The sequence below is a fragment of the Vibrio sp. 1874 genome (assembly GCF_033344395.1).
GTDB classification, from domain to species: Bacteria; Pseudomonadota; Gammaproteobacteria; order Enterobacterales; family Vibrionaceae; genus Vibrio; species Vibrio alginolyticus.
This window is the reverse complement of the sequence record NZ_JAWPOR010000007.1, coordinates 1-57671: the sequence shown is the minus strand read 5'-3', so window position 1 is coordinate 57671 and position 57671 is coordinate 1. Positions and strand designations below refer to the sequence as shown.

The 57671-nt window shown below is 44.6% G+C and carries 57 protein-coding genes (1 of these 57 running past the window's edge); 23 read left to right on the top strand and 34 right to left on the bottom strand.

The window, feature by feature from the left end; translation table 11 throughout:
• On the top strand, nt 1-484 hold the 3' portion of the coding sequence (locus tag R8N46_RS14355; protein ID WP_042521366.1) for a gamma-glutamylcyclotransferase family protein. The gene continues 68 nt to the left of window position 1, outside the view; 484 of the gene's 552 nt are visible here — the last part of the coding sequence; its start codon lies beyond the left edge, outside the window; its stop codon occupies nt 482-484.
• A gap of 39 nt (nt 485-523) precedes the next feature.
• Here the strand turns inward: R8N46_RS14355 and R8N46_RS14350 are convergent, their stop codons facing one another.
• On the bottom strand, nt 524-1111 hold the full coding sequence (locus R8N46_RS14350; protein ID WP_017636001.1) for an outer membrane beta-barrel protein: 588 nt from the start codon (nt 1109-1111) through the stop codon (nt 524-526).
• Between the two features lie 427 nt (nt 1112-1538).
• Here R8N46_RS14350 and ebgR point away from each other — a divergent pair, with 427 nt between their 5' ends.
• Entirely contained in the window at nt 1539-2525 is a 987-nt protein-coding gene (ebgR, locus tag R8N46_RS14345) for a transcriptional regulator EbgR (RefSeq protein ID WP_115386269.1), read from the top strand.
• Nucleotides 2526-2694: 169 nt separating this feature from the next.
• Here the strand turns inward: ebgR and R8N46_RS14340 are convergent, their stop codons facing one another.
• The gene (locus tag R8N46_RS14340) at nt 2695-3612 is read right to left on the bottom strand and encodes a LysR family transcriptional regulator (protein WP_115386440.1); all 918 of its coding nucleotides are present in this window, start codon (nt 3610-3612) and stop codon (nt 2695-2697) included.
• A 112-nt stretch (nt 3613-3724) separates the two neighbouring features.
• Between R8N46_RS14340 and chrA the strand changes: the two genes are divergently transcribed.
• A complete protein-coding gene (gene chrA / locus R8N46_RS14335) occupies nt 3725-4864 on the top strand; it encodes a chromate efflux transporter (protein ID WP_115386270.1) in 1140 nt (379 codons plus the stop codon).
• 123 nt (nt 4865-4987) lie between these two features.
• Here the strand turns inward: chrA and R8N46_RS14330 are convergent, their stop codons facing one another.
• Nucleotides 4988-5632, bottom strand: a complete 645-nt coding sequence (locus R8N46_RS14330; protein ID WP_005380169.1) for a helix-turn-helix transcriptional regulator — start codon at nt 5630-5632, stop codon at nt 4988-4990.
• Nucleotides 5633-6200: 568 nt separating this feature from the next.
• On the opposite strand from R8N46_RS14330, the gene R8N46_RS14325 reads away from it, so the two are divergent.
• Genes R8N46_RS14325 through R8N46_RS14310 form a run of 4 tightly spaced genes read left to right on the top strand, consistent with a single transcriptional unit; the run spans nt 6201 to nt 8778 of the window.
• On the top strand, nt 6201-7130 hold the full coding sequence (locus R8N46_RS14325) for a hypothetical protein (protein ID WP_005391691.1): 930 nt from the start codon (nt 6201-6203) through the stop codon (nt 7128-7130).
• A gap of 20 nt (nt 7131-7150) precedes the next feature.
• Nucleotides 7151-7474 (top strand): hypothetical protein, encoded by a 324-nt coding sequence (locus tag R8N46_RS14320; protein WP_005380167.1) that lies wholly within the window; start codon nt 7151-7153, stop codon nt 7472-7474.
• 5 nt (nt 7475-7479) lie between these two features.
• On the top strand, nt 7480-8157 hold the full coding sequence (locus R8N46_RS14315; RefSeq protein ID WP_005380165.1) for a C39 family peptidase: 678 nt from the start codon (nt 7480-7482) through the stop codon (nt 8155-8157).
• Nucleotides 8158-8211: 54 nt separating this feature from the next.
• A complete protein-coding gene (locus R8N46_RS14310) occupies nt 8212-8778 on the top strand; it encodes a hypothetical protein (RefSeq protein ID WP_005391689.1) in 567 nt (188 codons plus the stop codon).
• Between the two features lie 224 nt (nt 8779-9002).
• Here R8N46_RS14310 and R8N46_RS14305 read toward each other — a convergent pair whose 3' ends face one another.
• The gene (locus R8N46_RS14305) at nt 9003-9998 is read right to left on the bottom strand and encodes a transporter (protein WP_005380160.1); all 996 of its coding nucleotides are present in this window, start codon (nt 9996-9998) and stop codon (nt 9003-9005) included.
• Between the two features lie 476 nt (nt 9999-10474).
• Between R8N46_RS14305 and R8N46_RS14300 the strand changes: the two genes are divergently transcribed.
• A complete protein-coding gene (locus R8N46_RS14300) occupies nt 10475-12166 on the top strand; it encodes an AMP-binding protein (RefSeq protein WP_005391687.1) in 1692 nt (563 codons plus the stop codon).
• Between the two features lie 68 nt (nt 12167-12234).
• On the opposite strand, the gene R8N46_RS14295 is transcribed toward R8N46_RS14300, so the two are convergent.
• A complete protein-coding gene (locus R8N46_RS14295) occupies nt 12235-12435 on the bottom strand; it encodes a DUF1127 domain-containing protein (RefSeq protein ID WP_224721253.1) in 201 nt (66 codons plus the stop codon).
• A 106-nt stretch (nt 12436-12541) separates the two neighbouring features.
• Between R8N46_RS14295 and R8N46_RS14290 the strand changes: the two genes are divergently transcribed.
• Nucleotides 12542-13489, top strand: coding sequence for a LysR substrate-binding domain-containing protein (locus tag R8N46_RS14290; RefSeq protein WP_005380154.1), 948 nt, complete (start codon nt 12542-12544; stop codon nt 13487-13489).
• A gap of 118 nt (nt 13490-13607) precedes the next feature.
• Here the strand turns inward: R8N46_RS14290 and fusA are convergent, their stop codons facing one another.
• The gene (fusA, locus tag R8N46_RS14285) at nt 13608-15698 is read right to left on the bottom strand and encodes an elongation factor G (protein WP_005386444.1); all 2091 of its coding nucleotides are present in this window, start codon (nt 15696-15698) and stop codon (nt 13608-13610) included.
• A gap of 215 nt (nt 15699-15913) precedes the next feature.
• Nucleotides 15914-17293: a DNA repair protein RadA gene (gene radA, locus R8N46_RS14280; RefSeq protein ID WP_005386443.1), complete on the bottom strand. Its 1380-nt coding sequence runs from the start codon at nt 17291-17293 to the stop codon at nt 15914-15916.
• Nucleotides 17294-17429: 136 nt separating this feature from the next.
• Between radA and R8N46_RS14275 the strand changes: the two genes are divergently transcribed.
• Nucleotides 17430-19778 carry a PilZ domain-containing protein gene (locus tag R8N46_RS14275; RefSeq protein WP_042521363.1) on the top strand — a complete coding sequence of 783 codons (2349 nt, stop codon included), beginning with the start codon at nt 17430-17432 and terminating at the stop codon, nt 19776-19778.
• Between the two features lie 63 nt (nt 19779-19841).
• Here the strand turns inward: R8N46_RS14275 and serB are convergent, their stop codons facing one another.
• Nucleotides 19842-20822 carry a phosphoserine phosphatase gene (gene serB / locus R8N46_RS14270; protein WP_005386439.1) on the bottom strand — a complete coding sequence of 327 codons (981 nt, stop codon included), beginning with the start codon at nt 20820-20822 and terminating at the stop codon, nt 19842-19844.
• Nucleotides 20823-20913: 91 nt separating this feature from the next.
• Between serB and R8N46_RS14265 the strand changes: the two genes are divergently transcribed.
• Entirely contained in the window at nt 20914-21519 is a 606-nt protein-coding gene (locus tag R8N46_RS14265) for a YtjB family periplasmic protein (protein WP_005391677.1), read from the top strand.
• Between the two features lie 95 nt (nt 21520-21614).
• Here the strand turns inward: R8N46_RS14265 and deoD are convergent, their stop codons facing one another.
• From deoD to deoC, 4 genes are all read right to left on the bottom strand, one after another.
• Nucleotides 21615-22334, bottom strand: a complete 720-nt coding sequence (gene deoD, locus R8N46_RS14260) for a purine-nucleoside phosphorylase (RefSeq protein ID WP_005380140.1) — start codon at nt 22332-22334, stop codon at nt 21615-21617.
• Between the two features lie 143 nt (nt 22335-22477).
• Nucleotides 22478-23698 carry a phosphopentomutase gene (locus R8N46_RS14255; protein WP_005386434.1) on the bottom strand — a complete coding sequence of 407 codons (1221 nt, stop codon included), beginning with the start codon at nt 23696-23698 and terminating at the stop codon, nt 22478-22480.
• A 68-nt stretch (nt 23699-23766) separates the two neighbouring features.
• Nucleotides 23767-25095: a thymidine phosphorylase gene (deoA, locus tag R8N46_RS14250; RefSeq protein ID WP_042521362.1), complete on the bottom strand. Its 1329-nt coding sequence runs from the start codon at nt 25093-25095 to the stop codon at nt 23767-23769.
• Between the two features lie 97 nt (nt 25096-25192).
• Complete coding sequence (gene deoC, locus R8N46_RS14245; RefSeq protein WP_005380133.1) at nt 25193-25969, bottom strand: deoxyribose-phosphate aldolase; 777 nt, start codon at nt 25967-25969, stop codon at nt 25193-25195.
• Between the two features lie 90 nt (nt 25970-26059).
• Here deoC and R8N46_RS14240 point away from each other — a divergent pair, with 90 nt between their 5' ends.
• Entirely contained in the window at nt 26060-26194 is a 135-nt protein-coding gene (locus R8N46_RS14240; protein ID WP_005391675.1) for a hypothetical protein, read from the top strand.
• A 358-nt stretch (nt 26195-26552) separates the two neighbouring features.
• Here the strand turns inward: R8N46_RS14240 and R8N46_RS14235 are convergent, their stop codons facing one another.
• The 5 genes from R8N46_RS14235 to R8N46_RS14215 all read right to left on the bottom strand — a co-directional run bounded on the left by R8N46_RS14235 (nt 26553) and on the right by R8N46_RS14215 (nt 31586).
• Nucleotides 26553-27836 (bottom strand): NupC/NupG family nucleoside CNT transporter, encoded by a 1284-nt coding sequence (locus R8N46_RS14235; protein ID WP_005380131.1) that lies wholly within the window; start codon nt 27834-27836, stop codon nt 26553-26555.
• Nucleotides 27837-28040: 204 nt separating this feature from the next.
• Entirely contained in the window at nt 28041-28814 is a 774-nt protein-coding gene (locus R8N46_RS14230; protein WP_031781042.1) for a TatD family hydrolase, read from the bottom strand.
• The gene (locus tag R8N46_RS14225) at nt 28801-28998 is read right to left on the bottom strand and encodes a DUF5363 family protein (RefSeq protein ID WP_031781041.1); all 198 of its coding nucleotides are present in this window, start codon (nt 28996-28998) and stop codon (nt 28801-28803) included. The genes R8N46_RS14230 and R8N46_RS14225 overlap by 14 nt, the downstream gene beginning before the upstream one ends.
• Before the next feature lie 94 nt (nt 28999-29092).
• Entirely contained in the window at nt 29093-30682 is a 1590-nt protein-coding gene (prfC, locus tag R8N46_RS14220) for a peptide chain release factor 3 (RefSeq protein ID WP_005391671.1), read from the bottom strand.
• Between the two features lie 256 nt (nt 30683-30938).
• Entirely contained in the window at nt 30939-31586 is a 648-nt protein-coding gene (locus R8N46_RS14215) for a LexA family protein (protein WP_000854920.1), read from the bottom strand.
• Between the two features lie 117 nt (nt 31587-31703).
• Between R8N46_RS14215 and R8N46_RS14210 the strand changes: the two genes are divergently transcribed.
• Genes R8N46_RS14210 through eexS form a run of 7 tightly spaced genes read left to right on the top strand, consistent with a single transcriptional unit; the run spans nt 31704 to nt 35379 of the window.
• Nucleotides 31704-31955 (top strand): helix-turn-helix domain-containing protein, encoded by a 252-nt coding sequence (locus R8N46_RS14210; RefSeq protein WP_024015942.1) that lies wholly within the window; start codon nt 31704-31706, stop codon nt 31953-31955.
• A 55-nt stretch (nt 31956-32010) separates the two neighbouring features.
• Nucleotides 32011-32880, top strand: coding sequence for a hypothetical protein (locus R8N46_RS14205; protein WP_024015941.1), 870 nt, complete (start codon nt 32011-32013; stop codon nt 32878-32880).
• Complete coding sequence (locus R8N46_RS14200) at nt 32867-33529, top strand: DUF6475 domain-containing protein (RefSeq protein ID WP_024015940.1); 663 nt, start codon at nt 32867-32869, stop codon at nt 33527-33529. The genes R8N46_RS14205 and R8N46_RS14200 overlap by 14 nt, the downstream gene beginning before the upstream one ends.
• Nucleotides 33516-34064 carry a lytic transglycosylase domain-containing protein gene (locus R8N46_RS14195; protein ID WP_024015939.1) on the top strand — a complete coding sequence of 183 codons (549 nt, stop codon included), beginning with the start codon at nt 33516-33518 and terminating at the stop codon, nt 34062-34064. Before R8N46_RS14200 ends, R8N46_RS14195 begins: the two co-directional genes overlap by 14 nt.
• A complete protein-coding gene (locus R8N46_RS14190) occupies nt 34061-34360 on the top strand; it encodes a flagellar transcriptional regulator FlhD (protein WP_000210563.1) in 300 nt (99 codons plus the stop codon). The genes R8N46_RS14195 and R8N46_RS14190 overlap by 4 nt, the downstream gene beginning before the upstream one ends.
• Entirely contained in the window at nt 34357-34890 is a 534-nt protein-coding gene (locus tag R8N46_RS14185) for a FlhC family transcriptional regulator (protein WP_000566755.1), read from the top strand. Before R8N46_RS14190 ends, R8N46_RS14185 begins: the two co-directional genes overlap by 4 nt.
• A gap of 57 nt (nt 34891-34947) precedes the next feature.
• Entirely contained in the window at nt 34948-35379 is a 432-nt protein-coding gene (gene eexS, locus R8N46_RS14180; RefSeq protein WP_024015938.1) for an entry exclusion protein EexS, read from the top strand.
• A 32-nt stretch (nt 35380-35411) separates the two neighbouring features.
• Here the strand turns inward: eexS and R8N46_RS14175 are convergent, their stop codons facing one another.
• Genes R8N46_RS14175 through R8N46_RS14165 form a run of 3 tightly spaced genes read right to left on the bottom strand, consistent with a single transcriptional unit; the run spans nt 35412 to nt 41320 of the window.
• Nucleotides 35412-38981, bottom strand: coding sequence for a conjugal transfer protein TraG N-terminal domain-containing protein (locus R8N46_RS14175; RefSeq protein WP_064497034.1), 3570 nt, complete (start codon nt 38979-38981; stop codon nt 35412-35414).
• A 3-nt stretch (nt 38982-38984) separates the two neighbouring features.
• Nucleotides 38985-40373: a conjugal transfer protein TraH gene (locus R8N46_RS14170; RefSeq protein WP_024015936.1), complete on the bottom strand. Its 1389-nt coding sequence runs from the start codon at nt 40371-40373 to the stop codon at nt 38985-38987.
• A gap of 2 nt (nt 40374-40375) precedes the next feature.
• A complete protein-coding gene (locus R8N46_RS14165) occupies nt 40376-41320 on the bottom strand; it encodes a thioredoxin family protein (protein ID WP_024015935.1) in 945 nt (314 codons plus the stop codon).
• Between the two features lie 267 nt (nt 41321-41587).
• Between R8N46_RS14165 and R8N46_RS14160 the strand changes: the two genes are divergently transcribed.
• From R8N46_RS14160 to R8N46_RS14150, 3 genes are read left to right on the top strand one after another with little or no spacing between them, the layout of a single operon-like run.
• On the top strand, nt 41588-42823 hold the full coding sequence (locus R8N46_RS14160; protein WP_043960473.1) for a hypothetical protein: 1236 nt from the start codon (nt 41588-41590) through the stop codon (nt 42821-42823).
• Nucleotides 42816-43337 carry a hypothetical protein gene (locus R8N46_RS14155; protein ID WP_024015933.1) on the top strand — a complete coding sequence of 174 codons (522 nt, stop codon included), beginning with the start codon at nt 42816-42818 and terminating at the stop codon, nt 43335-43337. The genes R8N46_RS14160 and R8N46_RS14155 overlap by 8 nt, the downstream gene beginning before the upstream one ends.
• Entirely contained in the window at nt 43328-45325 is a 1998-nt protein-coding gene (locus R8N46_RS14150) for a hypothetical protein (RefSeq protein WP_024015932.1), read from the top strand. Before R8N46_RS14155 ends, R8N46_RS14150 begins: the two co-directional genes overlap by 10 nt.
• 102 nt (nt 45326-45427) lie before the next feature.
• Here the strand turns inward: R8N46_RS14150 and R8N46_RS14145 are convergent, their stop codons facing one another.
• The 14 genes from R8N46_RS14145 to R8N46_RS14080 form a co-directional block, all read right to left on the bottom strand.
• On the bottom strand, nt 45428-46135 hold the full coding sequence (locus R8N46_RS14145; protein ID WP_024015931.1) for a hypothetical protein: 708 nt from the start codon (nt 46133-46135) through the stop codon (nt 45428-45430).
• Between the two features lie 90 nt (nt 46136-46225).
• Nucleotides 46226-47293, bottom strand: a complete 1068-nt coding sequence (locus tag R8N46_RS14140; RefSeq protein ID WP_193285797.1) for a primase-helicase zinc-binding domain-containing protein — start codon at nt 47291-47293, stop codon at nt 46226-46228.
• Nucleotides 47294-47383: 90 nt separating this feature from the next.
• A complete protein-coding gene (locus R8N46_RS14135) occupies nt 47384-47725 on the bottom strand; it encodes a hypothetical protein (protein WP_001014428.1) in 342 nt (113 codons plus the stop codon).
• Nucleotides 47725-48222, bottom strand: coding sequence for a RadC family protein (gene radC / locus R8N46_RS14130; RefSeq protein ID WP_000791199.1), 498 nt, complete (start codon nt 48220-48222; stop codon nt 47725-47727). The genes R8N46_RS14135 and radC overlap by 1 nt, the downstream gene beginning before the upstream one ends.
• An 83-nt stretch (nt 48223-48305) precedes the next feature.
• A complete protein-coding gene (locus R8N46_RS14125) occupies nt 48306-49961 on the bottom strand; it encodes a VWA domain-containing protein (RefSeq protein ID WP_001016322.1) in 1656 nt (551 codons plus the stop codon).
• A gap of 69 nt (nt 49962-50030) precedes the next feature.
• Entirely contained in the window at nt 50031-50471 is a 441-nt protein-coding gene (locus tag R8N46_RS14120) for a hypothetical protein (RefSeq protein ID WP_024015929.1), read from the bottom strand.
• A 61-nt stretch (nt 50472-50532) separates the two neighbouring features.
• Nucleotides 50533-51486 carry a DUF3150 domain-containing protein gene (locus R8N46_RS14115; protein WP_000027441.1) on the bottom strand — a complete coding sequence of 318 codons (954 nt, stop codon included), beginning with the start codon at nt 51484-51486 and terminating at the stop codon, nt 50533-50535.
• A gap of 98 nt (nt 51487-51584) precedes the next feature.
• A complete protein-coding gene (locus R8N46_RS14110) occupies nt 51585-52352 on the bottom strand; it encodes a hypothetical protein (protein WP_024015928.1) in 768 nt (255 codons plus the stop codon).
• Complete coding sequence (locus R8N46_RS14105) at nt 52352-53311, bottom strand: AAA family ATPase (protein WP_024015927.1); 960 nt, start codon at nt 53309-53311, stop codon at nt 52352-52354. The genes R8N46_RS14110 and R8N46_RS14105 overlap by 1 nt, the downstream gene beginning before the upstream one ends.
• Nucleotides 53312-53520: 209 nt before the next feature.
• Nucleotides 53521-54537, bottom strand: coding sequence for a YqaJ viral recombinase family protein (locus R8N46_RS14100; protein WP_024015926.1), 1017 nt, complete (start codon nt 54535-54537; stop codon nt 53521-53523).
• 60 nt (nt 54538-54597) lie between these two features.
• Entirely contained in the window at nt 54598-54741 is a 144-nt protein-coding gene (locus R8N46_RS14095) for a hypothetical protein (RefSeq protein ID WP_015066581.1), read from the bottom strand.
• An 82-nt stretch (nt 54742-54823) separates the two neighbouring features.
• Nucleotides 54824-55642: a phage recombination protein Bet gene (gene bet / locus R8N46_RS14090; RefSeq protein ID WP_000414662.1), complete on the bottom strand. Its 819-nt coding sequence runs from the start codon at nt 55640-55642 to the stop codon at nt 54824-54826.
• A 79-nt stretch (nt 55643-55721) separates the two neighbouring features.
• Nucleotides 55722-56141, bottom strand: a complete 420-nt coding sequence (locus R8N46_RS14085; RefSeq protein WP_012368368.1) for a single-stranded DNA-binding protein — start codon at nt 56139-56141, stop codon at nt 55722-55724.
• A 15-nt stretch (nt 56142-56156) separates the two neighbouring features.
• The gene (locus tag R8N46_RS14080) at nt 56157-56483 is read right to left on the bottom strand and encodes a hypothetical protein (RefSeq protein WP_048608521.1); all 327 of its coding nucleotides are present in this window, start codon (nt 56481-56483) and stop codon (nt 56157-56159) included.
• A gap of 366 nt (nt 56484-56849) precedes the next feature.
• Between R8N46_RS14080 and R8N46_RS14075 the strand changes: the two genes are divergently transcribed.
• Nucleotides 56850-57452 carry a hypothetical protein gene (locus R8N46_RS14075; RefSeq protein ID WP_048608523.1) on the top strand — a complete coding sequence of 201 codons (603 nt, stop codon included), beginning with the start codon at nt 56850-56852 and terminating at the stop codon, nt 57450-57452.
• The last annotated feature ends 219 nt before the right edge of the window (nt 57453-57671 follow it).

The following is a 57671-nucleotide window of genomic DNA, read 5'->3' as shown; positions in this document are numbered from 1 at the left end:
AGCCATTCCCGTCATAGCACATGGGTTGGTTCGCTACTGGGGGAAGATTGACGACAGCTACAGCCTCTCTCCATTAGTGGTGAACCAAGGCGATGGACAGGTTAATGGCGTTTTACTCGAAGTGAATAAAGAAGCGCTCGCAGAATTCGACCGCCGTGAGCGAGGTTATCATCGTATTCAACTTCAGCCAGATCAAATCGAAACAGATGCGAGTTTTAACCAAGAACATGACATTTGGGTTTACGTAAAAGACGAGCCACTACCACCATGCGCAAAGAGCCCAATCATGCAAAGTTATGTTGATACCGTGCTGGCAGGTTGCTTGGAAGTTTCCCACGCGTTTGCAGAGCATTTTGTGCGTCACACCATTGGCTGGCAACACGCGAAAGAAAATGACCGCCATCAACCCAAATATGGCAACCTTGCAGGCGTACAAGATCACCATTATGAGTTGATTGATAATCTGATCAAAAAAGGAGCTTAACGGCTCCTTTTTAGTATCTATATTTTTGCTTACACGATCTTAAAACTTGTAATCAACACCAACGTACAGGCTGTCAAAATCAAAATCTTCGCTGCCACCGTTTTCGGCATCAATACTTACCGAAGAAGCACGGTAGCCACCAGATACAACCAAACCTGAAGCGAACTCATAACCAGCCTCAACACCGTAGTTAAAGCCTACATCACGACCATCATCGGTAACAGTGCTAGATGATTTCACTTCATAAGAAACACTCATTACACCAAGGCCAGCAATCGCACCAACATAGAAGCCTGTACCTGCAAATTGGTATTTAGGCTTCGCATTGAAATTGAACGCAGAAGCATCAACACTAAATTTAACCGGCCACCCCATGTAAGAAAATGTTTCTTCAAAGTCGCCAAAGTATATGTACTCACCTTCAAAAGCTAGTTTGAAGTTTTCTGAATATTGCAGCTCTTTACCTACAGCAAGGCTAAGACCTGTCGCAGAAAAATCTTTTGACAAGCTTTTAACTTTAAGATCTGAATTTACCAAATCAGCACCAACATACCAGTTACCTTTTGCTTGAACTGATGCTGAAGCAACCACTGCACCTAAAGCCAATAATGGCAATACTTTTTTCATTATAATTTCCTAATTTTTCATACTGTTAGACAGCTTTTAAAAGCGCGGTGATTATAAATAGAGTTGAATACTTTCCTATTGATTTATTTATAAAATGAGACACAAAACATAAACATGAACAATAAAACGTTTGCTTGTTTAAACTCTAAACAGCTCGACTTCTATTAAGTACTAGAGTTACCACAAGTAGCAAGTCTCCAAACCAGTCGCGTTTTTCAGTATTTTTACAGCAATATAATCCTTACGTTTACGGCTTTATTTATTACTCAATAGAGTCTATTTCATGAAAACAAGTTGGCTTGATATGATGATTTAAAGTGTTTAGGACTGTCTTACTAAAGGTTTGTGCATCTCTAAGTAGCTGTTTAAAATAGTCAGATTATTGAGCTCACACTTGGGCAGTGAGCAGTGCCGACGGGAAATTTACATGGCAAAGCTAAAAGATATCGCCATTGAAGCGGGCGTCTCACTTGCAACCGTATCGCGGGTTTTGAACAACGACCCAACGTTGAGCGTTAAAGAAGAAACCAAATACCGCATTTTGGAAATTGCAGAAAAACTGGAGTACCGCACCAGTAGCTCGAAGAAAGGCATCAAAGAAGCTAAGCAAAAACATCACTTTTTAGCCTTATATAACTACAAACAAGAAACAGAGGTGAATGACCCTTACTACTTATCAATTCGTCATGGGATTGAAACGCAATGCGACAATTTAGGTATTACGCTAACCAATTGCTATAACAGTGAAATTGATGTTGAAACGAAAAAGATAACAGGTGTCCTTTTAGTCGGAAATGTCGACCAAAAGGTAGTAGATAAATTACCTAAACGTCTAGCCGATAGCATCTGCTACATAAACTTTTCAGATCCAACCTGCCCTTATGATTGCGTTGATGTCGACCTTATTCGAATCAGTAGGCAAGTGGTTGATTTCTTTGTACAACGAGGCTACCGCCGCATCGGTTATATTGGCGGTCAAAACAAGCCCGACGCAGCTGACACTCGTGAAAATGTGTTTTTGGACTATGGCTATCTAAAAGGCGTGGTCGCAGAACAAGATATACACTATTGTGCCTGCTCTAGTTTGTCCGGTTATAACTTAGCGAAAGAGATGCTAGCCAAAGGTGACTTCCCGAAAGCAGTATTCATTGATTCAGACTCCATCGCGATTGGCATAGTACGTGCAATCCATGAATTTGGCTTAAAGATACCAGAGGATATTACGCTGATTAGTATGAATGATATTCCTACTGCTCGCTTTACCTTTCCGCCGTTGTCTACAATTCGTATTCACTCTGAGTTGATGGGAACTCAGGGAGTGAACTTACTAGTGGAAAAATACCGAGATGGACGCTTACTCCCTCTTCATGTATACGTTCAAACAGAGCTTAAACTACGTGGTACAACTCAATGATACCTTTTCCATTAATCTCTTTTATGAATTAAATCTGGAACATCCCCCCTAACCCAAGATATTCATTTTGCACAATCAGTACTGTTTCGGCGTAACGCCGATAACTCAGCGGGTAGTAAGAAGTTCAACAACAAATCACTCTAAGCACCATGAGTGCCCCAAATGTTTATCATTTAGAGGTGATGGTCGAAGAAACCAACTCGCGTAGCCAAATGCCTTTGTCTTCATTGTTTCGGCTGGAATGCCACAGCATGGCAATATCAAAATCCGCAACGGCGATCGGCGGCTTAACAGTAATGAGATCGTCCGAAAAGCCCTCCGCCAACGCCATTTTTTCTGGCACGATGGCAATGAGATCGCGCTTTTTCAATAGATGCCGAATAGTGAGAAAGTTGCGCGACGCCACGGTGACTTTGCGGCTCAAGCCATGTTCTGCGAGCTTTTGGTCTACTTGTGTCTTTAAGCTCCCATCGGGACTTACCAGAGCTTGCTCGATGTTCGCGAACGCTTCCAGAGACAGCTGTGTTTCCCCTTTCAACACCTGTTTATCACACATGCATACGTGTTTTTCGGTGTACAAGTACAAGCTCTCAAAGTTGTCATCCAACACCGGCATGCTGCCAATAATGACATCGAGCTTTTCGTGCTCAGTTAATGCCACGTAGTTGCTACGATTGACGTTAATAAAACTGATCTGCGCCTCTGGGGCGCGCTGGCGTATTTCGTCATAAAGCCGAGGAGCAAAGATAAACTCGGCATAATCCGTTAACCCGATGCGACATACACCCGCGTAATTTTCAGGTTGGAAGGCAGACTTAGTGAGCAAGTCTTTGGCGATAGAATCCAACAAGTGATGCACAGTTGGCGCGATGTGGTGAGCGTGCTCGGTGGGCTCCATCTTGTGCCCTTTTCGCTCAAAAAGCGGGTCGTCAAACAACAACCTTAAACGAGACAAACTATGACTCATCGCCGACTGGCTAACGTAACTTTTCTCTGCCGCGACGCTAACGCTTCGATAGCGATACAAGTAGGAAAACGTCACCAATAAGTTCAAGTCAATGTTGCGCCACTGAATGTCCTCTTTCACTCCAACATCCTCATCCCATTTCATTCATAGATGAAATTAAAATCATCAATTTGAGTCATTTTAGAGCATTCGATAAATTAGCAACAATGCTTTTTAGATAAACAGGCTCGACATGTTCACCATATTCAAAACTTTTTTCTGGCTGGGTTGGTTCAGCTTCGGCGGCCCGGCGGCTCATATTGGTTATTTTCGCCAAACCTTTGTTGAGAAACTGAAATGGCTTGATGACAGCGAGTACGCGCAAATTGTCGCGCTCAGTCAGTTTTTGCCGGGACCGGGCTCAAGCCAAGTTGGCTTTGCTTTAGGCTATAAACGTGGCGGTTTAGGTGGCGCATGCGCAGCATTTGTCGGATTCACGCTTCCTTCAGTGGTCATCATGTTGGCGCTGGCGATGGTGAGCAGCCAAATCACCGACACCGCAGTGTTCCAAAACATCGTTCACGGCCTAAAACTGCTCGCAGTCGTCGTCGTGGCGGATGCGACTTGGGGCATGTACAAAAACTTCTGCCAAAGTAAACTGACCGCGGGTTTGTGCGTCGCGACTGCGATTGCGTTGCTGGTGGCACCAAGCATCATGACGCAAATGTTCGTGTTGATCGCAGCAGGTTTTGTCGGAATGCGATATCTGAAGAAAGACTCCGCGCCATCAGCCGAGTCGTTTAAACCGTCTATCGCGCCATTAGCTCTATTTGCGATGCTTTTACTCGGCTTACCGTTAGTGGCTCATACGTTACCTTTGCTTGGGCTGTTTAGTGATTTTTTCCAAGCTGGTAGCTTAGTGTTTGGTGGCGGTCATGTGGTTCTGCCGCTTCTGCAAAACATTGTTGGCGACCAGCTCAGCCAAGATGCATTTTTAACAGGCTACGCCGCTGCACAAGCTGTACCGGGGCCAATGTTCACCTTTGCTACTTTTATCGGTTATGAGCTTTCGGATACGCCAATTTTAGGCGCTCTGATCGCAACGCTTGGCGTATTCCTCCCTGGGTTTCTTTTACTACTTGGCGTTCTTAAGAACTGGCAAGCACTGACAGGCAAACCGCTGGTCTCCGGCGCCATCAACGGTGTAAATGCCTCGGTAGTAGGGTTACTACTCGCGGCACTTTACCAGCCAGTATTTAGCAGCGCAGTTGTTGCTCCCATCGACATGGCGTTAGTGATTGCGGGTTTCTATCTACACAAAAAGCTCAACCTTTCGGTACTATGGATGATCGTGTTTTTTGTGGCAGCAGGCCTTGTCACGGGCATGATTTAGCCTGCTGATACGCCAACTATTGAATCTAGATAAACCACGGGCACTCAAATACGAGTGCCCTTGCTTAGATTAGATAGTGAAAACGGAACAGACCCCGATAAAAAGAGCATCACAAATTATGACTTAACTTCTCTCGGTTAAGCCATTGTTCATTCTTACCAACTTAACTGCATCATGACGAGAATGGACATCGAGTTTTTTGTACAACTTGTATATATGGCTTTTCACTGTACTTTCAGATAAAAAAAGTCTTGAAGCAATTTGTTGATTTGAAATGCCGTACACAAGTAGCTCTAGAATCTGTTTTTCTCTGCATGTTAACTCATCATGCTGCTGTTCTTCGGACAAATTTGCATGCCGATAATTGAGGACTAACTTCTCTAGGTACATTCTTGGTAGCCACAACCCACCTTTCAGTACGTATTCCGCGCCATCACATATATGTGTCACTGATGCACTTCGGAGCAAAATTCCTTTTAACAACTTCCAATGCAGTAAGTCCGTTTGTACTTTTTCACAAGGGACGTTGTGAAGCATAAAGGACCACCCAAATAGATCAAAATCTGGTAACTTTCCTTGTACTTCAAGCTGACGCATAAAATCGTAATCAATAAACATCAAATCGATACTGAGTGAGTGACTTCTGAACACCACTTCATCTGGTTGCATTATCTTTACATCGACATCATGAATGGAAGACAGCTGTTTTTTTATTAAGTTACTTTGTAAATTACTCTCAGCTAGCAGTATCAAGTGCTTCTTTTCCATAGTCCCACCACATTAACTTACCTGTTTCACCAACCCCCGTTAGAAAATTAATTGGGGATAGCAAAGAGAATTTATCTTCATTTTAAGTAGAAAATATAGCACTTCAGAATGATATCGCATTGCTTTTCAGCACCGAAAAAGACTTAAAAAGTATGAACCTGTTGTGTTTTTATCCATACTTTTCAACCTGTGTTAGCATAAAGATATGATTTATAATATTAAATAATAAAGATAATAATTGGATAAAATACCATTTATAAAAAATGGATGACTGCTCCGCTCAGTGCAATAGAACGAATTACTTCTTTATATTGGCTTCATTTCATACTTGATGAGTACTTAAAGTAAATACAAAAAATAACATTATGATTATGTTATTTTTTTCTTTAACACCTTAAAGAGACGCACCTAAATACTCCCTTCCAGCCTGAATCATTCTCAATAATGAGAACAGCTTTCACTGATCCTTTCTTATAATTTCATCGCTTCCCACAACATTTGAAGGAAGCAGCAAGAAGTTAAGTGCAGTCATTTTTAATCAGGAATAACAGGAAATGGAGTAATCGTTATGACTCTAAACAAAACAGGGCTTGCTTTAGCAATGTCAGCAATTTTATTTAGTGGCTCTCTAATCGCGAATGAGATCGATGATGGAGACGACAACATGCAATGGACTGACAGCGCTAATACCGATATCGGTTTATCTGGCAGCTTCAATGATAACAGTGACAATAGCGCATCTCTCGGTGTTGGTGATAGCTTCAACGACAACAGCGATAATAGTGCGTCACTAGGTATTGGTCATAGCTTCAACGACAACAGCGACACTGACAACAGTGCAACTCTTGGTGTTGATGACAGCTTTAATAACAACAGCGACAACTCAAACTCGAGCACTAACACAGCTCAAAGCCACAACGACAATAGTACGTCTAACGCTAACGACAACAGTACCAGTGCTGATCTTGATGTGAGCCTAAATAGTGATAGTAGTGATTCAAGTACTAACACAAATAGAAGCCACAACGACAACAGCGACTCTAGTACTACTGTAAGACGTAGCAACAACGACAACAGTGACTCTAGTATCAACAGTAGCTTTAACGATAACAGCGATAATCGTAATCAAAGCGACAACCGTAACCAGAGTGATAACCGTAGCTACGCTGATTCAAGCACAACAAACTCGAACAGCTTTAACGACAATAGTAACTATCAAAGTGACTCGAGCTCAACAAATGTTGATAGCTTCAATCAAGTCCATATGGATACAGATATGGTTGTTGCGAGCTCAAGCCTAATGGGTGGTGTTACAGGTGCATCAGTTATTTATGCAACTAACGCGGATGATACTCGAGTTCGAGTTGAAAACATGAACACCCTTGGTGGTCTTGGTGGTGCAGCTGGTATTACTACCGTTGGTCAGAATGCTGGTTCAAATTCACTTGTACAACAATCTGTTACAACTAATGCAAGTGTGTTTACTGGGGGTGAGTAACCGACTAGTAGGAGAAAGCGATGCGTTTGGCAATCTGTACTTTGAGTATGATAGTTGCCTGCACTGCACTCGCTGATGACATTGCATTATCTGGCGGAGAAGTTAGCTTGGATATCATGAATGAATCAAGAGGTGGACAAAATGTTGAACTCGACTTGGTTTATGCAGAATCAGATATCAATGGTATTTCGTCAGATAATGTCGCGTCAAACACCGTGAGTGGTAACAATATACTATCAAGTGGAGCGTTCGCAGACAGTTCGGGTATATCCAACGTAATTCAGAACAGCGGAAACAACGTTTTAATCCAGAACTCTACCGTCGTTAACCTGACACTCAAGTAAACAATATGAAAGTATTAAATAACTTAATTTGGCTGATGCTCGTTTATTCAGCATCAGCCATTTCATTAGAACTGCTACCTTACCGAGCACATTACTCTGTTCCTGTTAAAAGCTACAAAGAAATAGTGTTCGGTGATGTTTTTCGCCAACAGTATGACTTCAGCTGTGGCTCTGCCGCCCTGGCTTCTCTTCTCACTTTTCATTATGCAACAGAGTCATCTGAACAAGATATCTTCAAAAGCATGTTTGAAAAAGGTGATAAAGAAAAAATCAAAGAGAAAGGTTTTTCTTTGTTGGATATGAAGTTTTACTTGGATTCCATAGGGTTACGTTCTGACGGCTTTCAAGTAGGACTGGAGAAAATTAAAGAAGTCGGCGTCCCTGGGATTACTCTCGTTAATTTCGACGGGTATATGCATTTTGTTGTCATCAGAGGTATAAACAATCACTCAGTTATTCTAGGAGACCCTTCTAGAGGAACCATGATAATGAAACTGGATGAGTTTGAAAAATATTACCAAGGAATTGTGTTACTGGTCCGTAACGAAGCGGAAATGGGACGGTCTAGCTTTATAACCAATGATAATTTCACCGTATATCAAAGATCACCATTAAAAACAGGAGTGTCTAGAGATTCCTTAGGGGTATTTAGCATTACTCTCCCAGTTTCCGGTGAAAATTAATATAACATTGTTTTAAATAACTTTAAGAACTTAACAACCTGAAAGGCCTACATTATGAACTACAATAAATTTTTGTTAGTGCTTTGTATGCTAATACCTCATTTTAATGTGAATGCTAAAGATGTTGGCCTGAAAGAACTTACTCCTCTTTCAAATTTATCTTTAGAAGAATATCGAGGTGGTTTCCAAATTACGGACGAGTATATTATTAATATTGGATTAAGCATTACTACGACTATAAATGGCGATGATATTTTGAACACAAATATTGCCAACTTAGTAATTGAAAATGGTAATTTAAAAAACATTAGCGCAAATAGTGAAAATCAAAGTGGAGATGTTTTCAACCAGGGTATTGTTAACATCATACAATTTGGTGAAGGCAATATTATTGGAGATGATTCTATAGATTCACCCAAAATGCCTTCGTCTCAAAATCCTAATATAATAAGTTCAGACTTTATAAATTCAAGTATTATCAATATTATTCAAAACACGAAAGATAACAGTATTATTGGACTTAGCACGCTCGTAGACATTGATGCTCAAGTAAATGGGGTAATACGGGAAATCAAAGCAAACCAACAATTAGAAGACGCCTTATTGAACCACCTTCAATGAGCATTTCCATTTTTATCTGAAAAATTGTCACGTTAAGCTTCTTTGATATTAGAAACGACTGATATCTATGATTACATACCAAAAGAAAGTTCGATATATCAATCGGCCACCATCATTTTAAGAATATATACCTACTTTATCCAATATAATCCAATCAATTTATAATGCGAACACTAGGCGCTAACGATAAATTAGGCCCAAGACTCAAGGGCCTAATATCCATTTTACAAATTAAAAGGTACTCGTACTGTTAATTGAAAGTCGGGAGTATCTTCTGTAAGACCAGCTTGAGCACTAACATTGATAGATGAGCGTTCACTAAAGGCATAGTTTATACCAAAAGTTAATGCATCTAATTGAAGCAACTTAGCATCATCTGCCGATCTGCCATTTACTTTGCTTTTTAAAATAGTTTTATGGCTAAGTCCTAAAGAGAATGAAAGATCAGGATTCACCGCAAACCCCATTCCCCCTGAAAGAGAAATAGTGTCTCCAAGTTCAACATCAGCTTTTGTGTCGCCAACTGTAACAGTATCCTCTAAGTTATAAATATAACTTAGACTAGCGAACAAGACCGCAGGATCAACAGGGTGAATAAGAGATAAATTAGGCTCAAAACTCCAAAAACCCGAACCTGTAGGGACATCACTAAATGAGTTGCTTCCATCTTCAATAGAAACATCATAAGGCGATCGTCCTGTATCCGACTTTACTCTAAGGCCACCTACCCAGTATGGCGCAGACTCAAAGTTAAACTGGTGCCTCAATGCGAACTCTACATCACCAAGCCCTCCGCCATCCACCGTTGTGTTTACTACTTCACTGTTTGAACCATCTTGAATGGGGCGCGTAGAAACTTGGTCATTACGATACACATACGGCACTCTAACTTCTAACTCTGTGGCGTTTGTTAAACCGTACCGAGCAGTTAATCCAACGGTTACTGTAGTCCTATCCGAATCACTCACTTCAATTCGCCCAACAATCAGAGTTGGTAAGACTGTATACCCAACAACAGATACTTTGTTTGAAGAGTTTTGTGTATAGCTTAAAGACGAATCAAATGACCATTTACCTTTAGGTGTGAGAACGCCTGGGCGCTCAATAACATCACCAACCGTTTGGGCACGCTGAGGAATATCATCTCCTTCAGCACCATATGCATTCCCCGCAATGAATAAACTACAAAGATAGGTACCCAGTAAAGTCTTCCGTAACATCACATCTTTCCTTTTGCTGATGATCGTACCCAAGTAATCTCAGGCAATAGCTTGAGGTGAAGCTCCTAACTTTCCAAAGTAAGATTAGTATAGCTACTTCAAAACCACGACATACCTTTAAGTTTGGCGCTTTGAAGAAATTAGGAGACATTTATACTTATCTTCAACACTAAGCCACTAGTTAATAAATAATTAGGATAGATTCTATGTTTTCGCAATATTATTAATAAAATAAATTGCTTACCTGTGCTCTTAGTATGAAGTCGGTATGACATAACAGCTGAAAAGCCTGTTCTCTTTTGCGTAGCATCAATCACATTGCTTTTTAGATCGAGTCGCTCCGACTTCAACCATAACTAACGCTATCTTCCCCACATATTTCATCAAAATGCATTCCCGTGTCGCGATTTAACATGCTAAAGTTAACAATGCGTTAACAATTATAAATACAATGAGAAGACATGGAGTCACTTAAAATGAATCAGCCGAATCTAAATAGCGCTGCTGGTTGCGCTCTCCCACCACCAAATGAAATGATCCTCAAATGGGCTCAAGAGCGTCCAAATGAGGTCTACCTAAAACAAATTATTAACCGACAGTTTGTTGAGTACACATTCTCTGATGTTGCAGATCAAGCCTTAAAACTTGTCAGCGCACTACGCTCGCTTGGTGTAAAGCCTGGCGACAAAGTCGCGTTAGTATCTAAAAACTGTGCAGAATGGTTTATTTGCGATCTTGCTATGATGCTTGGTGACTATGTCAGTGTGCCAATCTTTCCTACCGCCGGTGCAGACACCATCGAATACTGTGTGACTCATAGTGAAAGTAAAGCGATCATTGGCGGAAAACTCGATGATCCCAAAGCAACTCAGCAAGTCATTGATGCTATGCCTGAACTCATTAGCATCGCTCTACCTTATGACACGGCACCAAAGTGTAAGCACGAATACCAAGCGCTCATTGCAGATGCAATGCCAAGTGAAGAGCGTCCGCAGCATTACGATGACAAGCTAATGTCGTTGGTGTATACCTCAGGTACATCAGGGTTACCGAAAGGCGCGATGCTAACTTACGGCGCATTCAGTTGGTCTGTTCAGCAACTGATCAATCATATTGGTATCCAAGAAAACGACCGATTGTTCTCTTATTTACCGCTCGCTCATATTACAGAGCGTGTTTATATCTTCGGTTCATCGATTATGGGTGGCGTGCCAACAGCATTTCCAGAGTCACTGGACACTTTTATCGAAGATGTGAAGATGCACCGACCAACTCTGTTTATCTCCGTCCCACGATTATGGACGCTATTCCAGCAACGTATTCAAGACAAACTTCCACAGAAGAAGCTCAATATTCTGTTGAAAATCCCATTCGTCAATTCTTTGATCAAGAAAAAGCTAGCAGATGGTCTAGGTTTAGATCAGGCTCGAGTATTAGGCTGTGGCTCTGCACCTGTCTCGCCAGCGCTGTTGGAATGGTACCACTCAGTGGGCCTTGATATCACAGAGGCTTGGGGGATGACGGAATCATTTGCCTACAGCACGCTCAACTACCCATTTAGAGCTGACAAAATTGGTAGTGTCGGTAATGCAGGGCCAGGCATTGAGTTAAAAATCGCAGCCGATGATGAAATCATGGTGCGTGGCAAAGGGCTATTTTCTGGCTACTACAAAAATGATATTGCCACCCAAGAGTCTTTTGATTCAGAGGGCTGGCTACACACAGGCGATATCGGCGCTATCGACTCAGATGGTTATCTAACGATTCAAGGCCGTAAAAAAGATAACTTCAAAACCGCCAAAGGTAAATTTGTCTCTCCGGTTCCTATCGAGAAAAAGCTTTTCGAGTACAGTCGCGTAGAGATGATGTGTCTCATCGGTTTAGGGCTACCCGCTCCGATTCTTTTGGTTGTGCCACATGACTTCCCTAACTTTGATCGAGAGCGATACGCACGTACCACACGTAAAGTTATTGCCAGGATGAATCAAGAACTCGCCTCTCATGAGCAAATCAAAGGTGTGTTAATGATTAAAGAACCTTGGAGTATAGAAAATGGCGTACTGACGCCAACGCTTAAAATTAAACGTCATGTGCTCGAACAAAAGTATCATGAGATAGGCCACAATTGGCCAAAAGATGAATTGGTCGTGTGGGAAGAAGACTTGTAATTTTGCTTGCACTCCTCAACACCATTGGGGAGTGCAACTTAACTTTGAGCTTGAATCAAACTCATAGACTACTCTCTCCAGAATGGCTTACTCACTTCACAACTAATCTCCCTTTCACCTAATCCAATATCGTCCCAAAGGTGCTTTGGTAACTCTCTCAAGTGACGACGTGTCTTATAGTTCCTTCTCCAAGCCGCCAGTTTAGAATAAATTAACTGTAACCCGCTCTGATGGGCAGTAGGTATAGTACGCTCACAAGTGTGTGTCATGTTTTCCATTTCAAAGATCCCTATACAATGTTGACCACTTAATAATCAGCGACTACGCTGATAACCTCAAACGATAGAATCTGCCATAGAGTTAAGGAAAACTAATGTGAAAGATCGAATGCCTCCCTTACAAAGCTTGTATTACTTTTTCGTTGCAGCAAAGGAAGGAAGCTTTAAAACGGCAGCAAAAGAACTGTTTGTTACGCCAGCGGCCATTAGTCAGCAAATTCGTCATTTAGAAGAGTTCTTAGGCACGGACCTATTTGTTCGTCAGCACAGAAAAATCGTGCTCACACCAGAGGGAGAGCTACTGTTTAGTCAGGCAGAAAGAGGGTTTGCTCATTTGCAGCAAGGGGTAAGATTAGTCAATCAAGATCCAAACCCGAACCACCTTTCGATATCAACACTCCCCTCTTTCGCTCATCATTGGTTAGTCCCGAAAATTACGGCTTTTCGTCAGCGTCACCCTGATATCGCCTTGCTATTAGAACCAACCAATGATTTGGTGTCTTTTCAAGATAGCCAGATAGATTTATGTGTTCGTTACGGTTTAGGAAAGTACCCCAATTTAGAATCACAATGGCTAATGGACGAAGCTTTTTATCCAGCTTGTCATCCGGTGTACCAGAAAGAGCACGGGATCTATAACATCGAGGATTTAAGCAAAGCTGAGCTGATTGAAGATGTTTGGCCTGATCTTGATTGGAATATGTGGTTAGCAACCTTGGGTCACTGCGCAGCAAAGCCTACCTTAAAATACAGTGGATCACATCTCGTGCTTGAGGCTGCACTATCACTTCAAGGCGTGGCATTAGTAAAACACAGTTTAGCTCATCAATATTTTCGTTCTGGCAAATTGGTCCGAATTGGAGATATCGCTATCAAGCCCAACTTTGCGTATTACTTGTGTGCGCCAAAAGGCTACTTAAAAAGACCTAAAGCTCAATTGTTTGCGCAATGGTTGAAGGAAGAAATAGAAATATTTGAAAAGTCAGTGGTACCAGACTTTAAGACCATTGACCTAAAAGGCAACAGTACTAGAACGGCATCATAACAATCGTCAAAACAAACGCTAAATAGGAATAAAACAAACACGCTCTGCGTATAAGACTGCTAAATACAAAAAGCCCCGCACTAAGCGGGGCTTTCAAGTTATAGAGTTAACTTAAGAATTACTTCTTAGCGTTACGCTCTTTAACGTCAGCAATTACTTGCTCTGCAACGTTTGTTGGACATGGTGCGTAGTGTGAGAACTCCATAGAGAACTGACCACGACCAGAAGTCATAGTACGTAGAGTACCGATGTAACCAAACATTTCTGATAGAGGTACATCACCCTTGATACGTACGCCAGTAGACGCTGCTTGTTGGTCTTTGATCATACCACGACGACGGTTAAGGTCACCGATTACGTCACCAACGTGATCTTCTGGAGTGAACACGTCAACTTTCATGATTGGCTCAAGAAGTTGCGCGCCAGCTTTAGGCATAGACTGACGGAATGCACCTTTCGCTGCGATTTCGTAAGCGATAGCTGAAGAGTCAACTGCGTGGAAACCACCGTCGAATAGTTCAACTTCAACGTCTAGAGTAGGGAAGCCAGCTAGAACACCGTGCTCCATCATTGACGCAAAGCCTTTCTCAACTGCAGGCCAGAATTCTTTAGGTACGTTACCACCAACAACTGTTGATTTGAACGTGAAGCCAGAGTTTGGCTCACCTGGTTTGATGCGGTAATCGATCTTACCGAACTGACCAGAACCACCAGACTGTTTCTTGTGCGTGTAGCTATCTTCGATTGCTTGAGTGATAGTTTCACGGTAAGCAACCTGTGGAGCACCAACTTCTAGCTCAACGCCGTAAGTACGCTTAAGGATATCTACCTTAATGTCTAGGTGAAGTTCACCCATACCTTTCAGGATAGTTTCGCCTGAATCTTCATCAGTCTCAACTTGGAATGATGGATCTTCTGCAACCATTTTACCGATCGCGATACCCATCTTCTCAGAACCGCCTTTATCTTTAGGCTTAACTGCGATAGAGATTACTGGATCTGGGAAGATCATTGGCTCAAGAGTACATTCGTGCTTAGGATCACATAGAGTGTGACCAGTTTGAACGTTCTTCATACCAACTACAGCGATGATGTCACCAGCTTGTGCTGAATCGATCTCGTTACGCTCGTCCGCGTGCATCTCAACCATACGGCCGATACGCTCTGTTTTACCAGTTGCAGAGTTAAGGATTGTATCACCTTTCTTCATCTTACCAGAGTAGATGCGGATAAAGGTTAGAGCACCGAAGCGGTCATCCATAATCTTAAATGCAAGAGCACGTAGTGGCTCGTCTGCAGATACAGTCGCAACTTCACCAGTTGGCTCACCAGTCTCTGAATCAGTTAGAGGCTGTGGATCAACTTCTGTTGGAGATGGTAGGTAATCAATTACCGCGTCAAGAATAAGTTGGATACCTTTGTTCTTGTACGCTGAACCACAGTAAGTTGGGAAGAATGCTAGATCACGAGTACCTTTACGGATACAACGTTTGATGTCTTCTAGAGATGGCTCTTCGCCTTCTTCTAGGTAAGCCATCATTAGATCTTCGTCTTGCTCTAGAGCAGTTTCGATTAGCATTTCACGGTATTCAGCAGCTTTCTCTACCATGTCTGCTGGAATATCTTGAACTTCGTAGTTCTCTGGTTGGCCAGACTCATCCCATACGTAAGCTTGTTGGCTTAGTACGTCTACAACACCTACGAAATCTTCTTCGATACCGATAGGTAGAGTCATAACTAGAGGTGTAGCACCTAGTACGTTCTGTACTTGATCTACAACTTTGTAGAAATCTGCGCCCATACGGTCTAGTTTGTTAACGAAGATCAGACGTGATACGTGTGATTCGTCAGCGTAACGCCAGTTAGTTTCTGACTGAGGCTCAACACCACCAGAACCACAGAATACACCGATACCACCGTCAAGTACTTTTAGAGAACGGTAAACTTCGATAGTGAAGTCAACGTGTCCAGGAGTATCGATGATGTTTAGACGGTGATCGTTCCAGAAACAAGTTGTTGCTGCAGACTGGATTGTGATACCACGCTCAGCTTCCTGCTCCATGAAGTCAGTAGTAGTTGAACCGTCGTGAGTGTCACCGATCTTATGGATCTTACCAGTTAGCTTTAGGATACGCTCTGTAGAGGTAGTTTTACCCGCGTCTACGTGAGCAAAAATACCAATGTTTCTGTATTTTGATAAATCAGTCATTGTCTTACTCTGTTAATAAGGTATAAAGTGCGCGCAGAGTATATCACATTCTGTCAATACTGATACCCTTGCGTGCGGATGGAAGAAAAAAAATTTTAACGTGAAATTTCCGTCCCCAAAGCATAGTCAAACACAGCAATTTATGTACTTTATTCGCATTTTATTGAGGACGAATAGAACAGTTTGTGATTGCACAAATACCATTCTTATGAGCATTACAGCTCGTCAAAAGCCTCTATAGCTTCCGACAATTTCTTAACGCCGTGAATTTGCATGCCAGGGATGCCACCTTTCGGCATGTTGGCTGCTGGCACGATGGCTTTCTTGAAACCATGTTTGAACGCTTCATTCAAACGCTCTTGCCCACTTGGCACTGGACGGATTTCGCCCGCAAGCCCTACCTCACCAAAAATCACCACATCTTTAGGGAGTGGACGGTCACGAAAACTCGATAAAAGCGCCATAACTAAAGCAAGATCAGCGCTCGTCTCCGTCACCTTAACACCGCCAACCACATTAACAAAGACATCTTGGTCTGCCATTTGTAAGCCACCATGCTTATGCAACACAGCGAGCAAAAGTGATAGGCGGTTCTGCTCCAAGCCGACCGCAACACGACGAGGGTTGGCTAACTGCGAGTAATCCACCAGCGCTTGAATCTCTACTAGCAGAGGGCGCGTGCCTTCCCAAACCACCATGACGGAAGAGCCTGATGTTTCTTCTTCACCACGAGAAAGGAAGATCGCTGATGGGTTACTCACTTCTTTCAATCCTTGGCCTGTCATTGCAAAGACACCAAGCTCATTCACAGCGCCAAAACGGTTTTTATGACTACGCAAAGTGCGGAATCGGCTATCCGTTCCACCATCGAGTAGTACCGAACAGTCGATAATGTGTTCAAGAACTTTGGGGCCCGCAAGGGTACCATCTTTTGTTACGTGACCAACAATAAATACCGCAACATTATTCTGTTTTGCGTATCGTGTCAGAGCCGTCGCAGATTCACGTACCTGAGCAACACTGCCAGGCGACGATTGAACATCAGAAACGTGCATCACCTGAATCGAGTCTATTACCATTATACGAGGCTGCTCTTTTTCGGCGATTTGGCAAATTTTGTCGACGTTCGTTTCCGATAGCATTTTTAAATGATCTTTCGGCAAGCCCAATCGGGAAGCACGCATTGCCACCTGCTGTAATGACTCTTCACCGGTTACGTAAAGCGTTGGCATTTGCGCAGATAAACTACACATGGTTTGCAACAGAAGGGTTGATTTACCTGCACCAGGGTTACCACCAATCAAAATTGCGGCACCTGGCACAACACCACCACCCAACACGCGGTCAAGCTCTTTAAACCCACTGGTGAAGCGAGGTACTTCTTGCAGATCAATTTCGGATAGCGTTTGAACCGTAGCTTCTGTTGCGGAACCAGCGTAGCCGCTTAAGCGTTCATTGCGAGCAACGGTTGGCGATGCTGCGATACGTACTTCTGTTATCGTATTCCATGCACCACATGCGTTACACTGCCCCTGCCAACGGGGAAAGTCCGCGCCACAATCATTACAAACATACGCTCGTTTTGCTTTCGCCATGATGCCTCAATTTTTTCTACAAATGTGACTAAGCACAGCCAAGTCAGACCTGAACTGAAATGAACTATTGATATACTTAAGTATTACTTCGCTTAGCCGATACAATTTAAAGTAACGACATACTCTAACAGAAATAATGCAGCAATCTGAAATTCTCTCGCTCGCAGAACGACTCATTCCCGTTTACGGTACGAATGACTTTGACTTTGTCCTTGGCCAACTGACCGAGGAAGAGCCGCCTTCGGCCAAAATTTTGGTTAAAATGGAACTTAACCGCTTAATGGCTCCATGCAAAAAAAGCATTGATTTGCGAGGTCGCGTTCAAGGCGAATGTCGCGAGTATATTTTGGATGGCATTCCACATTGGTTGGATGATGTTGCTTTCAACGCTTACCATAAAAACATCAAAAAGTTTGGCTGCTACACGGAAGGAATGTGGGAAGCATTGGTCAACACGCGAAATAACTTTCGCGTAATGAGCAAGCGCCTTACTCAGCAAAAAACGCAATCGTTAACGGATCCTAAAAGCCCGTTCTTAGCAGAACCCGTTCACCTAGGCTACGATTTAAAGCGCCAAGAAAAACGCTTGAAAGTCCAATCTCAAGTTGAAATTTGCCGTTCTAAAGGACAGCTTCTTCATGGATTAAGCATTGATTTATCTAGCTCTGGCGCAAAGTTTAAAGTCCCTAGCGCATTTAAATATAACCTTGGGGAAATTATTCAGGTCACGTTTACTGAATTTGCCAGCAAATCTAACGTTGCAGGTATAGAGAAACCGCTTGCATACCGCATACTCGCGGTTGATGACTGTTACGAAAATGACTCAGTTCGATACCTCAGAACCATACGCTTAACTGATACCAATGTCGTCACCAGAGTGATAGATGAAGCGCTCAACAGTGCTGTTAAAAGGGCTCGTCACGACAATCAAGACAAGATTATTCGAGCTCGAACTCGCGGTTATGAGCACATCGCACTAAAGCACACCAGCAGCTTGCCTCTATTCTTTGATGGTAGTGACCTAAAATTAGCAATGTTAACGCCAAACAATCAAAAGCTTTGGCAATACTGGCACGATGAGAGAAACCAGCAAATGTTTGGTTCCTTATTCAACGAGCAACGCATCGCGTCACTCATTAAGCCTGGTGTTAAAGGAACAACCAATGTCCTTTATTCATTTACTCACGAGCACGAGAATCGAACCTATTTCTATTCGATGTTTCGCCCTGAAGCAACTCGCGAACAGCGCCAGCTATTTTGGCATTTAGGTGGCAAACGAGAGAGTTGGCGCGCCTTTAGAATTTCAATCTTTGAACTATCAGAGCAAGAACAGGAAGACCTAGCAGCATTCTCTCCAGAGTTGGCAGAAACGTCTCAATCACTGACTCATATTGGTATTTTGCAAGAAATTGCTGACGAAAAGTCAGGGCAGGATTACCTGCTAACTGAAAAGCCGCGCTTACCCGCTAATACATTAAACGCGTTTCGCCATCCGAGAAGAGTTATCGGCAATCCAAAGGGCATTTATTTTGATGCAAAGTCTCGTCGTAAAGAGCCTCGTTATCGTTTTAAAACACCTTTAGAGTTGTACTCAGGACAAACTAGAACCGGCGGTTGTACTGTTGACCTTTCCAAACGAGGACTCGGAATTAGGCTAAGTGAGCCCACGATGTTACGTTCTGGGCAAGAGGTAAGAATCAACTTTCGAGAATTACAACTCTACGACAAAAAATTGCCGTTAATGTCGGTGCCATATCGAGTAATTCGTGTAAGCCCAGATGGTTGTAGCGTGCAGCTAGTTATTGATGAAAGCAGCCAAACCATGAAGGTAATCGCTTTTTTCAACAGCATTATCGAGCACAATCAAGACAAGCTAATCCCGCAAAAAGAGACGCTACCAAGTAATGCTCTACTTGAAAGGCTGCACTGCATGTTGCTCTCGCGTACGCTGAGCACGCCCATTTTTATCAGTAAGAGTACGTCATCTTCAATAAAAACCCCCGTTATCGGGGTGAACTTGCCGCTACCTAAACACATTGAGCTTTTTGCCCGTCTTGGGCATGATCAACTGTTGTCACTTGAACCTATCTTTAAAGGCCGGACAAGCACATTAATCGCAGAGCCAATAAAACGTGTAGAAGGTGCTCAAGCCAGACATCAGGATATCTACATAAGCGCCGCAAAAGTAGGCAATAAAATTACAGGCATTGAGTCAAAGCTTCATCAAGAGTTCAACAGCGTAAAAGAGCGGATTCAATTTATAAAGAAAGCGCGAATGATGGGTGACTTTTACGTGATTCGCCTTTCTACTGCGCCAATTTTCGATCCGATGACATCATTACTGCAACAAGATTTAAGTGACTTAACCCAATTTGGTGTACATCAAGCAAGCAAGTTAGAAAAAGAGTTGACGGCGCTCGTTGGTTACAGTGAATTTGAAGACATTACTGAAGAGGTAGTAATTAGATTGGAGTTAACCGAGTAAATTCAAAGTCATACCAAATTGAAAAAAAACACCGCCTTTCTGGCGGTGTTTTTGAATGGATGGTTAAGGTTTAGCTTTCCAGCTGACCTTTTGCTGCTTCACCAATGCGCCAGATAAAATACAGAGCACACCGCCCAACCCTGCAAAGCGAATCGCTGATTGCGCTTGAGCTTCCACTTTTGGTTTTGCGTGATACGCAATCCCTAATCCTGCCACCGACATCATCACAAGATCATTAGCGCCATCACCGACAGCAACCGTGTTGTGCTGCTCAATTTCATATTCATCCGCCAGTTCCACTAGAATGTCAGACTTCATCTGCGCCGTTACCACATCACCAAGTACGTTACCCGTGAGTTTGCCGTCAATAATTTCTAATTGATTGGAGCGAGCAAAATCTAAGTCGACTTTATCTTTGATGTAATCAGAGAAGTAAGTAAAACCACCGGAAGCAATCGCTGTTTTCCAGCCCAAGGCTTTCAACGTCGCAATTAGCGCTTCAAAGTCCGGCATGAATGGTAACTGGGAACGAACTTGTTCAAGAATTGATTCATCGGCACCTTTGAGCTTACCAACTCGCTGACGTAAACTTTGCTCAAAATCCAGCTCACCTTGCATGGCACGTTCAGTGACTTCAGCGACTTCATCCCCTACTCCTGCCAGTTTCGCGATTTCATCAATACACTCTATCTGGATCGCCGTTGAATCCATATCAAATACAATCAACCCTTGGGTTGATAGATCGGGCACTTCATTAAGCGAGGCGTAATCTAGGTTGAGACTTTGTAAGATCGTTTCATGTTGAGGAGTCAACTCTCCGGCCATCAGGGCTACTTCATATTGGCCAACTTTCCACGTTTCTAGTATCGGGTTGTAAAAGCCGGTGAAGAAATCAATGTCTTCGAAGTGACTTGGCGAAAGGTACTCAGCAAATACGATCCAGTTTGCTTTTGCTTTATCTAATTGGGAGGCAAATCGAGTCTCGGGTAATCGTTTTAAAAGTGTCGTATGTTTTCTGATAGGCAAGCTTTTTGACGCGTCCATGTATATAATCCCTTATGACTTTGCTAAAACGTTACCTCAACAAACTAAAAAGGCAAGTCTTTGTTTTATTTTAAATGGATGAGTAAAGAGCATGAGTGAATCTTTGTTCTCAGTAAGGAATGCCCTAAGAATTCTGGCACTAATCCTACTGTGTGTGATGTTGTTTATCACAATAAAAAACAGTGTTGTGATCAGTAAGGGTAATGAGAAAATTCAAGCACAACAGCTTGAAACACTCACCAAAGTTTTGATTTCACAGGCGTCTCTTTCTGCCAGTGAGATGATTTTAACTAAAGATCAAGAACGATTACTTCAGCTAACAAACCAGCTAGCACAAGACCGTTTAGTGTTTGATGCAACAATCTACGATGCACAGGGTGTACGTTTAGCGTCTAGTGAAGAGGCATTATCGGTACGCGAAGTTCTTGGCCTAGATACGCCTTTGGCAACAGCTTCCATTGGTCGCCAGCAGTTGGTTGAACCAGTTTTTGCAGATGGTGCGCTTATCGGTTTTGTTCGCGTGACCTTTGAGACGGGCCGGGTGACGGCTATTTCTGACCACCACTATCGCAAGAGCGATCGTTATATGTACATGATGGTCTTAATGAGCTTTGTCTGTGGTATGTTGTTCATCTTGATTTTACGTCGACAACCGATACGTCGTAAAAAAGCGCCAAACCTGCTGCTAACCAAGTAACTAGGTAGCGCTAACAACTCATATAAAAACAGCCCGCAATGTGCGGGCTGTTTTTTTAGCTCTTGAGAGCGAAAAATAGAATGACTCTTCGTCGCTTACTCTTCGTCACCAAGCAATACTGAATCTAGTGCGATTAGCATCATGTCGTTGAATGTCGTTTGACGCTCGTCAGATGTAGTCTGTTCGCCAGTCTTGATATGATCAGAAACCGTACAGATTGTCAGAGCTTTTGCACCGTATTCTGCCGCAACACCGTAAATACCAGCAGCTTCCATTTCAACACCAACAATGCCGTACTTGTCCATTACATCGAACATTTCTGGATCTGGCGTGTAGAAAAGCTCTGCTGAGAATAGGTTACCAACTTTAACGTCAATACCGCGAGCTTTTGCAGCGTCTTCTGCCGCACGAACCATGTTGTAGTCTGCGATTGCCGCGAAGTCATGACCTTTAAAGCGGATACGGTTCACTTTAGAGTCAGTACATGCACCCATGCCGATCACAACATCACGCACTTTGATGTCTTCATTCACTGCGCCACAGCTGCCAACACGGATGATTTTCTTCACGCCGAAGTCTTTGATTAGTTCAGTCGCGTAAATCGAGCATGATGGGATACCCATACCATGGCCCATGACCGAGATCTTACGGCCTTTGTATGTGCCTGTGTAACCAAACATATTACGAACGTCACACACTTGAACGACATCTTCAAGGAAAGTCTCTGCGATGTATTTTGCACGTAGTGGATCGCCAGGCATCAGTACGACGTCTGCAAATGCACCCATTTCAGCATTGATATGTGGAGTTGCCATTTTCTTTTCCTTAACCTTTCTCTAGCGCTCCGCGCTTAAGGCGATATAAGCCAGAGTATTCTCATTTCCGACAAGCAGCATTTACATACTGCAAACATAAAACTAGGAGCAATCAAGCTCCTAGTTTTCAAAAACCTAACTAATTATAGGAAGTTCTTACCGTAATCCATTGGAGAAGTACCGAAGTAACTTGCCAATGTTTGACCGATATCTGCGAATGTTTCGCGGCGGCCAAGAGAACCAGCTGGTACTTTTTGACCATAAACCAATACTGGGATGTGCTCACGAGTATGGTCAGTACCTGGCCATGTTGGGTCACAGCCGTGGTCTGCCGTTAGGATAAGCACATCGTCTTCTTCCATAATCTCTAGCACTTCATTGATACGACCATCGAAGTACTCAAGTGCCGCTGCGTAACCCGCTACGTCACGACGGTGACCGTAAGCTGAGTCGAAGTCTACAAAGTTAGTGAATACGATCGTGTTGTCGCCCGCTTCTTTGATTTGCTCTAGCGTTGCTTCGAACAATGCAGGGATACCTGTCGCTTTCACTTTCTTAGTGATGCCGCAGTTTGCGTAGATATCAGCAATCTTACCAATAGAAACCACGTTGCCTTGCTTCTCTTCAACAAGTTTCTGTAGAACCGTTGCTGATGGTGGCTCAACAGAAAGGTCACGACGGTTACCGGTACGCTCAAATTGACCTTTACCAGCACCAACAAATGGACGCGCGATAACACGACCAATGTTGTAATCTTCTAGCTCTTCACGTGCGATTTGGCAAAGCTCTAGTAGACGGTCTAGACCGAAAGTCTCTTCGTGACATGCGATTTGGAATACAGAGTCCGCAGAGGTGTAGAAGATTGGTTTGCCAGTCTTCATGTGCTCTTCACCAAGATCGTCAAGAACTTGAGTACCAGATGCGTGGCAGTTACCTAGGAAACCGTCAAGACCTGCACGCTCAAGAATGCGGTCAGTCAATTCTTTCGGGAAGCTGTTTGCTTTGTCAGTGAAGTAACCCCAGTCAAACAGAACAGGTACACCTGCGATTTCCCAGTGACCAGACGGCGTGTCTTTACCTGAAGAAAGCTCTGCTGCATGACCGTATGCGCCAATGATTTCAGCGTCTGCGTCTAGTCCAGGTGCGAAGCGACCTGTCGATTCTTTATGCGCCATTGCCAAACCAAGTTTCGATAGATTTGGAAGGCGAAGTGCACCTTGGCGATTGTCGTTATCTGCTAAGCCTTTTTCACATTGGTCAGCGATGTGACCTAGTGTGTCTGAACCTACATCACCAAATTCTTTAGCGTCGGCAGTTGCACCGATACCGAATGAGTCTAGTACTAAAATAAATGCTCTTTTCATTGCTCGTTCCTTAGGCCCACTCGGCTTTTTATTATGGTTGAGTAGGCCTTGTGTAATTACTTGTTCTATTAGATATCTTCTGCACGAATTTGGCGGTAAACCTCTGGAGTTGGTGTATATTCACCACCTACTTTGATTGCACTGCGCAGTGCTTTTGCCGCTTCTTCCCATTGCTCTTCAGTGCGAGCGTGGATGACCGCAAGAGGTTTATCACTGTCTGCGACCTCACCTAGGCGGATGAACTCGTCGAAACCAACTGCGTAGTCGATTTCATCAGTAGCAACTCGACGACCACCACCCATAGCAACCACAGCCATGCCGATAGCACGTGTATCCATTGCAGAGACAATGCCCGTTTCTGTTGCGTAAACTGGCTTGATGATTTCTGCTTTTTCTAAGTAGTTGTCGTAGTTTTCTACGAAGTCCGCAGGGCCGCCTAAGCCAGCAACCATCTTGCCGAAGCACTCAGCCGCTTTGCCGTTATCCAGCACATCCATCAGTTTTGCGCGTGCGTCTTCTGTGTCCTCAGCAAGCTTGCCAAGTACTAACATTTCAGCACATGAAGCCATGGTCACTTCAAGTAGACGAGGGTTACGGTATTCACCTGTTAAGAAACGAACCGCTTCACGAACTTCTACCGCGTTACCCGCTGAAGACGCCAATACTTGATTCATGTCCGTAAGAATTGCCGTAGTCTTAGTGCCAGCACCGTTTGCTACCGCAACGATTGATTTTGCTAGCTCTTCAGACGCTTCGTAAGTTGGCATAAATGCACCTGAACCCACTTTTACGTCCATCACTAGCGATTCCAGACCCGCCGCCAGTTTCTTAGAAAGGATCGACGCCGTAATCAGGGAGATATTGTCTACCGTTGCGGTAATATCACGAGTCGCGTAAACACGCTTATCCGCAGGAGCAAGGTCACCAGTTTGACCGATGATCGCCACACCAGCGTCTTTGGTTACTTGACCAAAAACATCGTTGCTCGGCGTAATGTTGTAACCAGGGATAGATTCAAGTTTATCCAGCGTACCGCCTGTATGACCAAGACCGCGGCCAGAGATCATAGGTACGAAACCGCCACACGCTGCCACCATTGGGCCAAGCATTAAAGAAGTTACGTCACCCACACCACCGGTTGAGTGTTTGTCGACAATTGGACCACCGAAGTTCATGTGGCTCCAGTCGATAACCATGCCCGAATCACGCATTGCACACGTTAAGGCGATGCGCTCATCCATGGTCATTTCATTAAAGAAAATCGTCATAGCAAACGCCGCAATCTGACCTTCAGATACCGTGTTGTTCGCTACGCCTTGAATAAAGAAGTTGATTTCGTCGGCGGTTAGGACTTCGCCGTCACGTTTTTTACGAATGATTTCTTGTGGTAAATACATTAGTGCCTCCCAAGCTCTTTTGAGCCATGGTTGTAGTAGGATAGAAGAGGTTTGGTAGCACCCGTTTAGGTGCTACCGTTCAGACGTATTATTGGAATTAGTACGCTGTTGGATCAGCGACGTCGTCCGATACTTCTAATGTATTTAGTAGGTTGGTTAGCAGGCTAGACGCACCAAAACGGTAGTGACGAGCATCAACCCAGTTGTCACCTAGGATTTCGTCAGCCATTGCTAGGTATGCTGCTGCGTCTTCAGCAGTGCGCACACCACCTGCTGGTTTGAAACCAACAGTTTCTGCAACACCCATGTCGCGAATAACTTCAAGCATCATGCGAGCGTATTCTGGTGTTGCGTTTACTGGCACTTTACCAGTTGAAGTTTTAATGAAGTCAGCACCTGCTTCAATACAGATTTGAGATGCTTTCTTGATTAGTGCTTCTTCTTTTAGTTCACCTGTTTCGATGATCACTTTAAGAAGAATGTCACCACAAGCTTCTTTACATTGCTTAACTAGTTCGAAGCCTACTTTCTCATCACCCGCCATTAGCGCGCGGTAAGGAAAAACTACGTCAACTTCGTCTGCACCATAAGCAACCGCCGCTTTTGTTTCAGCAACTGCGATTTCAATGTCGTCATTACCATGTGGGAAGTTCGTTACTGTTGCAATACGAACCTCTGGCGTACCTTGCTCACGAAGTGTCTTCTTAGCAATAGGAATAAAGCGAGGGTAAATACAAATTGCAGCTGTGTTGCCTACTGCTGTTTTCGCGTCATGACATAGTGAGATCACTTTTGCATCAGTGTCATCGTCATTCAACGTAGTTAGGTCCATAAGTTTAAGTGCACGTAGCGCTGCTGCTTTTAAATCGCTCATTTCTATCTCCGATCAATATTCAAAAAATTCACTACTCAGCCTTACATCACTTCTTTAACTATAATCAACAAGTCGAGACAATGTGAGTAAATGGCTAAACAGTCTATTAATGAACGGACTTGGTTCCCTGAAGACTCGGCATATACAGCGAAAATTTATCATATGCCAATTGCTATCCTTGTCACCGCACAGTACCAGTTTGGCCTATGGCACAACAATCTATGATTGCGGTGTCTTTAATATCACATCACAAAGCAAAACGCCTATTAGATCTGATATTGCAGGGCAATTCATTTGCCCATCGATTATGTAATATTCATTACGTGATTAAGAATCAAGCTTAACCACTATCCTGTGATTAATACATTATAGAGTTTCACCGCAAAACTGTAGCACCAAATGGAGCGCAAACGGTTTGTATCTCAAAATTTCCTAGCCCCTATTCCATTGACTGCGTAATACCTCGACTAAGGCAAACACCCGATGAAATTTTGGAGCCCGAAAAACGAAAAATGCCCCGCAGCAATCTCTTGCTACAGGGCATGATGTAAAACGGCGTCTATATATTAAGAACCGATTCTAATTATAGTGCTGCAAGGCTTAAGCAGAAGCCTGCAATTGTCGCTGCCATAAGGTTAGACAACGTACCTGCAAGAACTGCTTTAACACCCATGCGAGCGATGTCACTACGACGGTTTGGTGCAAGGCTACCTAGACCACCAAGTAGAATCGCAATAGAAGAAAGGTTCGCGAAACCACATAGTGCGAATGAGATGATAGCTGTTGTCTTCTCAGACATTACTTCACCAGTTGCCGCGATTACTTGAGCGTTTTCACCTAGGTATGGTGTGAAGTTCAAGTAAGCAACGAATTCGTTCACTACGATTTTCTGACCAATGAATGAACCAGCTGTTACAGCTTCTGCCCATGGAACACCGATTAGGAATGCTAGTGGAGAGAACGCGTAACCTAGAATTAGCTCTAGTGTTAGTTCTGGCATGCCGAACCAACCACCGATGCCACCTAGCATACCGTTGATTAGCGCGATTAGACCAACGAATGCGATTAGCATTGCACCTACGTTAAGCGCAAGTTGTAGACCAGAAGCCGCACCGCCCGCAGCTGCGTCGATTACGTTAACTGGTTTGTCGTCACCGCCGTCCATCGCTTCTTCGATACTTTCGTGAGGCTGGTCAGTCTCAGGGTGAAGGATTTTAGCGAACAGTAGACCACCTGGTGCTGCCATGAATGATGCCGCAACTAGGTACTCTAGTGGAACACCCATAGATGCGTAACCAGCTAGTACACCACCAGCAACAGAAGCTAGACCACCACACATTACCGCGAATAGCTCTGATTGAGTCATTTTTGGAACGAATGGACGAACAACTAGAGGTGCCTCAGTTTGACCTACGAAGATGTTAGCTGCAGCTGACATTGATTCCGCACGCGAAGTGCCTAGCGCTTTTTGTAGTGCGCCACCAAGAATCTTGATAACCCATTGCATAACGCCAATGTAGTAAAGAACTGAAATCAGTGCAGAGAAGAAGATCAGTGTAGGAAGAACACGGAATGCGAAGATGAAACCGCCGCCGCCGAATACTTCGAACATCTTGTCAGAAACAAGACCACCGAACAGGAATGATGAACCATCGTTACCGTAGTTGATAACGTTAGAAACACCTGAAGAGAAACCGTTTAGTAGATCACGGCCCCAAGGTACATACAGAACAAATGCACCTAATGCGAATTGGATAGCGAATGCGCCACCCACAGTTCTAAAGTTGATAGCTTTTCGGTTGTTAGAAAATGCCACTGCAATCGCAAGAAGCACTACCATACCGATTAGGCTCATAAACAGGCTCATAGTTTATGACTTCCTTATAAGTTATTTATTGGCGTGTTACAAAATGGAGCTATAAAGCGGGGGCAATTATACTCATGCAGAATCAATTAAAGTAATGCCAGCCTCACACTTTCCTATAAGATTCATGATTGATTCAACCAGCTTTGTGAGTTAATTCACAATAAGCAGGAAAACGTTTTCGATTTCAAACCACATCTTTAGATTTTATTCACATATCGAGAAAGCAAAATTGCTATTTTTCCACAGTTGAGAGGCAATCGATTGCTTTCGGCCGTTATGCAACTCTACGAGCTCATTAAAGACGTGAATGAGTTTGGCTGGGTGGTTTGACTCCCCTTGATATCCAAGTATAGGCATATCTGGTGCGTCTGTTTCGATTACTAGGTTTTCGAGTGGTAATTTTTGAATTGCGTCGCGTGTTTTCTTGGCTCTTGGGTAGGTAATCGTTCCTCCTACACCGATAAAAAAACCTAATTTGACCCACTCCATGGCTTGCTGATAACTCCCAGAAAAAGCGTGTAGCACACCACCTCTAGGGAGATTCGCCGCTTTCACCATTTGAATGAGGCGATTGTGCGCTTTTCGGCTATGTAAAATAACTGGGAGTTCGAAGCGTCTAGCCAGCTCAAATTGAACTTCAAGTATCTTTTCTTGCAACTGTGGATCAACATCAATGGCAAAATCTAAACCACACTCTCCTATTGCCACGCACTGTGGCCCTTTTTGATTTAGATAGCCTTCTAGCTCTGTAAGGTGCTGCTCAACGTTATCTTCAAGAAAATACGGATGAAAGCCGAGCGCATAATACAAATTGGCATGTTGCTCTGCCAAAGTTTGAATACGAGCCCAGTTTTGCGGACCGACGGAAGGAATCAAAATTCTTGCGACGCCTTGCGTTTGAGCAAGCTCAAGTTGATGCGCAAAGTCATCTTGAAACACATCAAAATCAAAGTGGCAGTGCGTATCAAAGAGCTTCATCTTGACGCTTTTTATCTGTATCTGCGGGCAGAAAATCAGAGGATGGTTGGGCTTCACTCTTCTCTTCAGTTTGATGGGCAGGGTCTTTTCGATATGGGACACAACTGCGTTTCTGATCGGGAGTTAACCCCATATCTTTACACCAGTTGTCGTAACGCTTTAGCCCACGTTTAAACCAATTCATATCTTATCCTTATATAAAAACGCCCTTGGCTAAGTTTATAGCCAAGGGCGTTTTAAAATCTAGTTTGCGTTAAGGCTTACCCTAACCGCGCAAATTAGTGCTCGCGCGTCGCACGGAAATCAACGTCAGGGAAACGCTCTTTCGCTAAGTTTAAGTTAACCATTGTTGGAGCGATATACGTTAGGTTATCACCACCATCCAATGCTAAGTTCGCTTGATTCTTGCGTTGGAACTCATCCAGTTTCTTCGCATCACCACACTCAACCCAACGCGCAGTTGCAACGTTAATGCCTTCATAAATCGCTTCAACGTTATACTCAGACTTCAAACGAGCCACAACAACATCAAACTGAAGTACACCAACGGCACCAACGATCAGATCGTTGTTCTGTAGAGGACGGAATACCTGTACCGCACCTTCTTCTGATAGCTGAACCAAACCTTTGAGAAGCTGCTTCTGCTTTAGTGGATCTTTCAGGCGAATACGACGGAATAGTTCCGGAGCGAAGTTCGGAATACCAGAGAACTTCAGTGATTCACCTTGAGTAAAGGTATCACCAATCTGAATAGTGCCGTGGTTATGTAGACCAATGATGTCACCGGCGTAAGCGTGTTCTGCACGTGCACGGTCACCAGCCATAAAGGTTACTGCATCAGAGATACTCACTTGCTTGCCAAGACGAACGTGGTTCATCTTCATACCTTGCGTGTAAGTGCCAGATACAATACGCATGAATGCGATACGGTCGCGGTGTTTTGGGTCCATGTTCGCTTGGATCTTAAATACGAAACCAGAGAACTTCTCTTCAGTCGCTTCAACTTCACGTTCAACCGCTTGACGAGTTTTCGGCGCTGGAGCCCATTCAGTTAGACCGTCTAGCATATGATCCACACCAAAGTTACCTAATGCAGTACCGAAGTAAACTGGCGTCAGATCACCTGTTAGGAACATTTCCAAATCAAACTCAGGGCAAGCACCCATAACAAGCTCAAGCTCTTCTCGAACACTTTCCGCAAGGCCTGCACCAACTTTTTCATCAAGCTCTGGGTTATCGAGACCTTTGATGATTCGAACTTCTTGAATCTCATGACCGTGACCTGATTCGTATAAAATCGTTTCATCACGGTGAATGTGGTACACACCTTTAAATTCTTTACCACAGCCGATTGGCCATGTAATTGGCGCACACATCATGCCCAACTCGTTTTCTACCTCGTCCAATACTTCCATTGGATCACGAACGTCACGGTCAAGTTTGTTCATGAAGGTTACGATTGGCGTGTCACGCAGACGCGTTACTTCCATCAGCTTACGTGTACGATCCTCGACACCTTTCGCCGCATCGATAACCATCAAACACGAGTCTACTGCCGTTAACGTACGGTATGTATCTTCCGAGAAGTCTTCGTGTCCAGGCGTATCAAGTAGGTTTACCAGACAGTCATTGTAAGGGAACTGCATTACAGAAGTGGTTACCGAGATACCACGTTCTTTTTCCATTTCCATCCAGTCTGATTTTGCGTGCTGTGCGTTACCACGACCTTTAACCGTACCTGCTTTTTGGATCGCGTTTCCGAATAAAAGGACTTTTTCAGTAATGGTGGTTTTACCCGCATCCGGGTGCGAGATGATAGCAAAGGTCCTTCGCTTATTGATTTCATTGAGAAAATCTTGGTTTGCCATGTATAAATTCTTTTAGTTTGTACACGGATTTGTACACACTTTTGGAAGTACTCTCTTTTCAGTTCTTCGCTTGTCAAATCCGTCGTGTTAATCGTAATTGGCCGCTATTTTCGCTGATCTTGACTTTATAAACAATCAATGGTTATCTAATCGGTTACCATTTATTCTCAGCGCGCGCCAATGCTCAGTTGTAGCTGTTTGCAATCGTTGCTTCTTCAGCTCATGAACAACTGTGGCTAAACCACAAATTCCTTCGCTACCAGAAATCGATGATAGCTTGTCGTACTACACCGATGATGGTGCAGTTGCCGTTGATCGGTATTGCAGGGTATTGCGGGTTCAAAGGTTTTAGATACTTCTGTTCACCATCAATAACCAACTGCTTAAAGGTTGCTTCTTTCGAATCATCCAAACGCGCAACAACCAATGAACCTGAAGAGTAAGGTAACTCAGGATCAACAACGATCACTGCCCCCTCAGGTATGGATTTTTTTCCGCTTGGATTTTCCATACTGTCGCCTTTTACGCGAAGTGCGAAACAACCCTCATGTGCTTTCCCAGTGACTTCACGCCACTCCTCAGCATCTTCATGGGCAAATCCCTCCGCTATTTCAGTCCAATCACCGGCCTGAACCCAGTTAATGAGAGGAATTCTTCCCTTAATATCAGGCCCGACTTCTACATTACCGACCCCCAAGCCAATCTCGCCATCACCTGTGGCGAGCCAATGAGCATTCACGCGAAGCGCCTCCGCGATCTGCATGGTGTAACGAGACCTAGCCGATTTACCAGAGCAAATCTGGCTGATCGACTGCTGTTTGATACCAATGCGACGAGCCAACTCAGACTGAGTTACCCCAGTAAGCTGCAAGGCATGGTTTAGTCGTTCGGATAAAGTTTTCATAAGCCCGCATTCTACAAATAAAACTGTAGTCTTTCAACAATTTTAACTGTTGACTTATCTACAGTTTAAACTGTAACATTCAATCTTGTAACAGTTATTATTGTAATAGGAGACGGTATGGAAGTGTTCAAAACGACACAAAAACATCTCCGCCGTGCCATTGACTTGGTCGGCGGGCAATCAGCATTAGCAAGAGCCATCAACTCAAAACAGCAAAACGTCTGGTTTTGGTTGAATAAATCAGGGCGTGTTCCCGCTGAATTCGTTTTACCCATCGAACAAGCTACGCAAGGACAGGTAACCCGATCTCAGTTAAGACCGGACATCTATCCCGAATGCCCAAGCGAGCTGAAAGCCAGTAACCAGTAGGATTAAGGGCAAGTAATGGTCAGCATTTTACGTAAACACAGAAGCGAGTACCTCCATGCGTGATTATGGCAAGGTCTATACCCGCTTTTGGCTAAAGCAAAACGTTTTGTCCTGGAGTGACTCTGCGAAGTTGCTAGGACTGTATTTGCTTACATGCCCACATTGTAATTTGCTTGGCTGCTTTCGACTGCCGATTGGTTACGTTGCTTCTGACTTGAACTGGGATGAGCAACAGGTTGCCAAGGCGTTAAGTGAGTTAGAACAAGATCAGTTCCTGATTCGTTGCGAGGGATCTGGTTGGACTTTGATTCGAAGCTTTCTGAAGCACAACCCAATCGAAAACCCAAACCAAGGTAAGGCAGCCTTTCGGTTGCTTAAAGATGTACCTGCCGACTTCGTTGGTATGGCATCGCTTTTGAAATCTCTTGCCGCTTTTCAAGCTCGGCTTCCAGAAGAATTTTCATCATTGTTTATGCCTGATGGCAACCCGGTAAGGGACTCTCAACGGTCGGATGACTCTGAGAGAAGCAATAAACCAACAGTTAAAACTGTTGACCAGATACAGTTTGAAGACTTCTGGGATGTACAAATACGCAAAGAAAAAAAAGCGAAAGCCAAAGAAGAATGGCTACGCATGGGCCTCAATGAAGACCATGAACTCGCCTTGGAAGTGCTAACACGCTGGAAAGAGCAACGAGACAACCGATTGCAGTATCAAGATCGGACTAAGACCCCTATGCCACATAACTGGCTTTTAAACCGGCAATGGGAAGACGAGTACGTTCGCATTGATGAAGTACAGCAATCATCGACGAGCCTAAAGGGCAGCAATCACCAATTGAATATTGAAGAAAGCAATCGCCGCATTGCTGAAAGCTGGGCCGGACCAGGTATTCGGGAGGTTCGTTCAAGTGCAGGAGGTTGATAAACGCGAGTTTGCTGAAATTTGGGGAGCAGCTTGGGCCATGTATGGCAAAAGCGTATCACCGCAATTGCTATCCATCGCATTTGAAGCCCTTCGTGCTTATAGCATTGAAGAAGTGCGAATCGGTCTGACTCGGCATATTCAATCACCGGATACTGGGCAATTTTTTCCAAAGCCCGCTGACGTCATCAAGCATATCGACGGCAACTCAGGTTCAAGAGCCATGGTTGCTTGGAACAAAGTTGACAAGGCTGTTCGTCAGGTTGGCGCTTGGACATCCGTGATGTTTGACGATGCGCTTATCCACCGCGTGATTTCAGACATGGGTGGATGGGTTGAACTCTGCAAGGTTGATGACAGGGAATACCCCTTTAAGCAAAAAGAGTTTTTAACACGCTACCAGGCTTACTTGCTGCGGGACGAAGTGGGTGAATACCCAAGGCTATTACAGGGTATTGCAGACCATCAGAACCAGCAAAAAGGATTTGATATGCAAGCGCCGGTTGCCGTAGGCGACTGGTCAAAAGCGGCACAAGTTTATACGAGAGGCATCGCCGACTTTAGCGCAGTGCCATTAAAAAGAATAAGCCCGAAAGCCATTCAGGCGCTTCTCGGAAATCAATTAGAGGACAAAAATGAAAACGATTAAAGCAAAAACCATTGCCCTAGTGATAGCCATGTCCGCAAGCACTTCAGTCTATGCGTTTCCGGGCTATCAGTGGGAAAAAGCAGCACATAGCGTTGGTATTGATCCAGTCATGCTCTACGCCGTTGCCTTGGCTGAGTCGGCCTCACATCGTGGTCTCAACATGACCAGTCCATGGCCATACGCAATTCGCAATGGTTCAAACGCAACCTACGCCAAATCTAAGACAGAAGCAGAGCAACTGTTAAACCAGGCACTGCAAGAGACTGAAAAATATCAGCTCGATATTGGCCTTATGCAAATCAATTTGCATTGGCATGGGCATCGGGTGAGCTCAGCAGCGGAACTGCTAGACCCCATCACCAACCTTACGGTCGGCTCAAGTATTTTGGCCGAAGCAATCAAGTCTTCACCAAATGATTTAGAGCTTGGCATAGGCCGCTATCACAGTTGGAACGAAGAGCGTGCACGCTGGTATGGGCAAAGAGTGCTTTCTATCTATCGCAATATTTTACATGAACTGGAGGTCCGTCAATGACAACCAATCAACAAGACTTCTATCAATTAAATTTGGCGTACCTACACGCAGCACGAGAATTGGCGCGAATTGATCCGCAAGAGGCCGTCTTGCGCTTTGGACTTACACGCGACGTGGTTGATGCTCTGATTAATGCTGGTGTTGACGACCTGCAACGAGTGGCGACCTCATCATTCATGCTGTTTCAACCAAGGGGTAACCAAAGCCAACTGATTGAGATGGTGAAGAGCAAAGGCACAGGTATCCCAAGAATCGCTTATTTATTATCAACCCTAAACAACAAGGGGGATGCATGATTGATAACCTGTCCAAAAGTGAGCTATTTACCCGAGCCTCGCTGCTTATTAAATACGGATTTCGAACAACCATTATCGCGCTCGATACAGGTTTGCCAATCCACATTATCAGAAGGCTCCACAAAGAAGTGACTGGCAAGTCACCTTGTCCTGGTCAATTGCCAGAATCTGATGCCATCGTCAAAAGCAGAAGAGCATTAGTTGAAGGCTCCCTGCTTATGGCGCTTTATGTCAATATTGGTGGTGATAATGTCTACAAGCAATTAAATATCGATGCTTTGATGAAGGCTTACGATGCGTATTTGGTTGCAAGAAAAGAAGCAGATCTTCCAGCTGAGATCCCCTGGAAAAAACTGACCATCAATGAAGGTTGGGTTCTAGCTCGTGATTTAAGATCACAGCTTGCATCCTTACACCGGTGTCGATGCGGCAGTCTGTATTTGACGGTATCACAACAGCGCATTCAGCTTAAATGTCCTGTGTGTGAGATTATGGCCGAGCAAACCACTAGAGCACTTTTTGAGAACTAACATGCAGATGCATGATTTGATTGTGCACCTCCCGTGCACTTTGAGAGTACTAAGAAGATGACAAACTTACTTAAATCTTTACCAGCACGCTGCTGGTTTATATCACTGGGGCTTTTTCTGGCGACTTTGGCTGCGGCTCATTTCTTTCCTTCAGAAATATTAACGGCATCTGCCAAGTTAGCGGCTTTGCCATTTCTGTTCTGCACCGTCGTTTTTTTCAGCTACTTGGGTTTCAAAGCGACCTGTAATCCCATCGGACTTATAGCCATAATCACTATGCTTGTAGCAATCGCATATTGGCAAGCGAGTTGGACAATTGTTGGTTTGGGACTCTCTTTCTTAGCTATTTGTACTGGAATTAGATTCTTGAGTAGCCAAGTTAAAGATTCGGGTAGAACTTTGAGCATTGAAGAAAAATGGTATTGGTATAAGCTCCATTCGTTTTTTGATGGCTTTTATCCAAGGTATCCCAAAAAGCCAAAAAAATAGCCAGCCAACCACAAGCTGGCTACCTTCTATTTTCAGTTCCTTCCTGATGCCTGGTTATAAGCCCTAATATCGATCAAGTTGTTCTGAGCATAATCTCCCGCAAGCGATGCATTTGAGATCACCGCTATCTGCTTATCCACAAATGCTTTATCTTCTTCAGACACACTGTCAGGGATGTAAGCGCCACTCTCATCCTTTTGACGATACTCATTTAGCATTTGCTCCCTTAGACCTAGCATTTCAGGCGACCAACTCGATGAGTCTTCAGAGTTGAATACGCGTCCCGCCAAACCTTCATTGAAAGCTTGAGCGAACACTTGACTTTGAATCGGGGTCAATCCCATTCTCTGCCCTTCGCTGTATGCTTCCTGTTTGAAATCATCGGCATACTGTTCTAAGAACTCACCATATCGATTGTTAACTGCCGCACCAAATGCCCCCGCCAACATGGCTTCAGACTTAGTGCCCCAGTTTACTTCGGAGGCATACTGCGAACTCGATCCACTGTATGCATCATTAAACGCCGTCAATGGATTTTCCAAAGAGGTTCCGGCATCAACGGCGGCTTTTAACCCATCCCAGGTTGATTTGCTGGCCACCGTTGCGTTGTGCAAGAAACCTCGTGAGCCAGGATCTTCAAGCGCTTGTTCTTTGTAACTCTCATAGTCTTCGCCAAAGTGATTCAAGGTATGCAGAGCTGCATCAGTATGCTTGCCACTGAAATCACCAATAGCACTGGCGCTGTTGAAGAACATTTCAGCACCAGAAACTCCGCTATCATCAGCCATAATGCGTGATCGCCACTGAGATCCAGCTTCACTGTTTAGTCCAGATTGATAGGTACTTGTGTCAGTAGCTACGGCCTGCTGAGCTTGCTGCTGATGCGCATTCAACTGTCCATCTATACCAGACAGATTGGTTTGGTAAGCCGATTGAGCTGCGTTGAACTGAGTTTGAACTGTTGCTGCATCCTCGTAGCCGCCCAATACACCCGATTCAACTTGGCTTTGAGTACCACCAAAAGTAGGTGCAGTTGATGACAAGCCTTCATTTGAGCGCGGCTGAATTGATCGTAAATCGGCTCCGGTAGCCATGGCCATAACCGTCATTGCAGCTTGATAATCATTGTCGCGTTCAGCGGGCGTTGAAGAGTTGCTATAGGTTAAAGACTCCATAGCTGCCGCTACATACGCCTGATTATCATCAGGTAGCAAGCGCTGATACATTGGAAGGTTTTCACGTAAACGGTTACCTGCTTCAACATGCTGGTTCATATAGCGACCTAAATAATCCATGACTTCAGGATTGTCCGCCGCTAATCGGGTTAACGTCGCACCATCAGTATTTCTTTGTCCTGATAGACTGTAGCTGGCCTGATCAAGCTCACTAAAGCGATTTGATGCCGTGACAACGTCTTGTGCTGAACTCTGAAGTGACTGATAGTCTTGGTTAGACAACGACATTTCAACGCCAGAACGTCTTGAATCTGAAAGGTCCTTAACCATCGCATCGCGATACTCAGCACGTCGTGAATCACTTAATGCCAAGCTTTGCATCTCCCCAGTGAGCGTATTTGCGGTCGTAGATCGAGAACTGCCTTCTGACGACTCAACTTGGCCACTAAAGTTACCACCTAAATCCAGCCCTGCTCGTACCCTTGATAGTTTTGGTACACGAGATGAGTCTGGCTTATCGACTCCTGGCAAGTTGCCCTGTGGAGAATCATTGCCGCCAGTACCAAGAAGCCTTCCAAGAAAGCCCTTATCAGCAACTTCTTTCTCACCGGGATTAGTAATGGTTCCATCGCCACCGACCCTTAGGCCTCCCGATAGCACGCCCGATACCAAGCCACGTACAGCATCTTTTTTATCGTCTCCAAAACCATACCGAGTTTGCAGGTCATCAGTAACCTGATTAACAACGGCGCTAGATGCGGAGTTAGAAGAACCAATCTGACGTCCAACCGAAGAAAGGTTGTCGTAACTTAGCTTTTCACCAAAGGTTCGACTCATGGTATTGCCAACCTGACGGCTAAAGGCTTGAGTTGCCTGAGTCATGGATTCTTTTGCAGAGCCGACCATTGAACCCACTGCGTTTCCGACAGAGAAACTGCTTAGTAGGTTTGACGCGCCGGTCATAGCAGAACCAGTGAGGGCTGAATTTTGGAACATTGACTGTGATTGCATTACCGGGGCATTTTTCGCGACATCTGGACTTGCCAGCTTTTCATCAATGGCATCACCGTTTTGTAGACGCCCAGCCAAGTGGGTAGCGGTTATTGCTGAGCCATAAACGAGCATGAGCGAAATCGCCGGAACACTCGACGCCAACATGCCGCCAGTAGCTATCCAGGTTTGCAGCACTGAATCCATCTGCATCATCCCAGCAAAAGATGGCACTTCTGTACCTGCAAAGGCATCAAGAGCAGACATTTTCCCTGCAACGGTTAAATGAATATACAGGTTAATGATGGCCATGACAGGCATCCAAAGTTGAATCCAAAGCAGGATTAACAAGTACTTCCCAGCCATTCGCATCCCGATTTGGCCAAGGGCTATCACAAAGGCCATCAATGGGGTGATGGCGTAAATGAACCCCTCAAAAAACGTCATCATCGGACGAACGATACTCTGGAACAGGGTCTGCTCCGCCGCCCATTGCGTATTACGCTGCTCAATCGCTTGGTTAACCATAACGGCTGCGGTGAAAGCTTGATCATCCATATACTTGCCCGTCACGCTTTGCTCATAAATAGGCAAAAGCACTGACGCGGTCATATACTCTTGGGTGTTAACCGAAGCCAAACCAAGGTTATTCAGTGCATTTCGGATCACGTCATCAGTGTCCGTTGCTGACGAAGTCCCCAATGAGGCTGACAGAACCTGTTTAAGCCTTGGAATGAAGGTTGATTCTGTCATGAGTTTCAGTTGGCTATAGGCATCGGTGCAGTCCAGATCGCTACTGCTACCACTGAGCATGATTCGAGTGCCATAAATGCGCGAATCAAACCTAATCGCTGTCATCGGGTTAGGATCACTCAGCACCTGATCGAGGTTCTTTTGGCCGATGTCGATACCAATCAAGGTGCACTCTTTGATGTAGTTAAACCACGATTGCTCGATGTCCGAGCCGCCGACACGATTTGCATCACCCAACCCAGAGCGATCCATCACCTGTTTTCTCACTTTAATCAGTGACTGTAAACTGGATGCAAAGCCGTATTCCGTCATCGCGGGAGTTGAGAAGGCGGTTTCAAACAATCGCGTGATTTGAAAGCCAACAGTCGAAATCGTACTACCTGCGGCAGCAACACCGATGGGCACATTATCAACCACTCGAACTTGTCCGGTGTACGCATCCTCAATGCTCACTCGGGTACTGGGTCCAAACATGGTTGCAAAGACTAGCCATGAGACTAAAACGTGTTGAAAGTTAATCCCACGACCGCCTTGCATTAAGGCCTGGACAGAGACCATCAATACCCCAATGAGCAAGCCAATGCGAACCATTGAAGTAAAATCGCCTGTACCAGTGATCATCGCGACAGCGTTCAGGACCTGCTCTAAAAAAGCCGAATCCCCGATGGAATAGATTTCCCACATGACCTATTCCCCCAGCGCCGTAGATTTAACGGTGTAATAACGCTGTTTGCGAATGGTCTGTATCACCTGGTTAAAATGTGCCAGCAACTCTTGCTCTGAGCCGTATCTTCGCTGCAACGCGGCGTACTCCTCATTGATTTGGCGACGTGCACGTTCAAGGTCTTCCGTTAATAACTTCGCATAGGCATGATCTTCCACACCGGAGGTACTTCTAGCTGCATTGAGCATGTCTTCAACTAATGCTCGGGCCATCTCAACAGCAATAAATGGTGCCGCTCGTGAAGCAAACGACCTAGCGGCCCCTTCATTTAATGCAGAAAGAGTTCGAATCATGCCCCCAATGCTGGCAGGAGCCGAGGTCATAAAAGCCTTTTCGGTGGCGCTAGCAGCCCCTGTATTTCGAGCAAACTTAAAAATAATGCCGTTACTAGAACCTGTACCAAGAAGTAAATTTTCTACCTGAGTTGATAACCCGGTAAGAGTCACGTTAGTGATTATTGGGTTCAGACAACCGTCTTGCGTCACTGTGTCACATCGGTACATAGCGACGTTACCGCCATGAATTAGATGTTCAATAGTCACTTTATTGCCATTCAGTCTGGTCAGTTTTGGGGCTTTACCTTGACCATCAGCCGCATTCGCTAAATCACCAACGATGATCGAGCCCGTCACGGACATAACCGCTTCAAGAAAACGGTCATCCCCAGATGCAAACCAGCTTGATGCCGAGTGACGTTTCAATGCTCGCCAAACCAAATTACCTTTAATCGTTTTGTTCACATCAGATGCCGCGACACTCGAAGCGTTCTCATATGGGTTCTTACCATTGGATTCACTCCAACTGGTAAAAATGTCTCCAGCCCCTTTAAGTGAGCTCAACATGCTGGCCTCTGTTTGCCCCTTCTTACCAAAAGCAGCTAGGGTATCGTTCACGACTCCCTGAGCCATTTGACAGGAATTGCCAAAATATTCGTTCAACTGCTGGATTTTCTTTTGCAGTGTCTCCATGTGCTGGGAGCATTTCTCACACATAGCACTGAGCGCCAATTGGAATGCATATCCTTTGGCGTTTGCAGCAACAGAGCGAAGTAATTGAACAAACTGATCCGCGTTAACAAATGACAAACTTCCCGCGAACATATCAATGCCGCCACAACCGGCTTGGAATGACGGTGGCACCATAGAGACGAGGTTCTCGTTCATGATCCTGTTACGAACAACAACGCTTCCTCCAGATATAACGCCACGCCGCTGACTCTCGAATACACCAGGCGCAGTGGTGTTGGTCATTGAACCAAACAACTGGTTCATCTCCTGTTGCAAGCTTGCTTGGCTCATAGATGAAAAACCAATCGCACAGGCGATTAGCGATACTCGGATTACTTTTTTCATTGTTATAACCCTCCTTGTGCACGCAGATAGCGAACAAGGAACTCAGGGTCCTGTAATATCTTTTCGTTAAGCTCTTGGGCTGACATCGCGAGTGACACGCCGGGTTGAACAGGTCTGGTGGCATAGTAAGTTTGATCGTCAATCCAACCGGCTTGATGGGCTGCGAGAATGATTCGATTATTGAGCTCATCAAGGCTCATTGCGCCTTGTCCAATCGGAGTAATAACGTTAGGCGGGTCAACTAAGAACACGGCAGGGACAGTCGTAACGGACAAGGATTGGGCTTGTCCTGAATCGACTTTGTAATTGGGAAACTCTCCACCGGGTAAAGGCAAGCCATCGACAGCAATAGCAAACACCTCGAACCCATAGTTCAAGGCCATAGATTCGATGATAGGCGCTTGAGCATGGCAATAAGGGCAATCCGAACGATAGAAAAAGAACAAACCAGCCCGCTTCGCTACTTCACCTAAAGCTACATCACGTTGAGCGCCAGCTTCTCGATCCATCCGATTGGCAGCATAGGTCGCCAAGGGTCTGCGACTGATTTCATCCAAAACAGGATCGCCCATGACCACCTGCTGACTAACATCAGCAAACTGTGAGCCCTTATCCATCATGACGCGCTGGAGATACAGATAGGCTCTGACGTTCTCATTCGTCGGCTCATCAATTGCCTTGTCCATGAACGATTGCATATGCTCTCGGAACCATGCGGCACTGAAGGGCTTTAGTTCGCTCTGACTGGACTCCACGACACCAGTTTCCGGCTCTATCAGCTCATCAGGCTGCTCAGGTTCAGGAATAACCTGATACCAAAACCAGCCTTCCTGACCACGCTGATAGAATGGTCCATCACTGGCATGGGCGGGCAAGATGAATAGCAAGAAAATAATGATTGGGATGGTCACCCATAGGATGAACCAAGGGAACAAGGGGGTTCTCATTGTCAGCTCCAGAAAATTTCATAGAGCTAACATGCTAAAGATCCCCGTCAGGGCGATTAGCCAGATAGATGAATGAATCGTGTGTGTTTCTGACTAGCTGTCTTGACCAGTAACAGCTAACTTTAATGAGCCAAAAATATGGTTTTCCGTTTTGAGCTAGGAGCGGACATCGAACTATCAAACTTTGCAGAGGAAATATAGCTGTGGGTTAACTTTTAAAGAGTGATCGTGTACATTGGCCAGATTAAATCAAGATGACACTTTTTTATGGCAGTAGAGACTATCAATAGGGAAGCTGGAGACTCTGGCAAAGGCTTTAGATTACAGCTCATAAGGGCGATTAAGCTCATGCTGCAAACGATTCAGCAGGATAGAAGTACTGTATTTTTTACTGCGGTGGAAAATCTCGAAGATGTTTCCCATCAGACTATTGTAGATGGAGAAGTCAGTAATTACTTCGAAGAAGACAAGAATTATGACTTGAATGGCAATTTCACAATTTTTAGTCCTCCGGTTATAAATACGTTGGTCAGTTTTTATGACATCTATGTAGATCAATTTCGCACCAGCAACAGCGTATATTTGGGCTTTTACACGACGAGGGATGTCGGTAAGGAAAGAAAATCCAAGCTCAATAGCGGTAAAGAAATAGCTCTACCAGAAAAACCAATTTTAGAAATTCTTCAATCGTTTGATGATGTTTCAGACGATACAATTAATTTAGTAAAAGAAATTCTTGTTGAAGAGTACGCTTCCCAATATAAAGAAAAGCCTAAGTCAGGAAACTTAGAAACGCTTCGGGGTCTAAATGCTGATATGTTTAAAGAGTTTTTGAGGAAAATTTTATGGCATTTCGGTCAGGAAGATGAGGATGCACTCAAGCAGACAGTTTTAACGGATATTGAAAATTCACCACTTCACAACAATGCGCATATAGGCAAAGAAAAAATAATATTTTGTTTGTTAATGGATAAGCTGAGTGAAAAGCAAAATAGTAAAAACTTAGTCGATAAGTTGGTTCATAGTTCAGATGTAAAACTGATTTTTAAAGAAGCAGAGTCTCAAATTCCAGACGAGAGTATAGACCCTACTTGGCGCTATATCGCCGAGCTTGAAAAGGATGTGACCGACAAGCGAAATCTGAAGGAAAAAGTACTTTCAGTAATTGAGGATATTTCAGATCGTCGAATTAGACTGTTAGCTAGAAAAGCAAGTGGCTCTAAGTATGAAGAGCGTGAAGCAGACAAGTCTTTTTTGTCTTTGAAGTATCGTGTTTTTGAAGCTTGTGAAGAATATTTTTCAGATGATGGATATGTAGCCCCTGAAAGCGGCAACGACTTGGATGCTGTTCTTCAAACGCTCTTATCAAAAGCAGTAGAAGATATTTCTAAGTTAAAGACCGATTACAAATATACGATTTCTAATGATAAAACAATAGAAGGAATTATTTGGAATTTATTTGATGGGTGTTTTTTAGCTTTTGATGAGTGTAGTGATGAGTGATGTAAGTACAAAGAAAAGGCTAATGTACTTAAGCGGTGAAGATTTCTATCTTTATTGCTATTCCGTTCTTGTTATTTTGGATTCTTTAGGTTGTCGTGATGGGAAATTTTTTAGAGACTACAGGAAGTTGGCTTTTTTAACTGACATTATCAGTAATGATAAAACAGTCTATGTGGTTTCTCATTCTTCAGGAGAAAAACTGAACCCGAAAGATTATGAGTGTTTACTTGACAGCTATTCGAATGGATTAACTAGAAGAAGTGAAATTCTTAAGTTGTTGTTTGTTCTTGAGAAGAGAGGCTATGTGACTTTGAATCGAGGTAAAGCACAAGAAATTGATGTTACTTTGACTAAGGATAACCTTCCCAATGACTTTTTGAACAGCAATGTTTTCGAGTCGGAATCTAAGAATATAATAAATATATCAAAGAAAGTGGGACGGTTGGCATCGCTAACTCTGGATACCATGTTAGGTAAAATTTATGTTGAAAATGGAGTTCGAACATGGGTCTGATGCGAGTTAATAAGCTTATTTATGAAGGAAGCAAGTATTTTTTCGAGTCTAAAGAGTTCGACGAAAATATCATCCTAATTGAGGGCGATAATGGAACAGGGAAAAGCACCTTCTGTAATTTGATTTATTTTGCATTGGGTGGAGAGGTTCCAATATTTCGAAGAAATAATGATAAGCGCCACGATGAAATAACTTCTGATAGTGATAACTATGTTGATCTTTATATCTCAATCAATGATGGCAGTTATTTACTAAGGCGCTACTTTGGAGATAATGAAGTAACAGTAATCCCCTATGAGCGGGTGGTTGAGAAGATATATTCAGAAGATAAAAATACTTTAATTAAAGAGAAGGTAAGATTTTCTCTTTCGGAAGATAAGACTGAAATATATCCCGTAAACAGAAGCAAAGATTCATACGTTTTTTCTGACTGGATTCTCGAGAAATTGGAAATATCTGTGGTCGAGCTTTTTCATGGATATAATACATTTAAAATTAATATATCAGACTTGATGCGGCTGATTTATCACGATCAACAGCCGAACCCAGAGGGTATTTATAAAAAGCCAGATACTAATTCAACGTATGTTTCTGATTCTGAGTTGGTTCGAAAAGCTATTTTTGAACTCTTAGTTGGTAAAGCCTATTCTGATTACTACGACTCTATTGTCGAGGAAAAGAAGCTGTCGAGAGAGAAAAGCTTGGCTAAAGCGGTTGTGAATGAGTACACGCTTTTAGCCGACAAAATGCGAAAAAATGGCGGGGCTAAAAATGTCAGTTTTTTACAGAAAGAAATCTCTGATAAAGAGCAGCAAATTGACAAGTTGCATGATGCCAGACAGGCATTCAAGCGAAATCGAACTGGATCAAATACAATTAATCAAGATATTGAGTCGTGCAAATCAGAATTAATTGATTGTGAACTTAGATTAAGCCGATTAAAAGAAAATCTGGTTTCAGCTCTTGATGAACGGTACAAATTAAACGTAGTTAGAAATGAATCTGCTTCAGAAATTAGACGCATTGAAAAAGTTATTTTTTCACACGATCATCTAAACCTTTTTACATCTGATACTTGTCCATACTGCTTAAGTCACGTGGATCGTGTGGAAGGGCATTGTGTTTGTGGCGCTTCGATAGAAGAAGAACAATATGAGAGGTTTTTCTACACATCAAAAGAGTATAAAGATATTCTGAAAACGAAACTTAAGGCACTGTCAACAATTAAAACCGCATATGATGATTGTGACTCTGAAGTTCAAGAGATTAAAAAAGAAATTGAGTTGATAGAGAAAAAGTCGGTGACTTTCCGTGAAAAGCTACAAGAAATGCTTGGGCGGGTCGATGAAATTGTTGACATTGAAAGCCTAAATGATATTGACGATAAAATATTGCAGCTTAGAGAAGATGTTGCGAATTTGAATCGATTGTTGGAGATTGAATCAAAGCTGGAACGTATCCAAAAAGATTTTGATCTGGTTAGCTCTAAAGCAAAAGACGCTGAGTTAAAGAGGAAAGGGCTTGAGATTAAAGCTCAACAGGATGTAACTTCGAAGGTAAATGCGTTTAGTAAAAAGTATGATGAGCTGATGAAAAATACTTTGCCTGATTGCAGATCGGCAAAGATTGCGCTTGATAACTATTTGCCTTCAATTAATGATGGTCTCTATCGAGAAACAAGTTCACTTGTTTCAATTCGAATGATGTACTTTATCACTCTCATGCATTTAGCTTTGTCTGATGAATCAGTGACATTCCCGCGCTTTTTACTTATTGACACACCTGAAACTGCCGGAATCGAATTAGAGTATCTGATTAACTGTATTCGTCAGTTGGAAGAATTGAAAAATTATGGAGCTGACTTTCAAGTTATCATTTCGACAGGTTTAAACAAGTATCCCGAGTCATTAAAGGACAATCGTGTACTCTTTATGCCCGATAAGCAGAAGGAACATATGCTCTTGAAGAAGAAGAGCCTTTCTAAGTAATAACGTCAAGCAATTTAGATTCAACTAGTTAGTATGATTAGTTACTGAAGTTCTGCTATCGGCACGTAAGTAATATTCAGAAATTTTGAATACTACATTAACTCAATTTACTGCAAAAACCGTAACCAACGTTTTAATTGAGTCACCCGGAACCATAACAAAGTTCATTTTGCTACCAACATGCTGCCAGAACTCGGCCTCTTGTGCATATTTTTTTGTTTTTTGGATAGCGACGCTTTCTGGTAACTGGGCTTTAGTTAGCCCAGAGCATAGCAGCTTTGTGCACAAAGCCTTCCAAGGATGCTTAGGAGCACCGTCTGAAAGCCGTTCCACAAACCGTTCCAGTGCATGACGAGTCACCACGACAGGTCCAATGTTCGGAACGTTGATGACCTCATCGATTTCTCTCACTGTAGCATTATCGACGCTGTATTCTTCGAAGGAATGTGAGAGCCAATCGTCCCGCTTCTCTACCGAGATCTGTGCTTCCTGGTATCGAGTAAGCAAAAACCTAGTCAGGCTGTAAAGTGAATGCTGAGTTGAGCGTTGTTTCTGTAACTTTTTGATAGCTCCTTTACTGACCCGGATTTGAAGCCCATTACCGCTTCGGTTACTCCCCATCACCTCTTTCACTGACAGTAGGTGATGAATAGCATAAAGCTCAGCTGCAATTGGCTTTTGCTGCTCAGGTAGCTTGTCGTATTGCTCACCTAAATCGACCTTTAGCTCACCACCTCTTCGAAGGCCGGTCTTCCAGTAAACCGTAAACTCACCATCAATCTGCTTTGTTAACAGGGTTAAAACCATCATGTTTGTTTCTCCTATTAGTTATCTATTTTTCATTCTCCATGTTTTTTCAATTATGCAAGGCGCAAAAAAAAGGGGCCGAAGCCCCTTGGATCAGATATGAACTTTAGGAAAGCCCATGGCACCGTAAACATTCAACACATCATTCCAATCCCAACTTTTCACGCCAAGTGACGTTGGTATCGGAGGGATCAACACTTGTGTCAGAATGCCTTTTTGCCAGGCTTTTTTCTTGAGTTCATTCGCTGCATTCAGGCCGGTCTCAGAGAGATCGTGATCTGCCCAGATGTACAGCATTTTCACATTACTTGGTGGTTCAAACCTAGCCAGTAGTGTTGCATTCACAACCGACCAACATGTTTGCCCCGTTGCTCTGGTTACCGCTAGGGCCGTTTCTATACCTTCAGAAACACCTAGTACCTCACCAGGCTCACCTATCGGAATGGCACCACCAGTGATTGTTCTGTCACTTGGTATGGGCATCATCTTTTTTGGCTTTTCAACCGGCGCTTTGAATCCATCTTCACTTAGGTAGATCCGATGAAACGTGGCCGAACGCCCTTGCTGAGTAACGATTTTACCTAGCAGCGCTGGGTAGCTATCGATAAACAGGCCATCTTCATCATGGTAAGGCAAGTTTGGATGAAACCTCAGCACCGAATCCCATTCAGGACGAAGCCGCGTCACAATGCCACGACGATGCAAGTAGTTCCAAACAGGTTGCGCACGAGTATCTGCAAGAGATAACGTTTCTCCCCACGTTTGATTCAAACGTTGGATAATCGCTTTGTCCTCTACCTGCTTTTTAGTCTTCCGGTCAACAGCGTTACTCGGTATTGCCCGAGTTGGTACTTGTCCGGGTTGAATACCAAGAACCTGGCCGATTGCTTCAATAGACTGAGCAAAGTTCCATCCATTGATCCAAGACAACAGTTCAAAACCATCATGAAAGATACCGCAGGTATTACAAACGCCGCCACCGGTATATTCAGCATCTTTGAACAGCCTAAAGCCATCACGACCGCCATGAACAGGACAAGCCACATGACGCCCTTTTCGAGCAATAGCGGCATCAAGTTCTGGCACCAATGCCGCCAAGACTTGAAGCCATTGGCCATTGAGATATGGCCTTACTGTGTCAATTTGTAAAGGTAACGCCATATAACCTCCTTAAATAAAATGCCGACTCCTACCCCAGGTGGTAAAAGTCAGCTTAGGTCCAGCATTAGCCGTTCGGTTAATACAGGAGCGTTAGTCAAGCTGGATACCATGTCGTCTTAATAGCCACATGATGGACTCACGAAGCACATCAGGATCGACAACGGCAGCCATTGCGCAAACACGAAAGCAAAATGGCGCTATTTCGTCATTTTGAATCCACGACAACACATCCTTGCGCAACCGAGTACTGACACGACCGTCCAGCAATACACGGATCGCATCCAAAAGAATGCCTTCGCGTAACTGCCAGATTTCCGTGTCAGACCAAGTGACTGGGGCATCATCAAACTCAAATAGAAATTCGAGCTGTGATGATGTGTGCTGATGGGACTGCTTTTGTGATGTAGGAGAATGGGCAATACGCCCATTCATTACAGATAACCGCGTTCGGCAAGCGAAACGCAGCCCTCGGATGCGACCACGACATGGTCAAGCGTTCGAATATCAACAAGTGACAAGGCGTCACGGAGTCGATGAGTGATGCGTTTATCAGCTTCACTTGGCTCAGGATCACCCGATGGATGGTTATGAACCAGTATCACTGCTGCCGCATTAAGTTCTAGCGCTCGTTTTGTTACTTCCCTTGGATAAACGCTCGCTGCATCTAAAGTGCCTTTGAACAGCTCTTCAAATCGAATAACGCGATGCTTTGTATCAAGAAACAGTACGCCAAAGACTTCGTGCTCATACTCGTGCATCAGTGTTTGCAGGTATGAGAACGCCGACGATGGCTGTTCAATTTTTCGACCTTTACTCAATCGACCACGGGCAAGCTTGAGCGCCATATCTAAGATATCCGCTTCAGTCACTTGCTCAGGAACGATGTAAGTACCGGCTTCTTCGCCAGCTAAGAACTTTTTGTTTTTCATAGGAGTCTCCAAAAAAAAGCGGAGACGAACCCATGCCCTGAAGGGGACGGAATCGTCCCCGCAGGGTGGTAAAATTGATGTGGTTACTGAATTAACAGTTGTTGTGTTACTTCGAATAACTCACGCTTTAGATCTTTGACGTCATTAATCATAATGCTTTGAGGAAAGAATTTCTCAACACTGCGTGTTTGAATCCCTATCCCCAGCAGCTCAAAGCCACTGCGTCTGCACCGGTCAACAATGTCATGCGTGGCAGCCCAATCATCTGGGTCACCATCCGTTAGCACTATCATTAGCTTTCGCTTCTGTTTTTGCGCTAACAAACTGTTTGCCGCAAACCACATCGCTTGTGCCATAGGCGTACAACCTCGTGGTTTTTGGTCAAAACAGGCGGCCCGATGTCGAACCGATTGCTTGGGCAATAACGCGATAGAAACTTCCTGATGAATACCAGGAAAATAACTGACCGCAGGTACAACACCCGGTATGCCTTCCAGTGCCATGGCCAAAGCCAAAGCAGCTTCATTGGCAACATGAAAGTACTTTCGATTACCTTCGCCAATGGGTTTACCCATTGAACCCGATATATCGACAAGCAAGTGCACAGCGGCATTGGGGGCAATGCGAGGTTGCCTTTGAATAAACAATCTCGACTCACCGGCTTGTGAAGCGGCAAGACGATGGGTTGCCACTCGAAGACCGTGCCTTTTGGCATGATTCCGATTGTCCTGACTGGACTGAACCATGCCCCTAAGTCGGGCTCGAATTTGAGCAGACTCCGACGCCGATAAGGTCAAGATGGCCTCATCACCCAACATAGCTTGCTCTGCTTGGGGCAAACTGAGAGGTGTGACGCCCTGATGTCCTTCAGCTTGTTCCGACAACACTTCTGCCACTTGGGCAAAGGTATCGGGTTCAAACTGAGCGGCACTGGCCTCTAAGGCTTGTCGCAAATTGTCAGCTTGATCAGAGTTATCTGAATCCCCCGTTTCAGCAACATCCGCCGTTGCAGACGAGTCTGTTTCAGGGATTTGACTGTCACTACTGTTATTGCTGTCATTACTCGCATCTTGTCCAATGTCATTACCGCTATCAGCATCCGACTCATCCTGTGGTGGACGAGATTCTTCTTCCAACATGGCAACGATGGCATCGACAAGTTTCAGCACTTCACCTGTAGATGCCAGGCTAGGCACTGCTGTAAGCATGGCGCTTAACCGGCTCATCGCTGCGGCAGGAAAGAGTTGTCTCACTCTTTCATCAACCGCTTGATACAGAGGTGTCAGCGCTTTCTGACCCAGAAAATGGCATCTCAAGCGGAACAACAACCATGCTTGCAAGTTAGATGCAGGCTCAAGCTGTTCAGGTACACTCATTTGCTGTGTGTCCACCATGTACTCAATCACTTGCGAAATACTGCGCCGGGTTCCGGGGTAATCCTTTGCCAATTCGTTTTCAATGCGAACGTCCTCAATGATATTGAGAAGTGCCTTACGGATCGGCTTGGACGACGCCTTCTGCACCATGTCAAAATTGGTATGCCGAATATGCGCCGCTTCATGAGCCAGATAACCCCAAGCTATCTGTTGATAGTGTGGGTCGTCTGGGTTTGCTGTTGGGATCACAATCCGCTCACCATCGGTAAACGCATCTTGTCCTTGAATAAGCACCTTCACACCAAACTTTTCGCCATAAGCGGCGGCAACGATTGGCAGTGCGTTTTTTAATGGATGATTCATGGGAGTCTCCTAATCATTAGGGGGAATACTCCCTCAGCGGGAGCGTTTCCCCGCTGGGAATGTGAGTGTTTAAACCTGTGCTTTTAGCTTATCCAGATCGTATTTTTGACCTAACCAAGCCACCAATTGAGCTGGACTCTCGTGCTGCTCAAATGACGTTTTAAGCTGGTCTAAACTCAGGATGTCATCCAATGTCAGACCGTACTGGTCTTGTAACTGAGTAGACACCTCGTGTTGATATTGCAGCCAGGCCCGCTCAAAAGCGGTTTGCTGCAATGCCATGTTTGGAACAAATACCATGGCCGTTACCCAAGCTCCTTGTGCGTCCGCATCTGCGATCAAAACAGGGTTCTTGGGGATCACGACACTATGTGTTGAGTACGACCGTTGTACTAACGTTCGACAACACGCCACTTCTGGTATCGATTCACTTTCAACCGCATCAGTCACACCACGAAAATGTGCTTCAAACTGGTTCAGTTGGCTGGGGTTATGGATGGTTGATTGCATAATTTCCTCTTACATAGTTCAGAGGACATGCGCCCTTAAGGGCAACATGCCCTCAAGGACGTTAGAAATAAAATGAGTTTGGTACAGTCGAACCAAGGTTTGGTCTGACGGTTGGTTGTGGTATTGCACGTAAGTTATCTGCCTGAGCAGATACTGGCTGTGCGGGTTTAGGTTCAGGTTTGGGCATCAGTTGTCTGATATCCAATTGACCTTCACCGTGCATTCTCATCTTGTCTGGATCAGACAAAATTAAAATGGTCGCCATCAGTTCGTGATAGAGATTGTCTGTCACAGGGCCGGTCTTCGGCAGACGAACAAATAAATTGTCCATCGCTTCGACCATCGGCTGAACTCGATGATCCAGGAATGACAAACCATCCAACTTGTCTCTTAACCGTTTGAGAGGGTTAAGGGCTCGCTGACTGATTTGATTCTTACCTGCAACAGAACGCTCAAACAGTTCATTGGCATCACGAGCCACTTCCCTAAAGAGGGTGTGTCCCATACCATTGACCTTGTCATCTAAGCCACCAGCTTGTTCAGCTGGTTGCATTCGATAGATGGCATAATCGAACTGAAGCCGTTGTTCCACGTCTTCGATGGGTGATAATGCACGCCGGATTGCATCTGCAAATTCCGGGTGTTTTGCAACCCAGTCAAACGTCACCTGATCATAGTTGTCCAAGAACAACTGCTTGCACTGCGCAAACTCCTGACCGATCCGGTCAAGCTCTGGAACAATCTGATCAATTCGGTCTTCAGGGACGGCATAGCCACCTAAAAACCGCACACCGACTTGCTCACACAAGCGCTGCGCTTCTTTCTTAAGCCTTTCAAAGTTCGCCAATGCCTCTGGGTCGCAAATTTTTTTACTCCCTAAGCTGGCAACATCCTTCGGTGGAAGTTGGCTGCCATTGGCTAATCTGAAATCTTCAGGCCTTAGTTTTTTTCTACCGCTCCAGATGGAACAGTCGATGTGACAAATCAAAAGTTTGTCGAGGGTTTGAATACTCATAGTGCATCCTCATGCGAGATGGGGACGCACCACTCCCAGCAGGAGCAATGGCCCCCGTTTGGGTGGTAGTAGTTGACGCGCTAATGGCAATACCACTATCAGAAATAGTAATTTTGCGAATCAGGCGACGATCGGTTGAGATCGATTTTCACAGGCATTAAGTCCAGTGCTTCAGCTATCGGGCGAACCCGCTCTAAATCACTGCCTAGCAACCGCAATACATCTTTTTCCAACTTCAGTTGGTCGGATACTTCTATCCCTTCAGGACTCGCTACTGTGAGTGAACACAGTGGTGGTAATTGACGCTTAAAAGCCAGTAACAGCAACAATGGCCACGGGCCATCATCAGTGTTAACAATGCCAGCGCCTTCACCTGACACCATGCTGATTTGATTGGTACTAGGTAATCCGCTTTTGCAAAACCCTAATGACCATTCTCCAATCCTGACCTGGTTATCATCAATAACAGCCAAGCCATAGGCTTCAAGCAGCTTTGCCATATCGAACAACGCTTTTTTCGCCAGCGATATTTGGCCATTGACGTCCTTGCGAGTACGAAACTCCCAACTGACGTTATTGACGCACGCGACACTATCTAGCGCATTTGAGAGTTCAAATGGCCGCCCTTGATGATCAATGCCGACTTGTCCAACCAATCGATAACCCTTGTTGATTTTCTCATTGATTCGTCGGTCTGCTTCAGCGTTAGGATCAGTCGAATCAATCAATCGCTGCTGCGACAATTGACCGGCTTTTCCAAACCGAACTTCAATCTCCTGGGTATCCGATCCAACGTAAATGGCCCATTCTTTGGCTGTCCCATCAGAATGACGGTAACGGTAAAGAGCAAAGCACTTATCCATCATCAATCCTCCCAATGGTCACCGAAGACATCAGCGGCAATACGGTGAATGGCTTCTCGTTGCTCCAACTCAGCACGAGCCGTCAAAGACCGAACCAGTGCATACTCCACTGCGTTAGGAGCGCCTTTAAAAGCAAGTGTTAACTTTGCCCAGCGCACCAAGGTCCGAGTGGACATAGTGATACTAAGCTCAGCACCACCATCCGCGCCCCCAATAAAGAGACGACGAATGTCACCAGCCACTTTCACCATTTTTTGGCGAAAGACTTCTGGCAAGCCCGGCGCAACGTTCTCCAGAATGGCTTCCTCTACAGAAGGCTCTGCATAGGTCGCTTCGATGATTCTAAAGCGATCAAGAAAAGCCAAATTCTGTTGGAGCACACCTTGATACAAGCCCGTTTGGTCACCGCTGCCCGCACTGTTGCCGGTAGCGATAAAACGAAACTTGGTATGTGGCATGATGATCTCACCGCCATTTTGTGCGATGACCAACGGGGCACCTTCCAAAATGTCATTGAGCCCAGCCAGTTCAGCAGGCTCAGCAAGATCCATTTCATTAATGATCAGCAAATGGCCATGCTTGACAGCCAGTGCCAGCGGCCCATACACAAAGGTCATGTTGCCATTAACCAGTGTGTGGTGACCGATAAGATCGGACAACTCCAATCGACCGTGCGCAGTAATTTGCTGAACAGGCCAATTCAATCGAGAAGCAACTTGGCAAATTAGCGAGGTCTTACCGCATCCAGTGGGGCCTGTAATATACAAACCGTCACCGTCTGGGTGAGACAAGAACGCCAATACGTCACGTAAGTCTTCTTTTCTAAAAACATACTCGTCCTTGCGAACGGGAATGTTTGGATGGGTAGTGTCGGCACTAAATCCTTCCAGAACGAAAGCATCAGGAGCCGGGACATTAAACGCTTGATTCACTTGAACCAAAAATGGGGATTGTTCTGTCATGGTAAACCTCATTAGTTTTAACGAGGCCCCATGCCCCAACAGGGAATGAAGTCCCCGTCGGGTGGTGTGTTGATTGTGGTATGGCTGTGTATGTAAGAGTTCAGCTCGCTCTATCATTCGTACCCAGCATTGGCTACGAGTGAAACTGCTTTCTGATGCACTCGATGTAAGCGCATGAGAAAGGAGCCGAAATCGGCTCCAAGTGAACGTTAAAAGTAAAATGAGCTCGGCGAGTCACCTGGCAGAACCAAGTTATCTTGCTCAAGACTGATTTTGATTGGTGTTTCAACGGGCTGCTCTGGCTTATTGGTGCTAATGCGCAACCGCTCTTGTGGCGCTTTTCGGTAAGCGGCTAAAACCTGTTCATCCAGCTCGCCTAACTTATCGGTGGCCAATTGCTTATAGTCCACCGTGCCCGCCATCATGTAGCGGCTGAGTTTGACCCCAGCATAGTCGGCATGAGCGTAGTTACCCATCATGGCGACCAATTTTGACTGGGCGTCTCGCATTTCCTCTTTCAAAGATTTAATGTGATTTTCCAGTCGGACCACTTCGGCATGTGCTGAGCAATACTGTCGAGACAGCGATGTCCAACGGTATTGGGCTTCACCCTTGGGAACAAAACAATCTTGCTCAGGGCATTTTGACGGCTCTTTTTTGGTCTGTACTAACTCCCAAAACTGAAGCGCTGTTTCTTGCAACTCAGTTAAGAACGCCGCGTCTCGCTGTATTTCAAACTCAATCAGTTGATCCTCAAAATAGAAAACCAACCAACCTCGCGTGCTATTGGCGACCAGTATTTGATGCTGTACTTGCACCCAATACAACTGGTACGCCTCGCTTTGTTCTCGGTGAGCTTGCACATCCTCAAAAACTGACTGGCAAGGACATTTCAGTTCAACGGGTTCGCCCGCATCGTTGATGCCATCAAAGCTGGCTCGAAAGATTGCGTTATGATCGGCTTCTGCACATGACGGCAGAAGAAAGTCATTATGCGCATTCTCAAATGCTCGCCTTGCTTGAGGCTCCAACCTTATACCACGAAGCACATTTGGATTATTCGACAGGTCTTCCGGTAATACGAATCCGGTTTTTTCTGCCCATAATCGCCAAGGTGTTTTGTAGGGTGAACGCCCCATAATAATTGGGGCTTCAGATGCCGTAACCCCTGCAATGCGCCACTGGTGCCATGCAGGAGTACGTTGTGATAGGTCGATAACCTTCATATTGCCTCCTTTGAAGGGAGACTCCCCTGAAGGAGAGAACTCCCCTTCAGGGTTAAGTGGTTACTTTGCAGCTTGTGCTAACGCTGTTTGGTGCTGAACAACACTTGCTTGAACCGAATCAATTGCCGCTTTACCGGCTTGAATCGAACCTAAGACAAGGGCAACAACCAATACCAAGCGAAAAAGTGAGGCTGATTTAGTCATGGAAGATCTCCAAAAAAAAGACGAGACCTTCCCCCTGACGGGAGAATAATCCCGCCAGGGTTAGTAAAATGAATGCGTGGCGCTAAGAAGCTAAAGGCTGTGTGAGCGCTTTGGCTGCTTGTTGCTGAGCATTAAAGATTTCTTGCTTCGCAAACGTCAGCTCAACACCTTGAAAATGTTCATTGGCATATTCCAATGCACTATTCCAAGCGTTTGAAGCTTCCGCCCGCTCGATAAGCTTGTAAACAAGCCCTCGGGTTCGATCATCAACTTGCTCGGGTGGAATCACAGATGGCTCAACAACGTGTGTTGCTTGGCCTTCGATAATTCGCTCCGCTTCGTCTTGATCGAAAATTCCCACAAAGCCAAACGCAATGCGGGAACACTGGATCATGGATTTATGTCTTAGCATTCGCTTAGTGTGCGTCTGCCATGGACCATCTACACGGTAAGGGCCATTTTTGCCATTACCTTCAAAAGGCGGTCGATAGACTTCATCCAGATACTCAGTGATTTTGACTGGGTGCGAACGGTCGCGCCGATAGATGATGCATTCCATCCATTCAGGGCATTCTTTCGCGCCATCCAGTGAGACTTTGTTTTCTGAAGTCTTGAACTCCATGCCATCAAACTGGTCGTGTTGATTGATGATGCGAGACCATCCATCGACACCTACCACTGGGATAATCCCAGCTTGTTTATCAGGGAACGCAAAAATCTCTTTGGTGAAAGGGTTCAAACCGTACTGATCTGCAACCACCAAGAGCGCCATCATCTGCTCATTGGTCGGTGCACTACCGTCACGTTGCTTGAATGCTGTTGCTTTTAGGGTATCGAACAACTTGTTTGGATCGACACTAAAGCGCTCAGCAAAGCGTTGGATTAGCTTTGGTTTTTCCATTATGGACTCCGACAATCAAAGTGGGAGTCTGCCCCTGACGGGAAAGTACTCCCGGCTGGGTTAAAGCGTTATCGCTCGGTTAAAAATCTGGTTCAGGATAAGTTTGTGCCCAATTAGCTTGGGAGCTCGCATCATCCGCCGGTGATGGCTCAGATGCTTTGTTCACACTATCAAGAAGCAGAAACTCATCCGCGTCCACTTCGGTCAATCGATGCTTAATGCCATCTTTCTCCCATGAGCGCGTGCGCTGAGGCCCTTGAACAAAAAGCTTCGCTCCTTTTTGGATCAAATCTTTTGCTCTTAGCCCTAACTTAAATCCACCACGATCTCGAAAAACGACCCGATGCCATTCCGTATGCTCTTTGAGCTCATTGGATTGACGGTCGCGCCATTTCTCAGAAGTGGCCAGTGAAATGCTGGTCACTAAATCACCTGATGGATAGGCTCGCGTCTCTGGCTCAGAGCCAACGTAGCCTATGAGTGTTACTTGGTTTTTCATGATGTTCTCCTCGTCTTAGTTGAACTCTGTGCACACAGTTGCTTCTACCCGACTGGGCAAAGAAGACTGACGACGCAGATAGGTTGGTATTTCGAGTAAAGCCATGTCGTACTGATGTGGCTCTTTGTAAAACGCAGATGTCAAACGGGGCATACCAGGAGCTTTAGGCACTGCCATTGGACGACGTTTTGATGTTGGTGTGAGCAATCGCTTGATTTGAGTAAGTACAAATCGAAACGGGCGCACGGTTTGACGAGCAAGTAATCGCAAAAGCGACCAGCTCAGTTTTGCAAGCAACATAATGCCTGCGATTTGGATAATAAATCCGAAGATATATTCCATTGGTGACTCCTTAATTTGGTTGTGAAGGAGTCACCCCAACTGGGGAAAACTCCCCCAGTTGGGTGGTGAAAAGGCGAACCGTAAGGAACGCATGGTTGCGCATGTAAAAACATGCAGGCTATTTGTTTAAGGAGGCTAGCTACCTCTTAGTACCACTGAGAAAACTCAGCGGCGGGCTTCCTTTGAGCTCATGCTCTCAGGCGCAGATATCACTGAAACAGATCAGCAATATTTGATAGTCAGTGTAACCGTCTTATCCAGACAGGATAGTTAGAAAGATGCTCAATTCTTCCACCTAGCTGAAAGGCCATTACCGCACAGAGGATTAGGCTAGGGACTGATTATTGTCATATCAGGAGCAAACTTATGGCCCAAGCAAGACCCAATTACTCAAAACCCATCTTTGAACAATCATTCACAATTAATAGCTTACAGGCGCAACGTGTCGTTGACCGTGTTTTTAGACGGACGGTCAGTGCGCTTTACGGAATCGATGTCATCCTGCGCATCATCGGCGATGAGAACGAAATTGATGAAGTGGAACAGATCATTAGCCAGTTGATCGAGGATTGCGCTAAGGCGGTAGACAACGAACAAGCTCGTTTAGACAAATTGATGGAGTCCAACGGTATCGATGAAGTACCTGACTACACCGACCCGATTACCTTCAACGCCAAAATAAGCTCGCCTCAGGTTGGCCAGTTTGTCGGCTTAGTGCGCAAACTCGATGCGTTAATGATCTCAATGGACACTCTCTGGTTGTCTAGCGTGCTTAGCAACAAGCAACGCGTTGATGGCAACTACGCATGGCAACAGCGCATTATCAAACTTGCACGACGCATTATTGATATCGAAATTCGAGCACGAAAATCAGCCCAAGCTAAGGGTAAAGAAGCAGAAGTTGAGCAAGCGGTGCCTTCAACCGATGACGATATCACTGAAGAGGAAACAGATAACCCCGCCAACTAGCCAACTAGGCTCCCATCAACCAGCCCCTCTCGAAGGGGCTCTTCATCTTGCTGTATTTTCTATCAAAATCATTAAAATGAATTTAACTGTCATTTTTGGCCAAGCTACATGAATAGAACTAATTTTTTCGTTACTTTCTTTAGGGTAAGCGGATTAAATGGTTGATCTTACCTTTGCATGAGAGTGAGACAGACCGGCATCTCATCGGATTATCTGGTT

Excerpts from the sequence above, each read along its gene's own strand:
- R8N46_RS14350 (WP_017636001.1), bottom strand. The coding sequence starts at position 1,111 with ATGAAAAAAGTATTGCCATTATTGGCTTTAGGTGCAGTGGTTGCTTCA.
- ebgR (WP_115386269.1), top strand. The coding sequence starts at position 1,539 with ATGGCAAAGCTAAAAGATATCGCCATTGAAGCGGGCGTCTCACTTGCA.
- chrA (WP_115386270.1), top strand. The coding sequence starts at position 3,725 with ATGTTCACCATATTCAAAACTTTTTTCTGGCTGGGTTGGTTCAGCTTC.
- R8N46_RS14330 (WP_005380169.1), bottom strand. The coding sequence starts at position 5,632 with ATGGAAAAGAAGCACTTGATACTGCTAGCTGAGAGTAATTTACAAAGT.
- R8N46_RS14325 (WP_005391691.1), top strand. The coding sequence starts at position 6,201 with ATGACTCTAAACAAAACAGGGCTTGCTTTAGCAATGTCAGCAATTTTA.
- R8N46_RS14320 (WP_005380167.1), top strand. The coding sequence starts at position 7,151 with ATGCGTTTGGCAATCTGTACTTTGAGTATGATAGTTGCCTGCACTGCA.
- R8N46_RS14315 (WP_005380165.1), top strand. The coding sequence starts at position 7,480 with ATGAAAGTATTAAATAACTTAATTTGGCTGATGCTCGTTTATTCAGCA.
- R8N46_RS14310 (WP_005391689.1), top strand. The coding sequence starts at position 8,212 with ATGAACTACAATAAATTTTTGTTAGTGCTTTGTATGCTAATACCTCAT.
- R8N46_RS14305 (WP_005380160.1), bottom strand. The coding sequence starts at position 9,998 with ATGTTACGGAAGACTTTACTGGGTACCTATCTTTGTAGTTTATTCATT.
- R8N46_RS14300 (WP_005391687.1), top strand. The coding sequence starts at position 10,475 with ATGAATCAGCCGAATCTAAATAGCGCTGCTGGTTGCGCTCTCCCACCA.
- R8N46_RS14295 (WP_224721253.1), bottom strand. The coding sequence starts at position 12,435 with ATGACACACACTTGTGAGCGTACTATACCTACTGCCCATCAGAGCGGG.
- fusA (WP_005386444.1), bottom strand. The coding sequence starts at position 15,698 with ATGACTGATTTATCAAAATACAGAAACATTGGTATTTTTGCTCACGTA.
- radA (WP_005386443.1), bottom strand. The coding sequence starts at position 17,293 with ATGGCGAAAGCAAAACGAGCGTATGTTTGTAATGATTGTGGCGCGGAC.
- R8N46_RS14275 (WP_042521363.1), top strand. The coding sequence starts at position 17,430 with ATGCAGCAATCTGAAATTCTCTCGCTCGCAGAACGACTCATTCCCGTT.
- serB (WP_005386439.1), bottom strand. The coding sequence starts at position 20,822 with ATGGACGCGTCAAAAAGCTTGCCTATCAGAAAACATACGACACTTTTA.
- R8N46_RS14265 (WP_005391677.1), top strand. The coding sequence starts at position 20,914 with ATGAGTGAATCTTTGTTCTCAGTAAGGAATGCCCTAAGAATTCTGGCA.
- deoD (WP_005380140.1), bottom strand. The coding sequence starts at position 22,334 with ATGGCAACTCCACATATCAATGCTGAAATGGGTGCATTTGCAGACGTC.
- R8N46_RS14255 (WP_005386434.1), bottom strand. The coding sequence starts at position 23,698 with ATGAAAAGAGCATTTATTTTAGTACTAGACTCATTCGGTATCGGTGCA.
- deoA (WP_042521362.1), bottom strand. The coding sequence starts at position 25,095 with ATGTATTTACCACAAGAAATCATTCGTAAAAAACGTGACGGCGAAGTC.
- deoC (WP_005380133.1), bottom strand. The coding sequence starts at position 25,969 with ATGAGCGATTTAAAAGCAGCAGCGCTACGTGCACTTAAACTTATGGAC.
- R8N46_RS14240 (WP_005391675.1), top strand. The coding sequence starts at position 26,060 with ATGGCTAAACAGTCTATTAATGAACGGACTTGGTTCCCTGAAGACTCG.
- R8N46_RS14235 (WP_005380131.1), bottom strand. The coding sequence starts at position 27,836 with ATGAGCCTGTTTATGAGCCTAATCGGTATGGTAGTGCTTCTTGCGATT.
- R8N46_RS14230 (WP_031781042.1), bottom strand. The coding sequence starts at position 28,814 with ATGAAGCTCTTTGATACGCACTGCCACTTTGATTTTGATGTGTTTCAA.
- R8N46_RS14225 (WP_031781041.1), bottom strand. The coding sequence starts at position 28,998 with ATGAATTGGTTTAAACGTGGGCTAAAGCGTTACGACAACTGGTGTAAA.
- prfC (WP_005391671.1), bottom strand. The coding sequence starts at position 30,682 with ATGGCAAACCAAGATTTTCTCAATGAAATCAATAAGCGAAGGACCTTT.
- R8N46_RS14215 (WP_000854920.1), bottom strand. The coding sequence starts at position 31,586 with ATGAAAACTTTATCCGAACGACTAAACCATGCCTTGCAGCTTACTGGG.
- R8N46_RS14210 (WP_024015942.1), top strand. The coding sequence starts at position 31,704 with ATGGAAGTGTTCAAAACGACACAAAAACATCTCCGCCGTGCCATTGAC.
- R8N46_RS14205 (WP_024015941.1), top strand. The coding sequence starts at position 32,011 with ATGCGTGATTATGGCAAGGTCTATACCCGCTTTTGGCTAAAGCAAAAC.
- R8N46_RS14195 (WP_024015939.1), top strand. The coding sequence starts at position 33,516 with ATGAAAACGATTAAAGCAAAAACCATTGCCCTAGTGATAGCCATGTCC.
- R8N46_RS14190 (WP_000210563.1), top strand. The coding sequence starts at position 34,061 with ATGACAACCAATCAACAAGACTTCTATCAATTAAATTTGGCGTACCTA.
- R8N46_RS14185 (WP_000566755.1), top strand. The coding sequence starts at position 34,357 with ATGATTGATAACCTGTCCAAAAGTGAGCTATTTACCCGAGCCTCGCTG.
- eexS (WP_024015938.1), top strand. The coding sequence starts at position 34,948 with ATGACAAACTTACTTAAATCTTTACCAGCACGCTGCTGGTTTATATCA.
- R8N46_RS14175 (WP_064497034.1), bottom strand. The coding sequence starts at position 38,981 with ATGTGGGAAATCTATTCCATCGGGGATTCGGCTTTTTTAGAGCAGGTC.
- R8N46_RS14170 (WP_024015936.1), bottom strand. The coding sequence starts at position 40,373 with ATGAAAAAAGTAATCCGAGTATCGCTAATCGCCTGTGCGATTGGTTTT.
- R8N46_RS14165 (WP_024015935.1), bottom strand. The coding sequence starts at position 41,320 with ATGAGAACCCCCTTGTTCCCTTGGTTCATCCTATGGGTGACCATCCCA.
- R8N46_RS14160 (WP_043960473.1), top strand. The coding sequence starts at position 41,588 with ATGGCAGTAGAGACTATCAATAGGGAAGCTGGAGACTCTGGCAAAGGC.
- R8N46_RS14155 (WP_024015933.1), top strand. The coding sequence starts at position 42,816 with ATGAGTGATGTAAGTACAAAGAAAAGGCTAATGTACTTAAGCGGTGAA.
- R8N46_RS14150 (WP_024015932.1), top strand. The coding sequence starts at position 43,328 with ATGGGTCTGATGCGAGTTAATAAGCTTATTTATGAAGGAAGCAAGTAT.
- R8N46_RS14145 (WP_024015931.1), bottom strand. The coding sequence starts at position 46,135 with ATGATGGTTTTAACCCTGTTAACAAAGCAGATTGATGGTGAGTTTACG.
- R8N46_RS14140 (WP_193285797.1), bottom strand. The coding sequence starts at position 47,293 with ATGGCGTTACCTTTACAAATTGACACAGTAAGGCCATATCTCAATGGC.
- R8N46_RS14135 (WP_001014428.1), bottom strand. The coding sequence starts at position 47,725 with ATGAATGGGCGTATTGCCCATTCTCCTACATCACAAAAGCAGTCCCAT.
- radC (WP_000791199.1), bottom strand. The coding sequence starts at position 48,222 with ATGAAAAACAAAAAGTTCTTAGCTGGCGAAGAAGCCGGTACTTACATC.
- R8N46_RS14125 (WP_001016322.1), bottom strand. The coding sequence starts at position 49,961 with ATGAATCATCCATTAAAAAACGCACTGCCAATCGTTGCCGCCGCTTAT.
- R8N46_RS14120 (WP_024015929.1), bottom strand. The coding sequence starts at position 50,471 with ATGCAATCAACCATCCATAACCCCAGCCAACTGAACCAGTTTGAAGCA.
- R8N46_RS14115 (WP_000027441.1), bottom strand. The coding sequence starts at position 51,486 with ATGAGTATTCAAACCCTCGACAAACTTTTGATTTGTCACATCGACTGT.
- R8N46_RS14110 (WP_024015928.1), bottom strand. The coding sequence starts at position 52,352 with ATGATGGATAAGTGCTTTGCTCTTTACCGTTACCGTCATTCTGATGGG.
- R8N46_RS14105 (WP_024015927.1), bottom strand. The coding sequence starts at position 53,311 with ATGACAGAACAATCCCCATTTTTGGTTCAAGTGAATCAAGCGTTTAAT.
- R8N46_RS14100 (WP_024015926.1), bottom strand. The coding sequence starts at position 54,537 with ATGAAGGTTATCGACCTATCACAACGTACTCCTGCATGGCACCAGTGG.
- R8N46_RS14095 (WP_015066581.1), bottom strand. The coding sequence starts at position 54,741 with ATGACTAAATCAGCCTCACTTTTTCGCTTGGTATTGGTTGTTGCCCTT.
- bet (WP_000414662.1), bottom strand. The coding sequence starts at position 55,642 with ATGGAAAAACCAAAGCTAATCCAACGCTTTGCTGAGCGCTTTAGTGTC.
- R8N46_RS14085 (WP_012368368.1), bottom strand. The coding sequence starts at position 56,141 with ATGAAAAACCAAGTAACACTCATAGGCTACGTTGGCTCTGAGCCAGAG.
- R8N46_RS14080 (WP_048608521.1), bottom strand. The coding sequence starts at position 56,483 with ATGGAATATATCTTCGGATTTATTATCCAAATCGCAGGCATTATGTTG.
- R8N46_RS14075 (WP_048608523.1), top strand. The coding sequence starts at position 56,850 with ATGGCCCAAGCAAGACCCAATTACTCAAAACCCATCTTTGAACAATCA.